Annotated in this window: 46 protein-coding genes (2 of these 46 cut by a window edge); 11 read left to right on the forward strand and 35 right to left on the reverse strand. The window is 42.2% G+C overall.

What is annotated here, in order from left to right; translation table 11 throughout:
* Positions 1-144: the end of an aconitate hydratase gene (locus KF872_08170; protein MBX2903520.1), read on the forward strand. 2,631 nt of this gene lie to the left of the window's left edge; the window shows 144 of its 2,775 coding nt (coding positions 2,632-2,775); its start codon lies off the left edge, out of view; its stop codon occupies positions 142-144.
* Positions 145-248: 104 nt separating this feature from the next.
* Here the strand turns inward: KF872_08170 and KF872_08175 are convergent, their stop codons facing one another.
* Positions 249-1,625: a hypothetical protein gene (locus KF872_08175; protein ID MBX2903521.1), complete on the reverse strand. Its 1,377-nt coding sequence runs from the start codon at positions 1,623-1,625 to the stop codon at positions 249-251.
* 207 nt (positions 1,626-1,832) lie between these two features.
* Here KF872_08175 and KF872_08180 point away from each other — a divergent pair, with 207 nt between their 5' ends.
* Both KF872_08180 and KF872_08185 read left to right on the forward strand, forming a co-directional pair.
* Positions 1,833-3,785: a hypothetical protein gene (locus tag KF872_08180; GenBank protein ID MBX2903522.1), complete on the forward strand. Its 1,953-nt coding sequence runs from the start codon at positions 1,833-1,835 to the stop codon at positions 3,783-3,785.
* Between the two features lie 21 nt (positions 3,786-3,806).
* A complete protein-coding gene (locus KF872_08185) occupies positions 3,807-4,427 on the forward strand; it encodes a response regulator transcription factor (protein ID MBX2903523.1) in 621 nt (206 codons plus the stop codon).
* Between the two features lie 12 nt (positions 4,428-4,439).
* On the opposite strand, the gene KF872_08190 is transcribed toward KF872_08185, so the two are convergent.
* Both KF872_08190 and KF872_08195 read right to left on the reverse strand, forming a co-directional pair.
* Positions 4,440-6,491, reverse strand: a complete 2,052-nt coding sequence (locus KF872_08190; protein ID MBX2903524.1) for an acetate--CoA ligase family protein — start codon at positions 6,489-6,491, stop codon at positions 4,440-4,442.
* Positions 6,492-6,496: 5 nt separating this feature from the next.
* Positions 6,497-7,885 carry a tyrosine phenol-lyase gene (locus tag KF872_08195; protein MBX2903525.1) on the reverse strand — a complete coding sequence of 463 codons (1,389 nt, stop codon included), beginning with the start codon at positions 7,883-7,885 and terminating at the stop codon, positions 6,497-6,499.
* Between the two features lie 196 nt (positions 7,886-8,081).
* Here KF872_08195 and KF872_08200 point away from each other — a divergent pair, with 196 nt between their 5' ends.
* A complete protein-coding gene (locus KF872_08200; protein ID MBX2903526.1) occupies positions 8,082-9,071 on the forward strand; it encodes a hypothetical protein in 990 nt (329 codons plus the stop codon).
* Between the two features lie 62 nt (positions 9,072-9,133).
* Here the strand turns inward: KF872_08200 and KF872_08205 are convergent, their stop codons facing one another.
* From KF872_08205 to KF872_08275, 15 genes are all read right to left on the reverse strand, one after another.
* Positions 9,134-9,538, reverse strand: coding sequence for a hypothetical protein (locus KF872_08205; protein MBX2903527.1), 405 nt, complete (start codon positions 9,536-9,538; stop codon positions 9,134-9,136).
* 58 nt (positions 9,539-9,596) lie between these two features.
* Entirely contained in the window at positions 9,597-10,433 is an 837-nt protein-coding gene (locus KF872_08210; GenBank protein MBX2903528.1) for a lysophospholipase, read from the reverse strand.
* A 105-nt stretch (positions 10,434-10,538) separates the two neighbouring features.
* Positions 10,539-12,113, reverse strand: coding sequence for a F0F1 ATP synthase subunit alpha (gene atpA, locus KF872_08215; protein MBX2903529.1), 1,575 nt, complete (start codon positions 12,111-12,113; stop codon positions 10,539-10,541).
* Positions 12,114-12,250: 137 nt separating this feature from the next.
* A complete protein-coding gene (gene gldN, locus KF872_08220) occupies positions 12,251-13,075 on the reverse strand; it encodes a gliding motility protein GldN (protein ID MBX2903530.1) in 825 nt (274 codons plus the stop codon).
* A gap of 21 nt (positions 13,076-13,096) precedes the next feature.
* On the reverse strand, positions 13,097-14,710 hold the full coding sequence (gldM, locus tag KF872_08225; protein MBX2903531.1) for a gliding motility protein GldM: 1,614 nt from the start codon (positions 14,708-14,710) through the stop codon (positions 13,097-13,099).
* Positions 14,711-14,780: 70 nt separating this feature from the next.
* Positions 14,781-15,578 (reverse strand): gliding motility protein GldL, encoded by a 798-nt coding sequence (gene gldL, locus KF872_08230; GenBank protein ID MBX2903532.1) that lies wholly within the window; start codon positions 15,576-15,578, stop codon positions 14,781-14,783.
* A 121-nt stretch (positions 15,579-15,699) separates the two neighbouring features.
* Entirely contained in the window at positions 15,700-16,965 is a 1,266-nt protein-coding gene (locus KF872_08235) for an SUMF1/EgtB/PvdO family nonheme iron enzyme (GenBank protein MBX2903533.1), read from the reverse strand.
* A 133-nt stretch (positions 16,966-17,098) separates the two neighbouring features.
* Entirely contained in the window at positions 17,099-18,076 is a 978-nt protein-coding gene (locus KF872_08240; protein MBX2903534.1) for a PorP/SprF family type IX secretion system membrane protein, read from the reverse strand.
* A gap of 52 nt (positions 18,077-18,128) precedes the next feature.
* Complete coding sequence (locus KF872_08245; GenBank protein MBX2903535.1) at positions 18,129-18,704, reverse strand: hypothetical protein; 576 nt, start codon at positions 18,702-18,704, stop codon at positions 18,129-18,131.
* Between the two features lie 18 nt (positions 18,705-18,722).
* Positions 18,723-19,259 (reverse strand): NAD(P)H-dependent oxidoreductase subunit E, encoded by a 537-nt coding sequence (locus KF872_08250; protein ID MBX2903536.1) that lies wholly within the window; start codon positions 19,257-19,259, stop codon positions 18,723-18,725.
* Between the two features lie 52 nt (positions 19,260-19,311).
* On the reverse strand, positions 19,312-19,629 hold the full coding sequence (locus tag KF872_08255; GenBank protein MBX2903537.1) for a cytochrome c: 318 nt from the start codon (positions 19,627-19,629) through the stop codon (positions 19,312-19,314).
* Positions 19,630-19,664: 35 nt separating this feature from the next.
* Positions 19,665-20,906, reverse strand: a complete 1,242-nt coding sequence (nuoD, locus tag KF872_08260) for an NADH dehydrogenase (quinone) subunit D (protein MBX2903538.1) — start codon at positions 20,904-20,906, stop codon at positions 19,665-19,667.
* A 13-nt stretch (positions 20,907-20,919) separates the two neighbouring features.
* Complete coding sequence (locus KF872_08265) at positions 20,920-21,450, reverse strand: NADH-quinone oxidoreductase subunit C (GenBank protein MBX2903539.1); 531 nt, start codon at positions 21,448-21,450, stop codon at positions 20,920-20,922.
* A 13-nt stretch (positions 21,451-21,463) separates the two neighbouring features.
* Positions 21,464-22,003, reverse strand: a complete 540-nt coding sequence (locus tag KF872_08270) for an NADH-quinone oxidoreductase subunit B (protein ID MBX2903540.1) — start codon at positions 22,001-22,003, stop codon at positions 21,464-21,466.
* Positions 22,004-22,074: 71 nt separating this feature from the next.
* Positions 22,075-22,440: an NADH-quinone oxidoreductase subunit A gene (locus KF872_08275; protein ID MBX2903541.1), complete on the reverse strand. Its 366-nt coding sequence runs from the start codon at positions 22,438-22,440 to the stop codon at positions 22,075-22,077.
* Positions 22,441-22,662: 222 nt separating this feature from the next.
* On the opposite strand from KF872_08275, the gene KF872_08280 reads away from it, so the two are divergent.
* Positions 22,663-23,877 (forward strand): glycosyltransferase, encoded by a 1,215-nt coding sequence (locus KF872_08280; GenBank protein MBX2903542.1) that lies wholly within the window; start codon positions 22,663-22,665, stop codon positions 23,875-23,877.
* A 40-nt stretch (positions 23,878-23,917) separates the two neighbouring features.
* On the opposite strand, the gene rnk is transcribed toward KF872_08280, so the two are convergent.
* Positions 23,918-24,328: a nucleoside diphosphate kinase regulator gene (rnk, locus tag KF872_08285; protein ID MBX2903543.1), complete on the reverse strand. Its 411-nt coding sequence runs from the start codon at positions 24,326-24,328 to the stop codon at positions 23,918-23,920.
* A 292-nt stretch (positions 24,329-24,620) separates the two neighbouring features.
* Between rnk and KF872_08290 the strand changes: the two genes are divergently transcribed.
* Positions 24,621-26,351: a M23 family metallopeptidase gene (locus KF872_08290; protein MBX2903544.1), complete on the forward strand. Its 1,731-nt coding sequence runs from the start codon at positions 24,621-24,623 to the stop codon at positions 26,349-26,351.
* Between the two features lie 32 nt (positions 26,352-26,383).
* On the forward strand, positions 26,384-26,752 hold the full coding sequence (locus KF872_08295; GenBank protein ID MBX2903545.1) for a diacylglycerol kinase family protein: 369 nt from the start codon (positions 26,384-26,386) through the stop codon (positions 26,750-26,752).
* A 7-nt stretch (positions 26,753-26,759) separates the two neighbouring features.
* Here KF872_08295 and dut read toward each other — a convergent pair whose 3' ends face one another.
* Both dut and KF872_08305 read right to left on the reverse strand, forming a co-directional pair.
* The gene (dut, locus tag KF872_08300; GenBank protein ID MBX2903546.1) at positions 26,760-27,125 is read right to left on the reverse strand and encodes a dUTP diphosphatase; all 366 of its coding nucleotides are present in this window, start codon (positions 27,123-27,125) and stop codon (positions 26,760-26,762) included.
* A 58-nt stretch (positions 27,126-27,183) separates the two neighbouring features.
* Positions 27,184-28,689, reverse strand: a complete 1,506-nt coding sequence (locus KF872_08305) for a polysaccharide biosynthesis C-terminal domain-containing protein (GenBank protein ID MBX2903547.1) — start codon at positions 28,687-28,689, stop codon at positions 27,184-27,186.
* Between the two features lie 61 nt (positions 28,690-28,750).
* Between KF872_08305 and KF872_08310 the strand changes: the two genes are divergently transcribed.
* Positions 28,751-29,581: a hypothetical protein gene (locus KF872_08310; GenBank protein MBX2903548.1), complete on the forward strand. Its 831-nt coding sequence runs from the start codon at positions 28,751-28,753 to the stop codon at positions 29,579-29,581.
* A 69-nt stretch (positions 29,582-29,650) separates the two neighbouring features.
* On the opposite strand, the gene KF872_08315 is transcribed toward KF872_08310, so the two are convergent.
* The 3 genes from KF872_08315 to KF872_08325 are packed head-to-tail and all read right to left on the reverse strand — an operon-like array spanning position 29,651 to position 32,242.
* A complete protein-coding gene (locus KF872_08315) occupies positions 29,651-30,103 on the reverse strand; it encodes an RES family NAD+ phosphorylase (GenBank protein MBX2903549.1) in 453 nt (150 codons plus the stop codon).
* A gap of 2 nt (positions 30,104-30,105) precedes the next feature.
* Positions 30,106-30,558 carry a DUF2384 domain-containing protein gene (locus tag KF872_08320; GenBank protein MBX2903550.1) on the reverse strand — a complete coding sequence of 151 codons (453 nt, stop codon included), beginning with the start codon at positions 30,556-30,558 and terminating at the stop codon, positions 30,106-30,108.
* A gap of 49 nt (positions 30,559-30,607) precedes the next feature.
* Positions 30,608-32,242 (reverse strand): acyl-CoA carboxylase subunit beta, encoded by a 1,635-nt coding sequence (locus KF872_08325; GenBank protein MBX2903551.1) that lies wholly within the window; start codon positions 32,240-32,242, stop codon positions 30,608-30,610.
* A gap of 173 nt (positions 32,243-32,415) precedes the next feature.
* Here KF872_08325 and KF872_08330 point away from each other — a divergent pair, with 173 nt between their 5' ends.
* Positions 32,416-34,026 carry an FMN-binding glutamate synthase family protein gene (locus tag KF872_08330; protein ID MBX2903552.1) on the forward strand — a complete coding sequence of 537 codons (1,611 nt, stop codon included), beginning with the start codon at positions 32,416-32,418 and terminating at the stop codon, positions 34,024-34,026.
* 30 nt (positions 34,027-34,056) lie between these two features.
* On the opposite strand, the gene KF872_08335 is transcribed toward KF872_08330, so the two are convergent.
* Genes KF872_08335 through KF872_08345 form a run of 3 tightly spaced genes read right to left on the reverse strand, consistent with a single transcriptional unit; the run spans position 34,057 to position 35,988 of the window.
* Positions 34,057-34,260 carry a CDGSH iron-sulfur domain-containing protein gene (locus KF872_08335; protein MBX2903553.1) on the reverse strand — a complete coding sequence of 68 codons (204 nt, stop codon included), beginning with the start codon at positions 34,258-34,260 and terminating at the stop codon, positions 34,057-34,059.
* Between the two features lie 33 nt (positions 34,261-34,293).
* Positions 34,294-34,989: an ATP-binding cassette domain-containing protein gene (locus KF872_08340; GenBank protein ID MBX2903554.1), complete on the reverse strand. Its 696-nt coding sequence runs from the start codon at positions 34,987-34,989 to the stop codon at positions 34,294-34,296.
* 36 nt (positions 34,990-35,025) lie between these two features.
* Positions 35,026-35,988 (reverse strand): Gfo/Idh/MocA family oxidoreductase, encoded by a 963-nt coding sequence (locus tag KF872_08345; protein MBX2903555.1) that lies wholly within the window; start codon positions 35,986-35,988, stop codon positions 35,026-35,028.
* A 93-nt stretch (positions 35,989-36,081) separates the two neighbouring features.
* Here KF872_08345 and KF872_08350 point away from each other — a divergent pair, with 93 nt between their 5' ends.
* Positions 36,082-36,942 carry a nucleoside phosphorylase gene (locus KF872_08350; GenBank protein ID MBX2903556.1) on the forward strand — a complete coding sequence of 287 codons (861 nt, stop codon included), beginning with the start codon at positions 36,082-36,084 and terminating at the stop codon, positions 36,940-36,942.
* On the opposite strand, the gene KF872_08355 is transcribed toward KF872_08350, so the two are convergent.
* From KF872_08355 to KF872_08390, 8 genes are all read right to left on the reverse strand, one after another.
* Positions 36,943-38,250 carry a LysM peptidoglycan-binding domain-containing protein gene (locus KF872_08355; GenBank protein ID MBX2903557.1) on the reverse strand — a complete coding sequence of 436 codons (1,308 nt, stop codon included), beginning with the start codon at positions 38,248-38,250 and terminating at the stop codon, positions 36,943-36,945. It lies immediately after the preceding gene.
* Between the two features lie 126 nt (positions 38,251-38,376).
* Positions 38,377-39,345 carry a phytanoyl-CoA dioxygenase family protein gene (locus KF872_08360; GenBank protein ID MBX2903558.1) on the reverse strand — a complete coding sequence of 323 codons (969 nt, stop codon included), beginning with the start codon at positions 39,343-39,345 and terminating at the stop codon, positions 38,377-38,379.
* A 187-nt stretch (positions 39,346-39,532) separates the two neighbouring features.
* On the reverse strand, positions 39,533-45,940 hold the full coding sequence (locus tag KF872_08365) for a T9SS type A sorting domain-containing protein (protein MBX2903559.1): 6,408 nt from the start codon (positions 45,938-45,940) through the stop codon (positions 39,533-39,535).
* A 128-nt stretch (positions 45,941-46,068) separates the two neighbouring features.
* Positions 46,069-46,815, reverse strand: a complete 747-nt coding sequence (locus KF872_08370; GenBank protein ID MBX2903560.1) for a response regulator — start codon at positions 46,813-46,815, stop codon at positions 46,069-46,071.
* Positions 46,812-48,416, reverse strand: a complete 1,605-nt coding sequence (locus KF872_08375; GenBank protein MBX2903561.1) for a histidine kinase — start codon at positions 48,414-48,416, stop codon at positions 46,812-46,814. The genes KF872_08370 and KF872_08375 overlap by 4 nt, the downstream gene beginning before the upstream one ends.
* 60 nt (positions 48,417-48,476) lie before the next feature.
* The gene (locus KF872_08380) at positions 48,477-54,920 is read right to left on the reverse strand and encodes an immunoglobulin domain-containing protein (GenBank protein ID MBX2903562.1); all 6,444 of its coding nucleotides are present in this window, start codon (positions 54,918-54,920) and stop codon (positions 48,477-48,479) included.
* Positions 54,921-55,129: 209 nt separating this feature from the next.
* A complete protein-coding gene (locus KF872_08385) occupies positions 55,130-56,014 on the reverse strand; it encodes a T9SS type A sorting domain-containing protein (GenBank protein MBX2903563.1) in 885 nt (294 codons plus the stop codon).
* Positions 56,011-56,223 carry a hypothetical protein gene (locus KF872_08390; protein ID MBX2903564.1) on the reverse strand — a complete coding sequence of 71 codons (213 nt, stop codon included), beginning with the start codon at positions 56,221-56,223 and terminating at the stop codon, positions 56,011-56,013. Before KF872_08390 ends, KF872_08385 begins: the two co-directional genes overlap by 4 nt.
* Positions 56,224-56,312: 89 nt before the next feature.
* On the opposite strand from KF872_08390, the gene KF872_08395 reads away from it, so the two are divergent.
* On the forward strand, positions 56,313-57,671 hold the 5' portion of the coding sequence (locus tag KF872_08395) for a histidine kinase (GenBank protein ID MBX2903565.1). Its footprint extends 507 nt past the window's final position; 1,359 of the gene's 1,866 nt are visible here — the first part of the coding sequence; its start codon is at positions 56,313-56,315; its stop codon lies beyond the right edge, outside the window.

Here is a 57,671-nt window from a genome sequence, read left to right on the forward strand (position 1 = left end):
AATGTAAAAGCAGTGCATGCTTCGGGCAAAGAAATCAACTTCCAAGTTGAGGCTAGATTGGATTCGGCTATCGAAATCGAATACTATAAAAACCAAGGTATTTTACAGTATGTCTTGCGCGATTATTTGAAGAAGCATAGCTAAAAACCCATAACACGCACCTACAAAAAGGGCTATGCAGTATATTACTGCACAGCCCTTTGTATTATTAATCTACTATGTAGAGTTTTCTTTTCTACTTAACTCAACTAATGTAGGCTATAGAACACATTGGTTGTGTACCAAGTGCCTCCTATATTAACACCCTTCCAATCGCCTGCTGCTGGAGATGAGAGATTGCCATCACCATTGGTATCGCCACCATGTGCATCATCCCTAAGTGAAGTAAAAACCGCAGTCGGGTCTATGGAAAAATTAGCAGTATATCCTGAAATTTCTTCACCACTGCCAGCAGGTATTTTAATAATTACATTTGGTCCAACACTAAACAACTGCCCTGAACCACCGGCTGCCAATCCTTGCAACAATACATAAGGTACTTCATCTTCATTGTAAGGAACAGCTTTTCCTGCCAATCCACCTGAGTAAACATAAATACCATTGTATTTGTTGGTTTCACTTGGATTATCGGGGTTGTGGTAAATATTGCTTGGGTCTATGGAATAGAAGCTGTTAATGTAAATAGGAACAGCATTATCATAAAAAGCACAATTAGTGATAACACTTACTGATGGGTCCTTTGTGTCGCCACCATCAAATGCTGCCTGGTTAGGAGAGCCACTTCCATAAGTGTGTGCAAAGGTGCAGTGGTCAAAAGTAAAATCGTGAATATTGCCGGTTCCTACGTTTGCTACAACTACTTTGCCACCTTGCCCGCCACCATACAAAAACTTACAATACTGGAAACTCGAACCATGCTGATCTCCTCTCATGGTAATATGCCCCCAATCGCCCTTACTGGCAGAAGTTGCAGTGCCATCGCCATTATTATCGCCACAATAAGAATCGTCTTTATATGAGGTAAAAATAATTGGGTTGCTTGCCGTTCCATTGGCAGTGGTTTTAGCATAAATTTCCATGCCGCAATTTCCATCTCTGAACTTAACAATTGCTCCGGCTTCTATTACTAAAGGAGCATTTACATCTACCCAAGTACGTACCATATATACTTTTCCTGCCTTCCAAGTAGTAGCTACTTTAATATCGCTATTAATATCTACGGTATCGCAAGAGCCACTAGTAGTACCACCGGGTGTTATGGTTACATCGCTACCATAAGCAGTACCGCTACTGTTAATAGCATACGCTCTAAGATGGTAAGTATACCCTTTTTGAAATGGAGCAATATCGGTAGAAAATATACCACTTCCGTTACCAATTGCTATTTTATTGGTAGAAGCATTGCCAACTTCGGGATTAGGGTCTAATCCAACTACTACTCCGCGATCGGTAACAGCACTGCCACCTTCGCTGGAAACAGCACCTCCGCAAGTATAAGTAGAGTCGTTTACTTTTATCGGATTACTTGTTGTTACGGTTGCCAAAGGCGTAAGATTGTTTTCATCATTCTTGCAACCTGCTAAAATGGCGCAAGCCATTAGAGGAATAAATAAATACTTTTTCATGGCGATACGTTTAAGTGATTAAATTTTGTTTTATCTAAAAATCTTTAACACTGCAAAAGTGTATCGTTAAGAAAAATCATTCAATCACGTAAAAACATGATATTTTATAAAATGCAGTATCTACTTATGCTTCACTATAAAAAATCATGTAAAAAGTGGATATAAAACTCCCACCACAGTAACTACTTTTGGAATCCACTTAATGGCATGAAAAAATATCTATTCTTCCTACTCCTTATCTGGAGCGCACAACGGCTCACTGCACAGCAGCAAGTTGCCGATAGTTTATTGCAAGTATTACCCGGCATAAAACACGATACCGCCAAAGCCTGGCTACTACTGCGCATTGGCTATGCTCTACGCGATGTAAACATTAAGCAAGCATCTGAGTATATCAATGAAGGTTACGCCCTCAGCAAAAAAATAGCTTTTAAGAGAGGCATTTTAAAAGGCTCTGTAGAAAGAGCCGGTTTATTCCAAGCAGAAGGAAATGTGGACTCTGTATTTGCCTGCAATAAAACCACACTCCTCCATGCTAAAGAATACAACGACACCATTTACATGGGCATTGCCTATGCTAATTTAGCTGAGTCGTACAACGATTTAAACGATAAGGAAAATGCACTTTCCACGGCATTAAAAGGGCTAGCCATTATTGAAAATTCTAACAACGATCTTTTAAAAGAAGACACCTACAACCTGCTACTAAGAATTTATGTAGGAAGAGAAGAATTCTCTAAAGCATTGGAATATGGAAATAAAGCACTGGAGTTATCGCACAAAATGAACTTGCCACAACGCCAAGCCCTTACTCTCATCAACATTGCAGAAATCTACACAGAAACCAAAGACTATAGCAAAGCCCTAGAATACAGTTTGCAATTTATTGCCATTTGCAAACAAATAGAGAACGAAAGATTTGAATCCTACGGCTACAGTACACTTGCCAAAATCTACCTCTTAACCAATAAGGTTGAACTTGCCAAAAGCAATGCCGAAAAGTGTATGATCTTGTCAAAAAAAATTGGTGATAAATCCAACGAAGCAACCGCTTTAAAAATTCTTTCCAACTGTTACCTACAAACCCAAAATTACACTTTGGCAAAAGAATATGCAGAAGCCGCATTGGCTATTAACCAAGCACAGCACGATAACGAAAACATTTTTGCCAACAAGCGAACACTTGCCAACATTGCATTTGCCACCGGAGACACCAAAAAAGGAATTCAATTAGAGCAAGAATGTCAGCAATTTCAAACAACATACATTCAAGGAGTGCTTTCTAAGCAATCTTCAGAGCTAGAAAAAAAATACGAAACACAAAAAAAAGAAGCACTCATTAATTTGCAACAAATACAACTACAACACAAAAACATTATCACCTACTTATTGGTAGGAGTTATAGCAGCCCTACTGCTCACTTTGTGGCTATTCTTTCGCAACTACAAACAACGACAGCACTTACAACAAAAACGCATCTCCGAACTCGAAACAGAAAAAAAATTAGCTGCCACCGAAGCTGTTCTAAAAGGTGAAGAACAAGAGCGCGGACGCTTAGCAAAAGACCTGCACGATGGCTTAGGCGGCATGCTTTCCGGAATAAAATTTTCTTTAAACGATATAAAGGAAAACCAAATACTCACGCCAAACAATGCACACGCATTTGAACACAGTATGCATTTGCTCGATAACTCTATTAAAGAAATGAGGCGCGTAGCACAAAACCTTATGCCCGAATCGCTCTTAAAATTTGGGTTAAACGATGCCCTTTCAGACTATTGCAACGAAATGAATGCTAAAGGTATGCTAAGGGTGGTTTACCAATCTTTCGGACTAAAGGAAGTAACTGTAGAACAAGCACTTTCGGTTTCTATTTATCGCATTACGCAAGAGTTGCTAAACAACATCGTTAAACATGCCGAAGCCAGCAAAGTAATCGTACAAATTTCTATTGCCAACAACCAAATTCAACTTACCGTAGAAGATAATGGAAAAGGAATAAACCACCAGCAATTAGAAACTGCGCCCGGTGTAGGTTGGAAGAGCATTCAATCGCGCGTGGCTTACCACAAAGGAACCATCACCCTGCAAACCGATGCCGGAAAAGGAACCTCCGTAGTAATTGATTTTCTACTGGAACAAGACAACCACCACTTCTAAACTTCAATAAAACCAATAAAAATGAAGGCTAAAGTTTTTGCAGTAGATGACCACTTTATGGTAATAGAAGGCATAAAAACCATCCTCCAAAACGAACCCGATATTGAATGGATAGGGCACGCATTTAATGCCGAATCTTGCCTTGTTTTTTTACGCCACCAGCAACCCGATATCCTTTTTATGGATATCAACCTGCCCGATAAAAGCGGTCTTGAGCTTTGCAAAGAAGTAGTACAAAAATATCCTGCCATTCACATTATTGGGCTAAGCACTTTTAATCAACTAAGCTACATTTCTAAAATGATAGAAAGTGGCGCTGCGGGCTATTTGCTTAAGAATGCAGGCAAGCAAGAAATTCTGCAAGCCATTGCTGCTGTTTTAAATGGTAAACAGTTCTTGAGCATAGAAGCCTCCGAGGCTGTAAAACGAAACAATACCAACGATGCGCTGCCTACCTTAACACGCAAAGAAATAGAAGTACTTCAACTCATTGCCGAAGGTTGTACCAATGCCGAAATGGCAAAAAAACTCTTTGTAAGCGCTGCTACTATTGACACGCACCGCAGGCATCTATTAGAAAAATTTCAAGCTAAAAATACGGCCGCACTTATTAAGCAAGCAGTACAATTAAAGTTCGTATAACCCAGCACCTCTTTACTTTTCTATACATATTCTTACATCTACTACAACCATGCTGTTTTCAGTTGCCTTTATAGGATTTAAGTCTATTTCTGCTATCTCCGGAGCAATATGAACTAAAGCTCCCACACGCATAATTACATCTATAAATTTTTCTTTATCCAAACCCTTTTTGCTTCTGTAACCTTCTATAAGAGCATAGCCTTTTAATGATGTTATCATACCCATTACTTCCTGCCTACTCATGGGTGCTAATGCCGAAGCTGTATCGTTTAGCAATTCAAGAAACACACCTCCCAAACCACATAATACCACATGCCCAAAGCCACCCTGCTTTACTGCTCCGCAATAAAGTTCTTCGCCTACTACCATTTCTTGAATCAATACACTTGTGGCATTCTTAATACGCATAAGTTGGTTAAAAGCCTCAACAGCTTGTGCCTCATTTTCAATGCCCAAAAGCACACCTCCCACCTCTGTTTTATGAATAGGACCAACCACTTTCATTACAACAGGAAATGCCATATTTTCCCTAATGGCGGCAATAGCTGCCGTAGAAGACACCTCTAACTGTCTTGCAGCAGTTATACCCGCTGCATCTAATAATTCGCGGCACATTTCAGGTTTTAAAAAGCCTGCCGGAGCAGCGTTTACAATAGAGCGAACAGCTACAATATCCATTGCCGGCATCATTGCCCTTTCAAACTCATTTAATGTTGTTTTATACACCTGTGCCAATGCTTTTCCAAGATTTACTTCATCTGGAAAATTCACCCTTCCTTTCGATAAAAAATGTTTGATTTCCTTAGCTGCATTCATAAGCGAAGGCAATACCGGAAAAATAGGTTTGGTGCAAGAATTTATTTTGGCATCCAACACTTCATACACATCTTTTACATTAAACAAGCCGGGGCTGCCAAACACCACTACCATTCCGTCTATTGCATGATGGTGTTCACAAAAATCAATTATGGTACCCAGTTGTGCTGCCGTGCCGGTGGCCAAAAAATCTATTGGATTACCAACCGAAGAACCCGGATTTAGTTTGCCAAGCAACTCTCTAGTATCATTGGCACTTAATGGTGGCACATTCATTCCGTTAGATGTAAGCGCATCGGTAAGCATTACTGCCGAACCTCCGGCATGTGTAATAATGGCAATGTTCTTCCCTTTTAACTCTTTGGTTTGAAAAACGCTGGCAACCGCAATCAATTCATCGCGGCTGCTGCAATATACTATACCACACTTCTTAAACAAAGCTCTAATTACCGTATCGGAAGTAGCCAAAGCTCCGGTATGCGAAGATGCCGCGCGCCCACCAGCTTCGGAATAACCCGACTTAATTGCTGCTATGCGGCAACCCTTTTGCCGAAGCGAAGTTGCGTGCTTAATAAACTTAAACGGATTCTTTATATGCTCTAAATATAACAGTTTTATTGCGGGGCTTTTTCCGTGAATAAATGTGGTATCCATATACTCCAGAATTTCTTCTACGCCCGTTTGCGATGCATTGCCAATAGAATATACGTTTGAAAACTTTAAGCCCGTTAACAATGCCGATTCCATAATAAAAACGGCAGTAGCTCCGGAACTCGAAACCAATTCACAGCCCAATGTGTGATACTGCGGCACAGGTGTGGTAAATACACCTTTATAGGTTTCATTTATTACACCAATACAATTAGGGCCAATGAGTGTTGCCCCTGCGCTGTTTACCATTGCTACCAATTGCTTTTCTATGGCAGCACCTTCGCTGCCTGCTTCGGAAAAACCTGCCGAATACACAATAAAAGCCCTAGCTTTTTTGGCTATGAGTTGCGCTACTGCATCTACACATTGGTTGGCGGGAATGGCTATAATTGCCAAATCTATATCCGGTAAATCTTCGATAGCAGAAACATACTGTATGCCTTCTATTTGTATATGCTTTTTGTTTACCGCATACAGTGTGCCGCTAAACTTTCCCTCCAATAAATTTTGAAGCACTTTGCCTCCCGGCTTGGCAATATTCTCCGATGCGCCAATTACGGCAATGCGCTTGGGTGCAATAAACTGTGGCGTAATCATGCTTCCTATTTTATCTTTTCGAAGCGTGCTTGGAAGAAACGCAAATACTTTGGCTCATATACCATTTTCAATCCTTTTATTTTCTTCCTTTTATCGAAAACTATTGCAGTAGATTCGGCCACTACATCCATGTGTGCCTGTGTGTAAACACGCCTTGGAATTGTAAAACGCACCAACTCTAGCTTGGGATAATAGTTGTCTCCGTTTGGCTTTCGCCCTGCCGAAACAATACCTCTTTCCATAGTTCTTACTCCCGAATCGGCATATATTTCTGCTGCTAAAGTTTGTGCCGGAAATTCATCTTGTGTAAGGTGTGGCAAAAAGGCTTTGGCATCTACAAAAATACCATGTCCGCCAATTGGTTTCACAATAGGAATACCAAACTCTTCCATACGTTTCCCTAAATACTCAACCTGCCCAACTCTTGCCTTTTGGTGATAATCGTTTAAGCTCTCTTTTATACCAACGGCAATGGCTTCCATATCGCGCCCGGCTAAACCTCCGTAAGTATGCAAGCCTTCGTACACCACTACCAAATTTCTTGCTTCTTCAAATACATCCCAATCGTTGGTAGCCATAAATCCTCCAATGTTTACCAGTGCATCTTTTTTAGCACTCATGGTAGCGCCATCGGTAAGTGAGCAAATTTCCTTTACTATTTCTTTAATGGTTTTATCGGCATAGCCTCTTTCTCTCTGCTGAATAAAGTACGCATTCTCTGCAACACGCGTCATATCGTGTATAATGCGAATACCGTGCTTGCGTGTGTATTGGCGCAGTTCTTTCAAATTTTTGATGCTAATGGGTTGCCCGCCTGCCATGTTTACATTAGTGGCTATACACACATAAGGAATTTTTTTTGCCCCATGTTTTTTTACTAATGCTTCGAGTTTGTTTATATCCACATTGCCCTTAAATGGAAATTCGTTTACCGGGTCGTGCGCTTCATCAATAATAATATCTACAAATGTTCCGCCTGCCAACTCTTGGTGTAAACGCGTAGTAGTAAAATACATATTACCAGGAATAATATCGCCTTTCTTAATTAGAATTTGCGAGAGTAAATTTTCGGCTCCGCGCCCTTGGTGTGTGGGAATAACATACTTATAGCCATAATACTGTTGAATGGCGCTTTCCATCAAAAAGTAACTTTTGCTGCCTGCGTAGGCTTCATCTCCGGTCATAAAAGCACTCCATTGGCGATCGCTCATAGAATTGGTTCCGCTATCGGTAAGCAGATCTATATACACATCCTCTGAGTTCAGTAAAAAAGTGTTGTATCCTGCCTCTTTAAGTGCTTTTATCCGCTGGGGCTTGGTTGTCATTTTCAACAATTCTACCATTTTCATTTTGTACGGTTCTGCCCAAGAACGCCTTGCAAGTTTTACTGCCATGTTGTGTAATTTTTAATTGTTTGAATAGTGCCGAAATGCGCATAACACATAGCTTCCACCTATTCATTGTTTTGCAAATATAAATTGGATATTTTTATCCGATTTAAAAATAAAATCTTCCTCTTAAAATCAAACTATTTAGCGCTTCATTAAATTATCTGTTGTAACATAGCTGCCTGTTTTTGAAATATTACTTATGGAACTTCAATACTATAATCCCTTCAGGCACTTAGAATTTCAACAAAATATTTGCTTTTTAACCGGAAAGAAATTAGAAACAGATGAACAGCATACAGTAGCAGCTTTCCCGGAATGGCTGGTAGAGCGCTATCACTTACAAGATGCAAGCATTGCCATGCTGGGAGGCAATAGAATGAAGTATAAAGACATGCTGCTGCCTGCTTCGCAGGAAACGGCTGCCGCTATTAAACATTTAGATAGCATAACCCAAACCGCCTTCGAACATGGCTATGATGCTGTAATACAACTGCCGGAGCACACCATATTTCAATGGATGGCAAGGGTGCTGTATGGCGTACTATATCAAGATTTGGTGTATGCCATTCGCCAACACCAAGCCAAAGGAAAAAATTTCCAAATCTCTGATGTATTACAATTGCGGTTAAAGAACTTACATCTTATGCTGCAATCGCTGGTTACACCAATAGAATTTAATGGCTTCGTGCCATGGTCTATGAAGTGCTACAGCGTAAATATTTCAAAAGATATTTTGAACTATAAAGACGAAACTCAAGACCTTAATTTTTGCTTGGGAATGAACGGCTTTGGCATAATTGCCTGCCTGCAAGACAATGGCGCAGTTGCTCAATTTAACCACGATGTTTTGGAAAAAATAGGTGCCGCCACACTACATCCCGCACAGTTTGAAGAATTGTACGGCAGATTTGTTTACAGCAACTATCTACTACGTAAAAATTCTAGTTATATGCTTACCGAAAGCAATGGTAAATTAATCTTCAACCTACCTGAAGATGTACAAAATACACCTCCACAATTTGCAACATGGCAAGATGAAGTATTTGCACAAGTACTGGCTAACCTATGGCGGCCGTGGGGCATTACTTTAGAAAAAATACACCAGTTTCCCAATTCGCCCATAAGCTATTTAATAGATGAGCGAACCTACCAATTTATAGAAGCCGAAAAAGTTGATTTACCATTTTAATAAAACAAAAAAGCCTACCTTTTAATTGCAAAAAAGTAGGCTATAACTAGTTTACTGAATGTTTAATCGGTTCCGTCTAATGCCGAAACTTTATTGGCTTTAGCAGCTTTTTTAGCTTCTTTATACTTAGTTAATTGTTCAGGAGTAAGTATTGCCCTTACTGCTTGTTTATACTCACTGCGTGCAGGCGCCAATTCCTTCTTTATAGTTTCTTTACTATCGGCTTGGCCTTTATACTTTCCTCTAACAGCATCCGCTTTACCGATACGAGTCAGCGCCAATTCTTTCACTTTTGCCTTTTGGTCGGCAGAAAGCGTTACAATTTTATCTAACTCATCTACGTTTTTTTGTGCACGTTGCTCTGTAGTGAGTTTTTCTTTTTTCGCAGCTAATGCAGCTGTTTGCTGTGCATGGATGGTGGTAAACATAGACACCAATCCAATTGCTAATACAATTACTTTTTTCATGTTGTGTTGTGTTGTTTTTCTTATTAACTGCTAAACAATTAAAAGGTTTAATGTTTGGTTATAGAAAACTTTCGAACCAAGCGGTTATGTATTCCAATACTTTCTTTCTGTCTTCTTCCGGTTCGTTGTGCAGCTCGTGGTAATAGCCATCCCACAGTTTTAGGGTAACCAACCCTCCATTGTGATTCTTGGTAAACTCCTCGCTGCCTTTGTAAGAGGTAATTCTATCTGCAGTGCCATGCATAACTAGTAATGGAATGCGCAAATCGCTGGCATGCTGCAATGCGTACTTTGCTGCTTTATAGAACCCCAAAAACATTCCTGCGGAAACTACATTAAGTACTCGGGAATTCTCTTTGTATTTTCGCACTTCGTTCTTATCGCGCGAAATTGCTTCTACTTCTAAGTTTGTTTTCTCGGTAAATTTTGGATAGATATTTACCATGAGCTTTGCCAACAACACCTTAATTGCCGGTGGCTCAAATGCTAATTTAAAAAGTGGCCCTGTTACCACGGCTGCCTTTATATTCTTAGGTTGGCGCTGTAGTAAAAAATTGGTAACAATATTGCCACCCAAGCTGTGTCCGTATAAGAAAACAGGTAATCCCGGAAAGCGTGTTCCAGCCTCGTGTGTAATACTTCTTACCGTATCGAGTAAATCGTCATAACTATCTGCATGACCGCGTTTACCTTCCGTTTTCCCATGCCCCAAATGGTCGAAAGTAAGTATGGCAAACCCTTTTTCGCACAAGAATTTTGCCACATGTTCATATCGATCGCTAAACTCTGCAAAGCCGTGCACAATACACACGACAGCTTTGGATTGTGGCGGTGCCCAACCTTGTGCATATACTTTCTTACCCTCGTAATCCCAAGACCATTCAAAGTGATTCATAATTATTTGATATTGAATTCCGAAAGTAGTATTTCAAACCTTGCAAACAAACAAAAAGCCGATTGAAAAATCAATCGGCTTTTATGTATTAAGTATCTAAAAATACTATTTGTAGTTCAGTGTTAGTTCCTCTGCTAGCTTGGCTAAAGTTTTTTCCACATCTTCGGTAAGCGGCTGGCGGCAAGCCTTCAATACATCAGGGAAGCGTGTTTCTAACTGTGTAATAAAGTCTTTCTCAAATTCGCGCATTTTATTTACCGGAACTCCCTTTGCTAGGTTTTTGGTTCCAATAAATAAGATTGCAATTTGCTTATCTACTGAATACGGTGTAAACTGTGGTTGTTTCAAAATTTCCACATTTCTTGCCCCTTTATCTAACACGGCTTTGGTAGCTGCATCTAAATCGGAACCAAACTTACTGAAAGCTTCTAATTCGCGGTACTGAGCTTGATCGAGTTTTAATGTTCCTGCCACTTTTTTCATGGCTTTAATTTGAGCATTTCCTCCTACACGGCTTACGCTGATACCTACGTTGATGGCTGGGCGCACACCGGAGTTAAACAATCCTGATTCCAAGAATATTTGTCCGTCTGTAATAGAAATTACATTGGTTGGAATATAAGCAGAAACATCTCCTGCTTGGGTTTCTATAATTGGCAATGCAGTTAAAGACCCTCCACCTTTTACTAAATGGCGGATGCTATCCGGAATATCATTCATTTGTGATGCCACATCTTGGTTGGCATTTACTTTTGCGGCACGCTCTAGCAAACGGCTATGCAAATAAAATACATCCCCCGGATAAGCTTCGCGTCCCGGAGGGCGTTTTAGCAATAACGAAACTTCGCGATATGCTACGGCTTGCTTAGATAAATCATCGTACACAATCAATGCCGGACGACCTGTGTCTCTAAAATACTCACCAACAGCACAACCTGCAAATGGCGCATAGAACTGTAATGGAGCCGGATCGGCCGCAGAAGCGGCTACTACTACGGTGTATGGCATGGCACCATTATCTTCCAATACCTTTACCACCTGCGCTACTGTTGATGCTTTCTGCCCACATGCAACATAAATACAAATTACAGGCTCTCCTTTATCGTAGAACTCTTTTTGATTGATAATTGTATCAATAGCCACTGCAGTTTTACCTACTTGGCGATCGCCAATTATCAATTCTCTTTGTCCGCGCCCAATCGGAATCATAGCATCAATTGCTTTGATCCCTGTTTGCAACGGCTCATTTACCGGCTGACGGTAAATTACACCCGGAGCCTTACGCTCCAATGGCATTTCATATAAATCTCCATTTACAGGTCCTTTCCCATCTATTGGCTCACCTAAAGTATTAATAACACGACCCAACAAACCTTCACCGGCTTTAATAGAAGCAATTACTCCTGTTCTTCTAACGGTATCACCTTCCTTAATTTTTTCAGAAGGTCCCATGAGTACCACACCCACATTATCTTCTTCCAAGTTTAATACAATTGCCTTAATGCCGCATTCAAACTGCACTAATTCGCCCGCTCTTGCATTGGTTAAACCATATACGCGCGCAATACCATCGCCCACTTGCAATACGGTTCCTACCTCTTCTAACTCGGCAGCGGATTTAAAGTTTCCAAGCTGCTCTCTAAGAATTGCCGAAATTTCTTCAGCACGAACTTCTACCATGAATTTCTATTTAGATGATTATTTCAAAAATTTCTTTTAATGCTTTAAAAAGCGGGGCGAAAGTAGGTGATTTTATAGTAAGGCGCAAAAAAAAGGGCTGCAAAATTGCAACCCTTCTGTATAACTTATCAAAAATCTTAATAGTTCCATAAATCGTGCTCAAAAACAAAGATATCGTTTTTGATTTTATCGCTTTCCAACAAGCCGTCAATTCCGGCTGCATACTCAGCAATTGTGCGATCGTAAACGTTAGATTCCTTAGAGATGTAGCTGGCAAATTTACGTGCCTCAAACAAGTCTTCCCAACTTAAAGTTACCGCATCGTTTTTAGGATTAAATACTTCGTACTTAGCCAAAACGGGGCGAAGATCCGGATAATATACCCAATACATTGGTTGATCCCCCAATACGGTTTGTGTATTTTGATCAATCTTCTCAGACACCGGACAAATACCGATGATACGAACCATCATAGTTGATGTTTCCTCATCAAACACCCAATCTTCTTTTAAGCGAAACTTTACCACATGCATAGGATTAAACTCAGTAGTAGATACTACTTGCTTTTCCTCTAATGTAATTGGATCCACCACCATTGAAGTATCTGTACTTGCACCAATTTTTGAAACATCGCCAACAGGCATTACCAATTTAAACTGGTCTGCATTATCAACTGCCGGATCGTACACGGTAATTTCTCCATTTTTTGCAGCTGTATGAATAATATCAATCAGCGGCATCTGCGGATAACGAAACGGAAGATTCATTTTCTCGCGAGTATCAATTGTTCTCCATATACGCTTACTCCAAAACACATCGGCTTCACGGATGTAATCGTAAGGAATAATTTCGCGCTCCTTATTCAGCACTTTTTGGTAAGCACCATCTAAGGGTTCTTGCGCAAAAGCAGTTGTGATGCCCATTGCTGCAACTGCTATAAACATTTTTGCCACTGTTTTCATAACAAACTACAAATTATGAGATTAGATAATTTTAAATGCCAATTGAGGAATTTTACGTTGAGCACCATCTGGTCCAACTACTTTAATATCATCAAAGATAACGATTTGTTTAGCTTTTAAGCCTTGCAAAATACCTTTGATTTTAGCACTGAACAATGGACCACTTACTTTCTCTTCAAAGTAATCCGGTCCTTTTTGGTAACCCATTGTAAAGCTAACCACGTTAAAGCGGGCTTCAAAATCGAAATTCTCCAACAACGCAACTAAGCCGGATTGAACTTTCAAGTGTCCTGCGGCAGTTGGTCCACCACGCAAAGTACCACCCACTGTTGGTACTGGATCTGGAATTCTTTTTATACGGAATTCTTCTGCACCCATTTGCTGTACTTTTCCATCAATTTTAGCAGAAACATTGATAGTTGTTTTTCCAGGAGCTTTCACGCGAGCTGTATAAGTACCATCTGCATTTTTGGTAAGTGCGCCATCGCCTTGGAATGAAGCACTAATATCGTTTGAGCTTACGCCCGGAACAGATATTTTCATTGGATTATCTACTCCAATGTAAAGTACATTCATTTTGGTTGGAGCAATTACCACGGCACGAGCACCCACTTGGTAAGCTGCCTCAAATGGATAGAAAGTGTAGCCACCTTTAGGGTTTTTAAGCCTTACAGCACCAGAGTATTTTTTCTCACCTACACCACGCCCAACTGTTTCATACTGACCTTTTCCTGCAGCCATTTTATCTAGCTTTTGGAACCCGGCAGGCAATTTATCGTCTTCTACTTCTTTTTCTTTCCATCCACCGGTGTCTTTGTCTTTTTCAAATCCACTTAAACCCCCAATGAAAACTTCAGGATTTTGAGTTGAAGAAGATGCAGCTACGAAAATTTCTGATTTATATGGTTGTCCTTCCAACACATATCCTGAAGGTGCAATTACTGCAGCCGCCAGTTTATCGAATTTAAAATCTAATGCACCAATCTTTTTAATTAAGAATTCAATTGCTGCACCCTCCGAAGCAGTAACGTCATTCTGAAACTTGGTAAGAATGGTAACTGCGGCAGTAACCGGAACGTGATTAAATGTTTTAAACTCCCATGCGTTTACACCAAGTTCATTGGCAGCCTTTTTGCCTTTGCTTTCGGTTGTAAGTGGAATTTGCAAATCGGGTGAACTCAATTTTAATAACTCTGCTCTTGCATTGTCTATCTTAGCTTTTAGTTCTTTACCTTTTTTGCCATTTTCTTCTACAAACATTCTGGTTGCATGATCGATATTGTCGCGTTGTTCAATTTCACCAGTTTCCGGAACTATTCCACCTGCAGCCTTAATCAATTCCTGCTTTCTGTCTTCAATGAATTTATTTAAGTCGTCAGCAGTTTTTTTTACCTGCTGAGCTTTGTCGTACCATTCCTTTGCTTTAACCGGGTCTTCTTCTAATTTTTTCTGAAACCCCTCGTAGATATCATCGTTCTTACTTTTTAAAGAAGAATTAGAATTTAAAAGACCATCGTTTACCAAACGGAATGCGTTTAATACCTCTGTTGAAACGTTTAAGGCAAGAAGGGCAGTTAACACGAGATACATCATGTTAATCATCTTCTGCCTAGGCGTTAGTTTTCCACCAGCCATTTTTTTGGTTTAGTTTTTAGTTTTTTATTAAAAATTATTCTCTGCTATTCACAACTTAATTTCTACACAATTATTGCGCTTTCATTGCAGAAAGCATATTGCCGTAAACTGCATTTAATGAAACTAAGTTTTTATTCAACTTACCTAATTCATCTTTGTACTTCACCGCATCGGTAGCAGTTCCGCTTAATGCTTCAGCGGCAGAGTTTAAGTTTCCGAAGAACTTATTCATTGCTTTAAGGTGGTTATTAGAATCTTGTAATTCTAATTCGTAAATAGCATTCAACTGTGAAAGGTTTTTAGCCATTGCTTGAACTTGCTCTTGGTATGTTTTGGTAAACTCAGCACCTTCTGCAATTTTACCAACAGAACCGGTTGCAGTTGCTGCAGCTTGTGCAAAAGAGTTAATAGTTCCAGAAGCATTTTTTGCGCTATCTGCAAATCCTTTTGCGGCAACAGAAGCGTCTGTAAGATCATTTAATTTACCAGTAGAGTCTGCTAATGATTTTAAACTACCTCCTAAGCTATTGATAAGTTCAGGACCTACCTTTGCATCGCTTAATGCCTTATCTAATTGTTGGGTTAAAGATTTTTCTCCCTTCTTAGGAGTTTCGCCACTAAGTGCTAATTCCGGGTAAACTCTATCCCACTCATAGTGCTTCTCTACGTGTTGAGGCTCGAATGCAGAAATTAAAAAGATAATTACCTCTGTACCCATACCTGCTATAAGCATAATATTAGCTCCGGGCCAGTGCATAATTTTAAAAAGCGCCCCTGCAATAACTACCGCAGCACCACCTGAGTATGCATAGTTAAGAAGTGTTTTTCCTTGTTTTGTTTCGAACATTGACGGTTTTCCTGATGCCATTTTTCTAAGTTTTTAGTTTTTGATTTTGTTAAACAAATAGAGATTTATGTGAATTTTAATTTAAAAATACACCTACTAAAATTGAGCTTTTTACAATAATAACTAACGGTTATTAGGGAGATTATTTGCCATCCATAATATCGCGACCTAAGAAGGTAGTGATACAACGGAAGCCAACGTAAGATTTTGCAGAATCGGCATACTCCCAGTGGCGTGTTCCACACTCAATGTAGTAACCAATATCTTTCCAAGAACCTCCACGAATAGATTTTCTTTTTAATGTTTCTGATTCATTACCTTCTGCATCGTAACGAATATCTGGGTTCAAATCATGAACGAAAGAGTATGCGTTTTCGTAGAAAGCAGATGAAGTCCATTCTGCAGCATTGCCTGCCATGTTGTATAAACCGTAATCGTTTGGCCAGTAAGCATCGGCACGAACGGTATAAAAACCGCCATCCTCAGGATAGTTACCACGTCCAGGTTTAAAGTTAGCTAAAATACAGCCTTTTGAGTTTCTTACATAAGGACCGCCCCAAGGGTAAGGTTGATTCTTTTTACCGCCACGAGCTGCATATTCCCATTCAAATTCGGTTGGCAAACGGAATTCATCTAACAATGGTTCGCCTTTTGCGCTTCTGTAATCTTCCCAAAAGCGGGTTCTCCATGCGCAGAAAGCTTTTGCTTGATACCAATCCACACCTACTACCGGATAGTCGTCAAAAGCCGGGTGGCTAAAATAGTGGCGAGTCATTGGCTCGTTGTAAGAGTATGTAAAGTCTCTTACCCAGCACAATGTATCTGGATAAATTGGAGTTGCTTCTTTTTTAATGAATGAAGTGCGGTCTTTTCCGCGGTTTTTAGTAAGTGAAGCTCCTTTTAAATCGTACCACTCATAAACGTAGTGCAATTTATTTGGATCAATTTCTTTACGACCCCAAATTCTTTGGTTTTCAGGGTAGTAAATTTGATCTAACTGTTCGTTAGCTTCTTTACCATTCCATTCAATTTTTTGTTTCCAATCAATTTGAGATTTCCCGTCTTCGCGCTCGGTGGTGTGCTCTAAAAGCGTGTGAGCTGCAGAATCGCGCACCCAGTTTACGAACTGGCGATACTCATTGTTGGTAATTTCTGTGTCGTCCATATAAAAGCCAACCACAGAAATTTGTTTGGCTTTAGAGTTGTACGCAGAATTAACGTCTTGGTCGCCAGGTCCGATGTGTAACACACCTGATGGCACAAACACCATTCCGTAAGGAGTAATCGGATTCCAGCGCGGTCTATCTAATTCTCCAATTAACTGACCGTTGTACCCGCCACTACATCCTGCGGCAAAGAGAGTTGCTGCTATGGCAGCCTTGCCGAAGAAACTGTTTAAGTTTTTCATGTTCTTGTTTGCTTGTTTGGCTCTTTTTTGAAGAGCGTAAATATATATACTTTTCTCTTTTCCAAATATTTTCACCCAAAAAAATATTACGTTAAGAATTTTTTTTTGTTTCGACACGCTGTTTCATCCACACCTATAAGAAGCGCGGATTGTGATATATCAACGGTTTGCGCTCTTTCTTAACGTAAGAAATAATATATGCTGCACTTACTTCGTGGCTGCCGGAATTAAAACTTTTTAGCGTTGAAATATTGATATCATAGGAATAAACCAACCTAAAACCTTTATATGTGAAACCTACAAATGGGGCAACAGCATCTATTGAATTTCCATTGTAACCTCTAAACGAAATGCCGGATAAAAAATTGCGTGCAATGGTTGCATGCAATGCTACATCCATTTGCACTTTTTTAAAATCGCTCTTTAGGAAGAGCGATGGCATGAGTGAAAATTTCTTTGAAACATTAAAATCGTAACCTCCACTCACGAGTATGTTACGTGCATAATTTAATTTTAATCCCGATTGGAATTTAGCAACAGATGCCGCAATATGGTTAACTGCTACACCTGCAAACCAGTTTTTGTTATTGAAATAAATACCGACTGAAAAATCGGGTGCTACTGCTTGCTGAAGGCTTGTTGGCAGGTAATCATCACTATGGTTTATACCCCCATTATAGTTACCATCGGGTGCGCGTAATTTTTTACCATCTAAACCGATTTGCACCAACCCTATTCCTACGCCTGCGCTTATATTTCCCCATTTCATTTTTTTGCGATAATTGTACTGCAACGAAACATAGGTTGATCGCAATGCTCCGGCCAGGTCGTTTACTACCGAAATACCAACGCCTGAACTTGCAGCATGAATTGGAAGATTAACTCCAAAGAATTGGGTATTGATGGCAGTGGCTGCAATATTTACATATTGACTGCGGTGGAGTGCGTTTATTTCTATTGCATCTGCCGAGCCTGCATAAGCAGGGTTAAAGATGGCACGGTTGAACATATAGTGCGTAAACTGCGGTTCGTTTTGAGCAAACAATTTTTGTATGCTACAAACTGCAAAAACAACTACTGTAAATACAATAACTTTATTGAATGAAGACATTGCTTTTTCAAAGATAGCTTTTTCCTGTTGTGTGTGGCGTACTTAACTTCATTTATATACCTATGGATTTCATGAGTATAGCTTCCACCATTTGAAATACGTGTTCCGGCTTATGTTTCCGCCATTCAACTATTTCGTAATGGTTACCCATTTCTATGTGGTAATGAATTTTTTGCATTCGCATTTCATGTACCACATGTTCTCGAAAATTGAGTGCTACTACCCAACCGCCTTCATCGCGAATATCTTCGAGCCATTCTTCGTAATACAAATCGTCTGAAGCGTGGAAATTAAGTACATTTTCGCCAATGAGCAGGAACTTGAAAATGTTATTCTTTATCATAACATCTATTAGCCCGCGTTTGAGTTCCATGATGTCGTTATGCAGCGTATCGTTCCATTCACCCATAAGTTCAATAATGGCAAAGTTGAATGTATAGTCTGCAAAAAGTACTTTGCAATAGAGGGTGGAGGAACCAAAAAAATCCCACTGTGGATGAATGTAATAGTTATAGATTTTTTGTGTTAGCTGAAACTCATTGTACTGTTTTCGATAAAATGGTGAGTTTTTATCGTTGGATGCAATGTAATAGTTGCGCCACAAATAGTATGGTTCAATCTCGTGCATAAAACATACCGCCCGGCATTACACTTTGCTTAGCATGGTAATTTTTCCTGCGCGGCAATCTTCAATTAACTGGTCTATTTTTTCTTCGGTAAGAAACTCATGATAAAAATCGCCTAACTGCATCATAGGAGCATAACCGCAAGCGCCAAGGCATTCTGTAGCTTTTACACTAAACATGCCATCGGGCGTAACCTCTCCTTCGCTTACACCTAATTTTTTGCATGTATATTCTATCATATCTTCTGCTCCACGCAATACACAACAACTGGTTCTACAAAACTCGAATGAATACTTGCCCACAGGCTGCTGATTATACATGGTATAGAAACTCACTACTTCATATACTTCTATTGGCTTAATATTGAGTATTTCTGCTACTTTATCCATTGCTTCAACAGAAAGCCAATGTTCATTTTCATCTTGTACTTCATGTAAAATAGTAAGCAGAGCGCTCTTTTGCTTACCTTCCGGGAAGCGTGCTTTTAATGCTTCTATTCTTTCTTGAAGCCTGTCGGAAATTTTTACTTCCTTGTTTAATTTAATATTTAAACCCATAATAATTATATTCTAAATGCGAGTGAGTTTTATATACTATGTGCGGCTTACACTACTTGTGCCAACTTAAAATAAGATCTGCCACCGCCTCTATTTCTTGTGTGTTTAATTTATCTGCAAATGCCGGCATGTGCCCTTTGCCATAGCTGATAACTTTTACCAATCCGGCTTTATCTAGCGGAATTGTTTTTAGGTTAGGCGTGCGTTCATCTTTAACACCATCTGCACCATGGCAGCGTGCGCAACTTTTAGCAAAAATGTTTGTACCACTATACACTTTTTCTTTAGTAGCGGTGGGTGCAGCTGATTTTTTGGAGCAGGCGGCAACTGCTAATAATAGTGCAATGGTTGAATAAAATAAAATACGCATAACGGTATTGTTTTATGATTTAATAATGATTTGCTTTAAGCATCTAACTCTCCGGCAATAACATTGAGTGAACTCATAATTAAAATAGCATCGCTCAGCATGGCACCTTTTATCATTTCGGTATATGCTTGGTAATAAATAAAACTTGGTCTGCGGAAGTGTAAGCGGTATGGCACTCTGCTGCCATCCGAAACAAGATAAAAGCCTAATTCGCCATTGCCGCCTTCTACTGAGTGATACACTTCACCTTTAGGTACAGGAATTTCGCCCATTACTATTTTAAAATGGTAAATGAGTGCTTCCATATTGTTATACACCTGCTCCTTTGGAGGCAAATAATAATCAGGAACATCGGCATGAATTGGCCCCTCCGGCAAGCCTGCTAATGCTTGTTCAATAATTTTTATGCTTTCCCACATTTCGGCATTGCGTACGCAAAAGCGATCGTAGGTGTCGCCACTTTTGCCTACCGGAATAATGAAATTAAAATCTTGATAGCTGCTATAAGGTGTTGCCACACGCACATCGTAATCAACACCTGCAGCACGGAGGTTGGGCCCTGTAAAACCATAGCTCATAGCTTTTTCTGCACTAATGCCGCCAACATTTATGGTTCTATCCATAAAAATTCTGTTGCGTAGTGCCAGTTCTTCAAACTCTTGTAAGCCTGCTTTAAATTCTTCTAAGAATTTGCGGAGCTTGCGAAAACCTGTTGCACTTAAATCGCGCTCTAAACCTCCAATGCGCCCCATGTTGGTGGTAAGGCGTGCACCACAAAGTTCTTCATATATTTCATATACTTTTTCGCGGTATTGAAATATGTATAAGAACGGTGTAAATGCCCCCGCATCGAATACTAAAATGGAATTACAGATAATATGGTCTGTAATGCGTGCCAATTCCATCATAATTACACGGAGATATTGTGCGCGTTTGGGAACTTCTACACCTAATAGTTTTTCTACCGTCATCCACCAGCCAAAGTTGTTGATAGGTGCAGAACAATAATTTAACCTATCGGTTAAAACATTGATTTGGTAAAAGGGGCGGTTTTCGGCAATTTTTTCGAATGCTCTGTGGATGTAGCCCAATGTTTGCTCGGCATCTACAATTTTTTCGCCATCCATGAGCAACACGTTTTGAAAAATTCCATGCGTTGCCGGGTGTGTTGGCCCAAGGTTTAATATACTTAATTCGCTGCCGTCTTCATTTTCGCGCTGGCGAATGAGTTCGGCATATTTTTCTTCAATTGAAGCAGGTTTAATCAGCTGGCTCATTTCTTTATCGAATTCAGTTTACACTTAATTTTTGTGGTTCTCTTCCGAAATATCTATCGTCTTTATCGGTTCTTCCGGCATCTTCTAACGGGTATTCTTTTCGCAATGGGAAAGAAACCATTTCATCCATATTTAAAATGCGTTTTAAATCGGGATGTCCTTTAAATGTTATTCCGTAAAAATCATACGTTTCCCGTTCTTGCCAATTGGCAGAATTAAAAAGGGAAGTAACGCTTTGCACTTCGGGATTTTCGCCATGCAAAAACGCCTTAAAACGAATGCGCACATTGGCCACCCAATTGTGCATGTGGTAAATAGTGGCAAACTGCCTTTCCACAGTATTATCCGGGAAATGTGCGCCACATACATCTGTTAGAAAAGTGAAGCCCATTTCTTCGTTGTCGCGCAGCCACTGCATTACTTCCAGCACTTTGGAACTTTTTACTTCAAAAGTAAGCATACCCCACGGTTCTTCGAAGGCGGTAATAGCTTCGCCAAATTGAGCGGTAAGTTTTTGTTGAACTAATTCATTTGTAAGCATAATACATCCACAGTTTTTAATTTACAACAATGCCATAGCTTGCTAAAAGCGACTTATACTCGGGTGAATTTCTTCTGCGCATAGGTTCGTTTTTTACCAACTCTTGCAGTTTCATTACGCCATCTAAAATTTGTTCAGGGCGTGGTGGACAGCCAGGCACATACACATCTACCGGAATAATTTTATCTATTCCTTGCAGTACTGAATATGAATCGAACACACCTCCGCTGGTAGCGCAAGCGCCAACGGCAATCACCCAACGCGGCTCCGCCATTTGTTCATATACTTGTCTTAACACAGGTCCCATTTTTTTGGCAATGGTTCCCATTACCAAAAGCATATCTGCCTGGCGGGGCGAAAATGAAGGGCGCTCGCTCCCAAACCGAGCTAAATCGTAAGTAGAGGCCATAGTTGCCATAAATTCTATACCGCAACATGAGGTAGCAAAAGGCAACGGCCACAAACTTTTACTGCGCGCTAACCCCACTACTTGGTCTAACACTGTAAGTTGAAATCCTTCTCCGTTTATTGCCGGTGGCATTATTACATTGCTCATATTCTATATTTTATCTTAATCGTGCAAGCCACTTTGCGGGCATGATTACTTTATATTTTACTTCTTAGAATTTACTCCCAGTCTAAAGCGCCTTTCTTAATAATATAATAAAAACCCACTAATAGCATGCCCATAAACAATATCATTTTAACCATGCCATCTGCTCCCATCTCACGAAAATTTACCGCCCAAGGATAGAGGAATATTACCTCCACATCGAACAGTACAAACAAAATAGCTACCAAGAAATATTTGATTGAAAAAGGAATTCTTGCATTGCCAAATTGCTCCACACCACATTCAAAATTGGCATCTTTTACTTTTGAGTGCCTGCGTGGACCAATAAAGTGCGAAATTAAGATTGTTGCCCCTACAAAGCCAGCGGCAAACACAAACTGCATTACAATTGGAATGTATCCTGCAATAGAATTATTCATAACTGAAGATAGAAATGGGTTTCAAACGTACATAAATTTTATTACGAAATATACATGGAAGTTGTTTTGATTTTCATCGGCAGCACAATTTGGCACAGAACATCCATTCCTACTTTTAGAATTAAAGTTGTAAAGTAAAGGCGGGATTAAAAACTAAATGTAATTTCGTGCCTCTATGAACACTAAAAGAGCCTAACTTTTTTAGATGGGGCAAACACCTTTATGAACAATACACTTGTCTTGCTCACGGCAGCATTTCCGTATGGTAGCAGCGAACCCTTTTTAGAAACAGAAATAACGTACTTAGCTCAAGGCTTTAATCGTGTAGTAATTATTACTGCCGATACAAAAAACACTAACATAAGGGCGCTGCCCCCCAATTGCGAAGTGCTGCGAATGGATATTGATTTTACGGTAAAATTACGGCTGAAAAGTTTGCTAAATTACCTTAACCCCTTGGTAAAAGAAGAACTAACAACGGTTGAAAAAGCATATAGACTGCAACCCTCCAAAAGCATTTTAAAAACAATGCTTATTTCCTTAGAAAGGGGTGAAAAAACAGCGCAGTTTATAGCACAACAACACTTTAACTACGCCACCACAGTTTTTTACAGCTATTGGTGCGATGATACTGCCCTAGGGTTGGCACTACTTTCCCAGAAACAACTTATAAAAGCAGTTTCCAGAATACATGGCTGGGACAGTTATTTTGAAAGAAGCCCTATAAATTACCTGCCATTTCGGCAATTTATTACAGAACACCTCCGCCAAATAATTTCTATTTCGCAAAATGGTATTGACTATGCCGCTACGCACTGGCAAGTAGATAAAAACAAGTTTCTTCTTTCGCGCTTGGGCATAAATGGACAACAGCAATTGGATCTTCAAAAAGGCAATGAATTTACAATAATGAGCTGCTCCAATATAATTCCATTAAAACGAGTACACTTAATTGCCGATGCGCTTCACCAAATTACCGATTACAAAATTAAGTGGATACATTTTGGCGATGGCACAGATATGCCAACACTTAAAACCCGGCTTACCACCTTACCCGGCAACATAAAAGCAACATTAAGAGGCAGAATTCCAAATGTGGAAATATATGCTGCATACCATGCAGAAAAACCTCACTTGTTTATCAATGTAAGTTCATCGGAAGGTGTGCCTGTTTCGATAATGGAAGCCATGAGTTTTGGCGTGCCTTGCATGGCAACCAATGTGGGCGGCAATGGAGAAATTGTAACCAACGAAAACGGCTGCTTACTACCTTCTACACCAAGTGCCGATTTAATAGCACAAGAAATTAAACGCTTTATTGGCATGAGTTCTGCAACCTACACACAATATTCCAATGCGGCATTTCAAACATGGAATACAGCATATAATGCAGCCCAAAATTACACTGCACTTGTAAATAATTTAAAGAGTTTGTGAGTATGCTTGGTGTTTAAAGCACTTGCTGCACACCTTGTTTCTATAAATCGTAATCGCCTGCAGCTTCGGGCTGGTACACTATTTCCTCTATTTTAATTTTAGTAAGTCCGGCAGGCACTACCCACTCAATTTCATCTTGTACTTTATAGCCAATGAGCGCAGTAGCAATGGGCGAAAAAATAGAGATTTTATTTTCCTTGATATTAGCTTTATCGGGATATACAATTTGAAATTGTACCACCTTATTGGTATTCAAAAAATTCAATTTTACAATTGAATTCATAGTTACCACATCGGCAGGAATGGCATCCGGCTCCACTATCTCGGCTGAACTCAATTCATTCAACAACTTTTCTGCTTCAACTTTATTTATAGTATTCAACTGCTTAGCATCGTTAACACTCTTCTTGATCCGCGCATAATCTAATCTGGTTACTATCAATTTACTCATACTTCAATAAAATAAAGGTTGCTAATAATATAAAACTTGCAAAACACAAGTTAAACGCAGCAAATATAATCCGATAAAACATATTCGCTTTTTTATGGCATTAAAGTTCTATAAAATCAGAAAAAGCAGCCATGCATACTTGGCTTGTTTACTACTGCCTTCTACATTTGGTTATTAACTATTTATTGTAGAAATCTATCGTTGAAAAGGGATTATACTTTTCTACATTCGTGGCAACTACTACACAAACACTTGCTGTTTTTTCAGCAATAAAAACAAATAGAATTTTATCATGAAGTCATTGCTTGTTTACTTGGTTGCACTACTCAATTCCACCACACCTGCCAGTAAACTAGCCAACGAACCGCTGCCAGTTTTCCCGAAAGAAGATTTTCGTTCACCGGTAGATATTCCGGTATTGCTTGCGGGCAATTACGGAGAGCCGCGCAGGCTACACTTCCATACCGGCCTAGATATTCGCACCAACCAAATGGAAGGGTTGAATATTTACGCCATTGCCGATGGCTACGTGAGCCGAATAAATGTAAGCGGAGGCGGCTATGGCAAAGCCTTATACATTACGCACAAAAACGGTTACACTTCGGTATATGCCCACTTACAACGCTTTTCAGATAAAATTGAAAAACGCTTACAGCAAGAGCAATATGCCAAAGAATCGTTTAGTGTAGATTTTAGTTTAAACCCAAGCGAGTTGCCCGTAACACAAAGCGAAATTGTGGCACTAAGCGGCAACACCGGAGGTAGTGCCGGACCTCACTTGCACTTTGAAATTCGCGACTCTTTAGAGCGCCCCATCAACCCAATGCTTTTTGGCTTTAATCCAAAAGACAACATAAAACCAATTATCAGTTTTTTAAAATTTTACCCTCAAGACGAAAGAAAATTTTACAGCACAGGCTATCGCGTCCGCACCGTTGGGTCTGGCGGAAAGTACCAGGTAGCAACAGGTTCGGTACTGTTGAATGCCGATGTGGTGAGTTTATCGGTAAATGCTTGGGATGCCATGAACGGCACCGGAAACCAAGTGGGTGTATATGGAATGAAACTGCATGTAGATGGCGAAAAAAAGTTTGAATTCAACATGAACCGTATGGCATTTAGCGAAAAACGCTGTGTGCTCAGCCATGTAGATTATCCCATTTTTATGAATGAAGGAAGACGCAGTTTTCATAAATGCTTTGTAGATCCCGCTAATGAATGCCCATTATATACCGATGTGGTAAACAGAGGTATTATTGATTTAAGCGATGGAAAACCCAAGAAAGTATATATTGAAGTATATGATTTTGAAGGCAACACTTCTACCTGCGAGTTTACATTGCAAAAAAGCAATACCGCTACCACTTTTAAAACACAAGAATTGAAATACAGCCAACTCCTTTTACCCTTTCAAAACAATGTGTTTAAAACCGAGGAAGTAACCTTCTCCATTCCCGAAAAATTTCTATTCGATACCATTCCTTTTCAATACAAACAAACCGCTACTGCCGAGCCTTCGTTCTTCTCGGCTATTCACCACTTAGATAAATTCACCTCCATGCTTTTTGATTTTGCCTCGCTTATGATAAAAGCTACCAAACCATTACCTCCGGGAAAAGAAAACAAAGCAGTAGTAGTTTGGAAAAACGAGTTTGGAAGCTGGGTAAGCAAAGGAGGAAAATACGATGGCTCGTTTGTGAATACAAAGGTGCGGGAATTTGGCGATTACAGTATTAAAATTGATACTACACCACCGCGTATAACTCCATTTAATATAGTTCCCGGTAGAAATATGCGTCCGCACAAAATGGTAATGTTTACCATTGGCGACAACCTGAGCGGCATTAAAGAATTTGATACTTACATTGACGATAAGTGGGTAATTAGCGAATACGATGCCAAAAGAGCCAGACTCTTTCACAAACTCGATTTATCTATGCCACACGGCCAACACGAATTTAAAGTAGTGGTAGTAGATGAACGCGACAATAAGGCAACCTATACCGTAAAGTTCTTAATGTAAACAATGCCCATCTTACAGCAACAGCTTACTGTATGAAACGATTCCTAAAGAGTTTTCATTTTGCTTTGCAAGGTTGGCAAACCGCTCTAAGCGAGCAACCAAATTTACGTTTTCATTTAACGGCACTTTTGCTTGCTACCATACTTGGTTTAGCGTTTAACATCACTTTTTATGAATGGCTGGCAGTATTTATTGTAGCAGGATTGGTAATAACAGCCGAGCTCTTTAACTCTGCTATTGAAAAAGTAGTTGATTTAGCCTCGCCAAGCATACATCCGCTGGCAAAGCAAGCAAAAGACATTGCTGCCGGAGCAGTATTAGCAGCAGCAGCTACTGCTGCAGCAACAGGCATACTTATTTACGGAAAATACTTATTGCAGTTTTTAAGCGATTACCTATAGCACACATTTAGCTTTTTCCGGTGCTACCAAAACCACCTGCACCTCTATTGCTATTGCTTAATACCTCTACTGCTTTCCACACTACTTGCTCGTGCTTTGCCACCACCATTTGTGCAATACGCTCACCATTGCGCACTTCAAAACTTTCGTTTGAAAGGTTAATAAGCGCCACCTTTAATTCACCTCGGTAATCGGCATCAATAGTTGCCGGAGTATTAGGCAGCGAAATACCATGCTTAAACGCCAAACCACTGCGAGGGCGCAACTGTGCTTCGTAACCCAACGGTAATTCAATGTACAAACCCGTGGGAATTAACTTCCGTTCCAACGGTTGCAATACCACCGGCTCTTCGAGCCATGCACGAATATCCATGCCCGCAGCGCCTGCCGTTTCGTATGCCGGTAAAGCATGTGGCGACTTATTGATAATTTTAACCTCTAACACTTTGTAAATTTTTCTTTTCTAAAACAAAAACAATCCCCACAAATACCAAAAGCAATCCTATGGCAGCAACATTAGGATGCCATGTAAACCACCCAACATTTTTGTGAATAAAATAGATAGCACCACCCAACACCATATATCCCACCACTCTTACAACATCGTACGGCACCGGAAAATATTTTTGACCTAAGAAGTATGAAACCACTGCCATAAAAATGTAACAAGCCAATGTAGCCCATGCTGCACCTTCGTAACCCATTTTAGGAACCAGCAGCAACAACAACACAACCGTAAGCACCGCACCTGCCAAAGAAACCATTGCCCCGCTAAGTGTTCTATCTGTTAGCTTATACCAGATAGAAAGGTTTGTATAAATTCCAAAAAACATATTGGCAAACAGCAGTATTGGAACCACCCCTAAACCCGCCCTAAAATCATTTCCAATAAACAAACTGAAGTAATGGATAAACAACATTACCATTAAGAAAATAAACACACAAAAAATAGTAAAATACAGCAACACATCTGCATACACTTTTCGCGAATTGCTTTTAGCAGCATGTGCAAAAAAGAATGGCTCTGCAGCATATCTAAATGCTTGAATAAACAAATTCATAATAACACTCAGCTTGTAGCAAGCACCATAAATACCCAATGCCGCAAGATTCTGATGTGGTGTGCCGGGCAGCAGGTACTTTAAACTCATTCTATCCAACATTTCGTTTACAATACCAGCAAAACCAATAAGCACCATTGGTAGCGAATACCGTAGCATTTTCTTCAACAATGCAGCATCGAAACCAGCCAGCACCTGCTTCATTTGCGGCAGCAGCAACAACACTTTTACGCCACTCGCCAGCAAGTTTGAAATAAACACATACCCAACACCAATTGAAGGATTGTAACACGAAGCCAACCAAGCATTTCCACCCTCTAAAAATGCCTTACGGCACACTACTAAAAAGAAGATATTGCAACCAACATTCACACCTATTTCCACCACCTTAATAGCAGCAAAACGCATTGCCTTATTTTCTGCCCGCAGCATGGCAAAAGGCAATGCTCCTATTGCATCCAATACCAATATCCAAGCAAACCATTCAATATAAAATTCTAACCCCTGATACTGCATTGCAGCAGCTATAGGCGTAGAAAAGAACAATATGCACGATAAGAACAACACCGAGGTACACAACAAAAACCTAAAGGCGCTAGCAAATACCAACTCAGGCTTTTCTGCATCTTTTTGAAAACGGAAAAAACCCGTTTCTAATCCCAATGCCAATAGCACAGCAAAAAAACCGCTATACGCATACAATTCGGAATTAACCCCAAAATCGGAAGTAGAAAAAACCCTTGTATAAAGATAGGTAAGCAAATAGTTTAAGAACCTCCCTGCAATACTGGGAATACCATAAATAAAAGTTTGCGAAGCAAGGCGCTTGAGCGGATTCATTTTACCTACACAAAAGTGGTTTTTTATCTGAAACATTTTATGCCATGTTGAAACATTGTGATTCATTATGCGTAAAGCAACACCAGAACCTTGAACCATGAAAAACGCAGTACTACTTATTTCGTTGGCGCTATCTGTAAGCGCAACCCAAGCACAACAAAGTTTTGCATCGCTCGATGAACCCGAAACGTATGTTCCCGGAAAATATACAGGTAAATACAATGATAAAGGCGAAAAACACGGGCAAGGGAAAGCCACTTTGGCAACCGGAGAAGTGTACGAAGGCAACTGGGAGAACGACAAACGCAACGGTTTCGGAAAAGCAAAAATGAAAGACGGCTCCACCTATACCGGAGAATGGCAAAACAACCGAAGAGAAGGGCAAGGCATTTACACCTTTGTAAACGGAGATAAATACGTTGGCCTATTCGCAAACAATAAAATGCACGGAGCAGGCATCTACTATTTTGCCAATGGCGACCGATACGAAGGCATATTTGGCGAAAGCGAAATTTCCGGAAAAGGCACCTTTGTGTATAAAAATGGCGACCGATACGAAGGTGAGTTTACAGAAGGTAGAAAACATGGAGCAGGAAAATACACCTTTGCCAATGGCAATATCTATGAAGGAAACTACGAAAACGACAGCCGCATTGGATTGGGCACCATGACCTTCCCCAATGGCGACAAATACAGTGGCGACTTTAAAGAAGGAAGAAGAACCGGAAAAGGCATATTTACATTTGCCAATGGCGACCGATACGAAGGCGAATTCTTAAATGGAATGATGCACGGATCGGGAACTTTCTACTGGGCAGATGGCGACCGCTTTGAAGGCTACTTTGTAAACAACAACAGAGAAACCGGAAGAATGTTTCGCAAATCTAACGAGCAGGTAAATGCCGCCATGGCAAGCGTTAGAAACTAACCAAACTCATTCACCTAATTATATCAGAGCAAAGTCCCGGCAGCGGGACTTTTTGCGTTCAAACATCAGCTACTTAAAATACCTTTCATCAAAATAAAAGTGCCGTTGCCATTTTATTTTCACCTTTTTAAAATCGCTGTGCTCAGGATTAAGCAATATATTCTGCTCAATAGGTAAAATTACCGAAGGCACCGCAAGCGCAACCGTTTTTCCCTGCCGAATCCAATCGTTTGCAATACCACAAAGCATATTGCTGCGTTCGGGCACACTCCAGTTTTGAGGCAAGGAAACTTCTTCTATTACCGCAACAGCAGCATCTACTTCAATACAACTAATTACGAACGGAAACAAAATTTCTTCGCGCTTAAAATGCACCATCAACTCTAATACAGCTAACGAAGCCACATGCGAAGTGTACACCATCGGCACGCCCGGCTTATTCCACCTGCCGCCAAAACGCTTTGCCCCCTCCCCACTTAAATCCGAAGCATACCGCTCCTTGCAAATTCTATACACCAACATAGCTAAGAATATACACCATGTTCAATTCTACCCAATAAACTACTTACCAATTGAAACCCAAATGCAGTATCTAAAAAAGAATGAGGTGTTTTAAAATTTAAGGCCTGAATTTCGGACTTTAACCATTTGCCAAATGCTGTTTTAGATTCAAAAACATGCGCCCCAAATTGGATTAAACTATCTAAGAGAATTACCCTTTCGGAAAGCTCAACCGCCAACTTATCGGAATCGGAATAGCGCTGCCAAGTACGCTCAGAAATATGCAATATATAACACACATCACTAACCGATAACCCAACAGACTCTGCCAATGCCATTGCTCTTTTCTTGGTTACGCCATTGCGCGATTGGGTAATAAACAAGTGCGCAGTAGGCTCTGGCGTGGTTACATAAGCAACAGCCGGCTCAAAAAGAATATTGCCTACTTGAGTTTCTGAAGATTTATTGCGTTTCATTTGCGCGACATTTGGCGTAAATATAATGCCATTTGTCTAAAAACGCAAATTAAGTTTGAATAATTCCTACATTAAATGGCTTGGTAATTGGAGCATGGTTAGCGGCCTCAATTCCCATAGAAATTACCTTACGTGTATCTAATGGATCTATAATGCCATCTGTCCACAACCTTGCTGCGGCATAGCGAGGGTCGAGGGTCTTTTGATACTTCGATTTAATACCATCCAACAGGCTTTTCTCTTCCTCTGGAGTAATTTCTTTCCCCTTTGCTTTTAAGTTAGCTACTTGAATTTGCAACATGGTTTTAGCAGCTTGGTCGCCACCCATAACTGCAATTTTAGAATTAGGCCAAGCGAAAATTAAACGCGGGTCGTACGCCTTGCCGCACATAGCATAATTGCCCGCACCAAAACTATTTCCTATAATAAAAGTGAACTTAGGAACCACCGAATTAGAAACCGCAGCCACCAACTTAGCACCATCTTTAATAATACCACCATGCTCGCTCCTGCTACCTACCATAAAGCCGGTAACATCTTGTAAAAACACTAAAGGAATTCTGCGCTGGTTGCAATTCATAATAAAGCGTGCTGCTTTATCGGCACTATCGCTGTAGATAACACCACCAAACTGCATTTCACCCTTTTTGCTTTTAACTACCTTGCGCTGATTGGCAACAATACCTACTGCCCAACCATCAATACGAGCATAGCAACACAAAATGCTTTTGCCATACTCTTGCTTATATTGCTCCACTTCACTTTTATCTACCAAGCGCTTAATAACTTCAAGCATATCGTATTGCTTGGCAGAATCTTCCGGTATTATTCCAAAAATTTCTTGCTCATCTAATTCAGGCTTTGCAGGCTCTATCCTATCGAAGCCCGCTTTCTCGGTATGCCCAAATTTATCTACCAAATTGCGAATGGTTTCGATACAATGCTGATCGTCTTTCATTTTGTAATCTGTAACCCCGCTAATTTCGCAATGTGTAGTAGCGCCACCTAGCGTTTCGTTATCAATATCTTCACCAATAGCACTTTTCACCAAATAGCTTCCTGCTAAAAAAACCGAGCCTGTTTTTTCAACAATTAAAGCTTCATCACTCATAATTGGAAGGTAAGCACCGCCCGCTACACAACTTCCCATAATGGCTGCAATTTGCGGTATGCCCGCAGCACTCATTACGGCATTGTTTCTAAAAATTCTTCCAAAGTGTTCTTTGTCCGGAAACACTTCATCTTGCATAGGAAGAAATGCACCTGCGCTATCTACCAAATAAATAATGGGAATACGATTTTCCATTGCAATTTCCTGAATCCGCAAATTCTTTTTTGCCGAAATAGGAAAGTAAGCACCGGCCTTTACTGTTGCATCGTTTGCAGCAACAATACACAAGCGCCCTTTTACATATCCAAGCATGGCTACGGTTCCGCCTGCAACACAACCACCTTGCTCCTCATACATTTCCCATCCTGCAAAAGCACCAATTTCTACCGTTGGTTTATGCTTATCGAAAAGTAATTCCAGCCTTTCGCGTGCCGTAAGTTTTCCTTTTGCTTTATGCTTTTCTATGGCTTTTTTTCCACCACCCAGTTTAATCTGCTCCAGTTGCCTTTTAATATCGCTTACCATTAAGCGAATATTGTCTTCGTTTTTGTTGAATTCTAAATCGTTGCTCATGTCCGAAAAAAGTGGCAACAAACTTAGCTTTTTTTACGAAGGCTTGAAGTGGTATGCCAATACAACAATTGAACTTCCCAAAAGGCACATTATTCTTTAGCATTCTTTCCATTTTAGCATGTGCTATTTGCATAGCTTTGCCGTTTTAAAAACGGAAAACAAACAGATGCACTATGAGAGGAGTTTTTATCACCTTTTCAATAACTACTTTAATTGCCACTTTTGCTTTTGGTTACTTCTTAAACAGCAGTTGGTATGTGGTATTTGCCATTGCAGTAATACTGTTTGCAATGGGTGTGTACGATATGATTCAAACTAAACATGCCATTAGGCGTATTTATCCTGTGTTTGGAAGAATGCGCTACATGATGGAAGAGCTAAGACCCAAAATTTACCAGTATTTTATTGAATCGGATATTGATGGTCGCCCTATTAACAGAATAGACCGCTCTACCATTTACCAAAGAGCCAAGCAGGAAAACGACACCATGCCTTTTGGAACACAACTTGATGTGTACTCCGAAGGTTACGAGTGGCTTTGCCACTCCATGGCTCCGAAAGATTTTAATACCCTAGAGCAAGATCCGCGTGTGATGGTAGGAAATAAAGACTGCAAACAGCCTTATTCTTGCAGCATTTACAACATATCGGCTATGAGCTATGGTTCGCTAAGTTCTAATGCTGTAGAAGCCATGAATGCCGGAGCAAAAATTGGCAACTTTGCTCACAATACAGGAGAAGGCGGCTTAAGCCCCCACCACTTAAAACACGGTGGCGATATTATTTGGCAAATAGGCACAGGCTATTTTGGATGCCGCACCAAAGACGGAAACTTTGATGAAGTGCTTTTTAAAGAAAAATCAAGATTACCACAGGTAAAAATGATTGAGTTGAAAATTTCGCAGGGAGCCAAACCCGGGCATGGCGGTATTTTACCGGCATCAAAAAATACACCTGAAATTGCAGCCATCAGAGCCATAGAACCACACACTCTGGTAGCCTCGCCACCATATCACAAAGCATTTGACACACCTAAAGGCTTGGTTCATTTTATTCAAAAATTACGTACACTTTCCGATGGTAAACCCATAGGATTTAAGTTGTGTATTGGACATAAGAGCGAATTTATTTCTATATGCAAAGCCATGATAGAGCTGGATACTTATCCTGATTTTATTACTGTTGATGGCGCAGAAGGTGGCACGGGTGCTGCGCCACAAGAGTTTTCCAATTATGTTGGCGCACCCTTGCTAGACGGATTAGATTTTGTAGCCAATATCTTAACCGGATTAGATATTCGGCAGCACATTAAAATTTTTGCATCGGGTAAAATTACCACCGGGTTTCATATAATAAGGGCGATGGCGCTGGGTGCCGATGTGTGCTATTCTGCACGTGCATATATGATTGCAGTGGGCTGTATTCAAGCGCTGCTTTGTAATACAAACAGATGCCCAACCGGAGTTGCCACGCAAGACCCAAAACTAACGGTTGGCTTAGTGGTTTCTGATAAAAAAGTGCGGGTAGCTAATTTCCATAAGAATACCGTAGAAAGTGTGGTAGAATTATTGGGAGCATCGGGCTTAGATAGCGTGCACAACATTACAAGGTCGCACATTTACCGTAGAATTTCTTTCCAATCTATGCTTACATACCAAGAAATTTTCCCTTCGTACGAAAAGGGTTCTTTTCTTACATCTATTCCTGAGCGGTATGCCTTGGATTTTAAACATGCCAATACCGAAAAATGGGGTATGGCCAATATCGGTAGTTGGAGTAGTTAGTTGCTGCAAAGCATAAATACTGTAGGCTATTTAAAACGAAAGTCCTTTGTGTGCACCATCGCAAATGGGAATTACTTTGCTCATTCCACAGCGGCAGATGGATACTTTTTCCTTTTTGGGCAATTCATTGCCATCTTCATCAATAATTAGAAAATCGCCTGTAATTGCAATGGGACCACGAGGCTTTAATGTAATAATGCAAGGTGCTTTTTTTTCTTCTATATATTCTTCCATAAAAAACAATCGAGTATTTTAAACCAAAGGAAATTACTCCATGAGTATTCCTTTTTCTTGAATAACCATGCCGCTTTCGCAACGCAATATTTTTGCAGGATAGCGGTTAATAAGTTGGTAGTTGTGCGTTGCCATAAGAATGGCTGTATTGTGTTCTCTGTTTATGCGAATAAGCAAACGCATAATTTCTTCGCTCATTTCGGGATCTAAATTACCGGTAGGTTCATCGGCCAATATCAAGGGCGGATTATTGAGCAGTGCGCGTGCAATTACCAAGCGCTGCTGTTCGCCACCACTAAGGTTTAGCGGATATTTGTTCACTTTATCGCCCAAACCAAATTCTGCCAATTGCTCACTTATTCTGGTTTCGATAGAATCGGCACTTTCCCAACCAGTGGCTCTTAGCACAAACTCTAGGTTTTCGAAAACGGTAAGATGATGCAGCAACTGAAAATCCTGAAATACAATGCCGAGTTTTCTGCGCAGCAGCGGAATATCTCCGGTGCTCATGTTGCTTAAATTAAAACCGCATACGGTTGCCTTGCCCGAAGTAATTGGCAGGTCGGCATACAATGTTTTCATTAAACTGCTCTTGCCGCTACCTGTTTTTCCAATAAGGTAAAAAAAATCGCCTTGTTGAACTTCAAACGAAACATCGGTGAGTACAGCGTTTCCACTTTGTTTTATACTCACTCCTTCATAAGTAATTACTGTTTCTTCTGCACTCATGGCAGCTAAGATAGAAGAAAAGAAAAATGAAACACTTTATTTCTCGAACGGATGTTTCTCCAACGGCAATTTGGCAAATGGATGATAATCGCCCGATAGACCTTTTGGTTGCTGAGTTCTAATTTCTTGTACTATTTGAATAGAAGGCATAGCTTCCATTAACCCAAAGCCTTTTCCGTTGAGTACGTTTTTATAGCTTTCGGTATGCAGCTCTGTAAAGCCATCGCTGAATTCTATTTCTTCACCTTCGAGCAACATGCTGCGGTAGGTGCGCTTTCCGGTAGCTTTTACTTCTTCGGGAATGGTATTGTAATTGATACTTAAGAACCAACGCACACGAGCTTTTTCAAATTCTAAGAAACCTGCTGCGCGATCGTGTGTGTGTAAATGCACAATATTGTTTTGCACTTTACCAAAAATAAATCCCAGCATATCGTAGAAGTGAACACCAATATTGGTAGCTATACCGCCACTCTTAGAGGTATCGCCTTTCCAACTGGTAAAGTACCAATTGCCACGGGAAGTTATATAGGTTAAGTCTAATTCATACTTAGTATCGCGGGGAGTTTCTTCTACACGTTTTTTTAAGGCTATAATGCTTGGATGCAAGCGCAACTGAAGAATATTGTACACTCTTTTTCCTGTTTCTTTTTCAAACTCAGAAAGCGATTCTATGTTCCAAGGATTAAGTACCAACGGCTTTTCGCAAATAACATCGGCACCGTTTTTTAAACCAAAACGAATATGCGAATCGTGCAAAAAATTGGGAGAACAAATACTTGCATAGTGAATAGGATTACCCATTCTTTTTAGTTTATCTACATGCCTGTCGAATCTTTCAAACTCGGTAAAAAAGCTGGCATTAGGAAAGTAAGAATCTATTAAACCCACACTATCGAATCTATCTACGGCTGCTACTAAATCGTTTCCGGTATCTTTAATAGCTTTCATGTGGCGAGGTGCTATGTATCCGGCAGCACCAATCAATGCAAAATTCATTTTTTCTACTTCTATCTTATTTAAGTGCAACAAAGGTAAAATGAATTTACATACAAACTCAATTCAAATGATTTTCTTCGAAAAAAAAGCAATATGATTCCGGCAGCCGAATTAATAATAAATCCTGATGGCAGTATTTACCACCTTCAATTATTGCCCGAAGAAATTGCTGATGTTATTTTTACTGTTGGCGATCCGGAACGCGTGCCGCAGGTGAGTAAGTATTTTGATGAAATTGAATTGGCGCGTACACACCGAGAGATTGTAACCCACACGGGATATATTGGAAAAAAGCGGGTATCGGTAATTTCTACCGGAATGGGAACCGATAATATTGATATTGTAATGAATGAGCTTGATGCACTTGCTAATATTGACTTTGCCAGCAGAGAAGTTAAACCACAACAAAAATCTTACACCATTGTGCGCATCGGCACTTCGGGTTCAATACAAAAAGATATACCGCTCGATTCACTTTTAATTTCTGAAAAGGCAGTTGGTTTTGACCCGCTAATGCATTACTATGCGCACACGCCAAGCGATACTTTATTTGAGCAGCAGGTGCTTGAGTTTATAGCCGACAATCGGTTTAATATACCTTGCTATACAGCACAAGCAGCAAGCGAATTGGTAGAAGTTTTTAGCGATTTTGAGAGGGGCATTACTATTTCTGCTCCGGGCTTTTATGCACCACAAGGCAGAAAGCTCCGCGCCCAGCCCGCCAAAGAAAACCTGGTAGAAAAATTAGCTGCTTTTAGGTATGGTTCTTTGCGGTTCACCAATCTTGAAATGGAAACAGCAGGAATTTATGCGCTTGGCAATGTATTGGGACACCGATGCCTTTCTGTAAATGCCATTTTAGCAAACCGCTTAGATGGTACATTTAGTTCCAATCCTCAAAAAATTATCAATACTATGATTGAAAAAGTATTGGAACGTGCAGCTTTGCTGTAACTATTGCTTTACAATAAGTTGCTGCCCTACTTTTAAGCCGCTATCGGAAAGGTTATTCCAACTCTTTAACTGCTGCACCGAAGTATTAAACATTCGTGCAATGCTGTAAAGTGTTTCTTTGGGTTGTACTTCGTAATAAGAAACGGAGTTTTCTTTTCCGCTATCGGATGCCAAACCATCGGCTGGCGGCATGTAGTTTTTGGTTGTAATGGGATTGTAAATACGATCGTTAGACGCTGTGAGTGTATTCTTTTCTACTGTATGTATTGCAGGTATTGCCACCGGAGGGTTTACTTCTTTTGCTTCTTTCAAATAGGCTTCGTAGAGCATAGTGCGCGGAGCTACGTTACTTTTTTGATGTAAATAGATGGTTTCTCCGGCAAGAGGCTGCTCGTTCATTCGCATTCTATTTTTCTCGTATAGCTTATGAATTTTTATACCATGCTGCTGTGCAATCTGCCACATACTTTCTCCTTTCTTTACGGTATGAAATTCTGTATCGCCTACTTTCTTCTTATGTGCAAAATATACCCGATCTCCTGAGCCAAACACATCGCCATCTTCCATTTCGTTGTACGAGAGTATATCATCTAAACTCATGTGGTATTTTTCTGCTATTTGCTTGGGTGTAGCTTTTGTTTCAAGCACTATGCAGGGCACTCCGTTAAACGATCCTTTTTCTTGAAATTCCAACACTTCCGGCTTTTCGGTGGCTGCGGTAGTGGCAACCGATGCAGGAGTGGCTGCCGGTGTGCTTTTCTTAGCTACTATATTTTGAAGATTATCGTAATCGTGCAGGCGGTATTCGTCTATAAGCCGGATAAGGATTTCGGGATACTTAGGATTGGTAGCATAGCCTGCTGCTTTTAAACCGTATGCCCAATTTTTGTAATCGGTTCTATCGAGCGTAAACAACCCGGCATAGCGAGGTCGCGAAGTAAGAAAATCGGAATGGTCGCGGTAAGAATGCTCGGCAGAATTGTAAATTCTAAAACACTCGCCTTTAGCATCGTCATCGTAAGTATAGCCGGGTCCGGTCCATTCCTTATGGCATTTAATACCAAAATGGTTTTTGGCATCGGTTGCCAACACCGATTTTCCGCAGTTAGATTCGTGAATGCCTTGTGCCAAAGTAATGCTGGCGGGAATTCCTGCGCGCAACATTTCTTCTTGTGCAATGCTTTTGTATGTTTCTATATAATTTAAAATATCGGGCGATGGCGTGGCAGTTTGCGCCTTGCTGCTTATAGCAAAAACACAGGCAATAACTGCCAAAGCGCTGCGTAGGTTTATGTTTGAATTTTTCATAGCGCACACTTTACTCAAGTTGCAAAAGTACGGTAAGTTGCTATGGTATAAACGAAATGTACACACCCAAAGTTGTGTACTGCCATATTTTTAGTGCATTAGCTATACACTTTATTGTTCTTTGCTTTAAACAGCTTTAAATACTTCTACAATTTTTTGAAACAGCGATTTTGGTTGCTGTGGTGCGGTAGGTGTGGCAACCTCTGCTTTAGGCTTTGCAGCTTCTATAAGTTGGCGTGCATTGGTTCTCTCAAAACGGCTTTCTAAAAAAGCTTTATCTATAGATGGAAAATTATAGTCCACCAGCCCGAGCGACTTGCCAACCTTAGGTCTATCGCGAATATTTTCGCCAAACTGTTCAAAGTTGGTCATAAAGTCGTTGTCTTGCGCAAAGGCTTCCAATTGCTGGCTTCCATGCAGTTCTTTATTCCAGTAATATGTTCGGTATTCGGAACTTTGATGCGTGAAATAAGTATTGGTTACAATACGAATTTTACTAGAATAATTAGGTGGAGAAAAATGAATGATGCTTTGATCGAAGAATACAGCTTGCCCTGCCTTTACTAAAACAGGCTGAAGGAAATCAATCATATCGTCCATTACAGGCGCAAAGAACTCCGGAATGCTGCTGCCGCGATAGGTTGGAAACAACCTGTGGCTGCCGGGCAACACGAACAAAGCGCCATTCTCTATGGTTAAATCTACCAATGGCACCCAAATATTGATACCGGTAAAACGACTTTCGTCCACCAAACTCATATCTTGGTGAACACACATGCCACTTTCGGGACCGGGGCTTTTTACAATAAATGCACCAAATACCACTTTTATGTTGTGGCAATACTTTTCTATACTGCGATTGCCAATTCTTCGAATTTCGCTATCGGCTTGGTGCCTATAGCTTTTATCTTGCGAAAAAGTGCTTGGAAAGAATCCTTTTTCATCTACCGGATGTAGTGTATGATATACAGCTTCAAGTTCTTTAATTTCTTCGGGTGTATAAAACGGAAGGATTACAAAACCATTTTTTTCGAAACTGGCTTGGTGCTGCTCTTCTTTAAAAACACTCAACATTTTATCGGGAAACTGAAACATGGCAGATGCTATTTAATTTCTTTATTACAAGCTGTAAAACTATATGTGCATTCAAAACAATAAAAGTTTTCTACATAACTGAAATTATACTTCTATTCTTTAGTATGGTAGTGCAAATTCAATTTTTATCAATAAAAAAATCCCCCTCCACTTTCGCAGAGAGGGATTAAACAAAACTCTAAAATGACTACTGCTTTACAAAACTCTTTACAGCTGTGTTGCCATTAGTAGTGGTAAGGTGTATAAAGTAAGTTGATGCTGCCAATTTGCTCACATCTATCTGTGTCTGTTTAGCTTCGTTTACTGCTTGGGTAAATACTTTTCTTCCAAACAAATCAACTATTGCTATGCTCAACAGCACCTCTTCGCTTGATACTTGCAATACGGTTGTAGCGGGGTTTGGATATACTTCGCTTCTAAAGTTCGATACTTCTTTTATGCCCACGCCTGTTACCGTTACTACCGATGAATATGCCGAGCAACCATTTGCATCGGTTACTGCTACTGTGTAGTTTCCGTTTTGATTTGCCGTATGGCTTTGGCTTGTTGCATTGCTAATGTCGGAGCCGTTGAACTGCCATTGATACGATGCAAATACTTGCGTAGAAAGCACATTGCCATTTTGCGTAATGGTTGGTTGTGGCAATTGGTTTACGGTAAGTGTAAGTGTTACAATACTATCGCAGCCGCCTGCCGAAACAAGTGTATCCATGTATTGCCCGCCTTGGGTAAGCTGTTGCCCGTTGAAGGTGTAGCTATCTCCGGCACATATTGATGCGCTTGTACTTCCTGTTACAAAACTGTTTACCGCTAAGTTCAATGTAACAAAACTATCGCAGCCTAAAACCGTTTGCAGTGTATCGAAATACTGACCTGCTTGCGTAAGTTGCTGACCGTTGAAAGTGTAGCTCTGGCCGTTGCAGATTCCGGCATTCACTGTAGTTTCAATCTTGTTGAGTACGGTAAGGTTCAATGTAATAAAGCTATCGCAGCCCAAAACAGTTTGCAGTGTATCGAAATACTGACCTGCTTGCGTAAGCTGCTGGCCATTGAACGTGTAGCTCTGTCCGCTGCAGATGCTTTGGCTGATGGTGCTCTCTGCTTTAGGTCTGATGGTGAGGTTGAGCGTAATGATGCTGTCGCAGCCGCCTGCTGTTTGTACCGTGTCTTTGTAGGTGCCGCTCTGCGTTAATGTCTGGTTGTTGAAGCTGATGCTTTCACCAAAGCAGATGGTTTCACTTACGCTGCCCTGTAAGGCCGGGGTAACCGTTACGTTTAGCGTGATGATGCTGTCACAGCCTGCTGCATTGGTTAGCGTGTCGCGGTAGGTGCCGCTCTGGCTGATGGTTTGGCCGTTGAAGCTGATGCTCTGACCACTGCATATTGTTTGATTCTGTGTGGCGGCACTTTGTTGTTTTACCGTTACTGTTTGTGTGGCACTTGCCGTGCAGTTAGCACCAATGCTTACCGTTACTGTATAAGTAGTGGTTGCTGTTAGTGAAACAGTGATGGAGGCTGTTGTCTGGTTGTTGCTCCATGTGTAGGTGTTACCGCCATTGGCTGTTAATGTTACACTTCCTCCGGCACAAACCGAAGTTGCTCCGCTAATGCTTGCCGTAGGTGCACTTTGAACGCTCACAGTTTGCGATGCTGTGGCTGTACATCCGCCTGCTCCGGTTACTGTAACCGTATAAGTAGTGGTTGCTGTTGGCGTGAAAGTTGCCTGTGCATTTGTTCCACCAAAATTGCTCCACGCATATGTTCCTCCACCGCTGGCTGTAAGGGTGGCATTCAATCCGCTACATATTGTTGTTGGGCCATTAATCGATGCGTTCGGTATTGGATTAACCGCAACTGTAGTGGAGGCTGTTGCCGTACAGTTATTTGCATTGGTAACGGTTACGGTGTAAGTGGTGGTAGCCGTTGGGGTTACCGTTTTGCTTGCGCCACTGCCTAAGCTGTTGCTCCAGGCGTAGGTGCCGCCTCCGCTGGCCGTCAGTGTCTGGCTTGCGCCATTGCATATAGCAGGGCTAGCCGGGGTGATGCCTGCGGTAGGATTAGCGTTTACCGTAACAAGACGTGAAGCTGTTGCCGTGCAGTTGTTGCCATCTGTTACCGTAACCGTATAGGTGGTAGTGGTTGCCGGGCTGAAGGTGGCTTGTGCATTGCTGCCGCCACTGTTGCTCCATGCATAACTTGTTCCTCCGCTGGCGGTAAGCGTTGCACTTTGTCCATTACAAATCGTTGCTGTTGCAGGGATGATAGCTGCGGTTGGATTGGCGTTTACCGTTACTTGTCTGCTGGCTGTGGCCGTACAGTTATTTGCATTGGTAACCGTTACGGTGTAAGTAGTAGTTGTTGTTGGGCTGAAGGTGGCTGCTGCATTGCTGCCTCCGCTGTTGCTCCAGGCGTATGTGCCGCCTCCGCTCGCAGTGAGCGTGGCACTTTGGCCGTTGCATATAGTCACCGTGGATGGCGTGATAGCTGCGGTTGGATTAGCGTTAACCGTTATTTGTCTGCTGGCTGTGGCCGTACAGTTGTTTGCATTGGTAACTGTTACGGTATAAGTGGTAGTTGTTGCCGGGCTGAAGGTGGCTTGTGCATTGCTGCCGCCACTGTTGCTCCATACATAGCTTGTTCCTCCGCTGGCGGTCAGGGTGGCGCTTTGTCCGTTGCAAATCGTTGCTGTTGCAGGGGTAATAGCTGCAACAGGTGCAGATAGCACTGTTAACACAGCTGCCTGAGAGGTAATGGTTCCACAGTTGCCGCCTATAATATCAACAGTGTAGCTACCTGTGTCGGCAGTACTCACGTTATTTCTGGTGTAGGTTGCAGCAGTGGCCCCGTTGATGATTACACCACCTTTTTTCCACTGATAAGTTACTGTAGCTCCCTGCGTGGCAACAGTAAACGTTGCACTTGAACCCGGGCACACCGATTGGCTTTGCGGCTGTTGTGTAATGGTAATATTACCGGCACCCACAGTTATGTTGAATGTAGTAGAAGTTACTTCTGTACATCCTCCTATTACAACACAATTGTATGCTCCCTGATTAGATGCTTGTGCATTGGTGATTTGTAAGTTGGCAGTGTTAGCCCCGCTTACATTACCTCCATTGTTGATAGGATTACCATTGAATGTCCATTGATAACGTAGGTTAACACCGGAAACCGCTAATCCGGTAACGGACAGGTTGATAGTTTGTCCAACACAAACATTACTTGGAGCCGCAGTACCCGCACCAATATCCGGTAAGCGATACAAACCTTTTACTTCTGCTTCGCTTAGTGCGCGATTATATACACGGATATCATCTAAATCAATACTCTGCGAAGGGAAGAAATCTCTGAGAGAAACACTGTTATTGATAGGTCTGAACTGTGTTATCAATTGATCATCTACATATATTTTACAATAGCTGCCATCGTGTGTAACTGTAACCATTCTCCACTGTGTGGGCAGTAATACGTTTACATTATTAACACCATACGGTTGTCCGTTGGCTTGACCCAAATCAAATCCAACCCCATTGCCGAACTTATAGAGATTAACGCCTGTTGCTCCCAGTTCACTTACCATAGCAAAAGATCCGGCACCGTAAAAGTTCATCCAGTAACTGAGTGTGAAAGGGGAAGCTGTAATTTGAGGCATCTGTACATTTGAGTTACTTATCTTTCGAAAAGCTCTGCTGCCTTGTCCATATCTATCTACCACATACGTGCCGGAAGCTGTTAGTGCTGCCCCACCTAACTCATCGGCTGTGCTGTTATTGAGGCGATAATGTCTTACTAATCCGGTGTTGTAAAAAGTTGACGGCAACTGAACAACATTCACGGTTTTTTCAACAGAGGCGCATCCCTTGCGTAGATTAATGGTATAGTTGGTAAAGTCTGCCGGTGTGGCATTGGCTATTACCACGCTGCTATCGGTAATGGTTACGTTGCCTCCGGCAGGTAAATTAACTCCATTCTTTTTCACAGAGATAATGCCATTGTTTACACCTTGTCTAAACTTAATTTGTATAGTGCCACCCACGCAGCCATGTTCATCAGTAGGAGCAATGGAAAAAATAGGAACTTCTTCTCCATTAGCATAGATACCTTCTATTTGCGTTGGTGTTAATGCGCTTTCAAAAACACGCAAGTCATCGGCTAAGTAATCGGCAGAAGTGCCGGTATTCACACCCATAAGCGACTGAATAGGATTTACACTCAGGTTAATACCATTAGAGGTGGTAAACACTTGCTGACCATTAAGATAAAATGTATTGGTATTGCCTTGATACACCACTGCCACATGCGCCCATCCGTTTGTAGGAAGATTAGCATTAACGAAAGTAACTCCGCTGTTGGTTTGAAAATAAAGTTGATTACCATTTGCCATCAGGTGATAGGGCAAGTTATTATTTGCCCCTCCCAAAAATGCTCTGGTGCCCGCACCAAAATTGTTCAGGTTTACCCAAAACGAAATAGTAGTATTTGGCTGATCTATGCTCTTCAGAGGTACTATAACACTACCACTGCTCCTACGCAAAGCTCCATTGGGGATATTGAAGCGATCGGCAACCGCGGTGTTGAAATTGGTGCTCACCGATGTGGCATGGTGCGATCCTATCAACAAACCATCATCATAACTCAAACTACCTAAAGAATAAATTCGGGTAGGCTGAGGCGAAGGTGGTGTGGATGCTAAGGAGGCTGTACTGCTGGTAAGTGATACGGTGTTGTCGCAAATGCTGGTAACCACACAGCGGTAGTTAGCCAAATCGCTCGGCTGAATGTTGCTAATGGTATAGGTTGCTGATGTGGCGCCTGAAATATCCACACCATTTTTCTGCCAGCGATAACTTACTGCTCCCTGGGTAGCAATGGTAAACGTAGCGGAACCACCAAGAACTGCGCATACCGATTGAGGCTGCGTTGTAATGGCAAACGGATTACTCAAAAGTTCGTTGATTTCGGTTGTGTTAAGGACTTTATTGTAAAAACGAACTTCATCAATAGCACCTAAAAAAGGTTGATTGCCGGTAACAGAAATGCCCGGTGCTCCGTTGGTGGCATAACCATTACCGATGCGGATGATATTGGAAGTGCCCGGATTGGGTGTGCCGCTCAAATTGGCTACCACACTGCCATCTAAATAAGCGGTTTGATTTCCGGTGGTATAAACCAAAACCAGGTTGTGCCAGTTGGTGTCCATTACAATACCGGACGACCATGGCGCGCTTCCTCCCTGAAACATCCAGCCACGCAAAATGCCATCGTTACCGATGTATGCCAGTGCATTCCAGCTGCCGGGTGCTGCCTGCTGATAGCTCAACAACACACCACCACTGGTAGTAGAGCCGCGTTTAAACCAGAGCGATACAGATTTATTTTGTCCGTTGTCCAAAATAGTTTGCCCGGTAGGTGCAGCAACTTCTACTACAGATGTTGTTCCATTAAAAGCAAATGCATTATTTGATTGTCCATAGCGATTTGCCACATTGGTTGTAGCAGTTGCGGTTGCGTTGTAGCCATTGCCACCGGCATCGTTAGCATTGCCATTGAAAGGATAATAGGCAATCAAATTGCTGATGTTTACTTCTGACCCCTGCTTCACATTCACCTGAAATGAGTCTACACCACAGGTGGTGGTAACTACTACTCTGTAAGTGCCAGTGTCACTTATTGCGAAATTGGTTACCTGCAAATTGGCTGTTGTTACGCCCGATACTTTTCCGCCATTAGTAAGGTTTGCACCGTTTCGTTTCCATTGATAACCGGTGATAGACTGACCGGTGTTAAGGGTAAACGCTGCTGTAAGGTTAATGGTGTTGCCGGCACAATACTGTGTGTTGCCCGTGATGTTTTTGTTCAGCACACAAGGCGGTGTTGAATTAAATAATGCCTGAATTTCTCCCAAGGTGAGCACCCTGTTCCAATAGCCCACTTCATCATTCAAGCCTTCTGTCTGGTCGTTTATGGAAGGCAGAGCCGCGCCCGTATTGCCAATAACCAGGTTACTGTTGCTGTTGTAAACCAAATTGCCTGTTGCGGGTGCAGATGCAACCTGCACTCCATTTACATACACTTTCAGCCCATCGGCATTGCTGAATGTAGCTGCCAGATGATACCAGGTGTTGGCAGTGAGTGTGGTGTTGCAATTCAGGTTTTGGTTATTGCCGTTTACACTGGTTGAGTAACCAAAGTTTAAGGCGTTACCCGGTGCCATAAAAAACAACCAGCTGTTCAACAGAGCGGTGTTACTCCGCATACCGCCTATAATCGGGAAATGACCTGAAGGTGTAGTGAATGTGGGCCTGAACCACATAGCAAAAGATACCGAATTGGGTTTGTTTGCCGGAAGAGTGTTAGAAATATAGCACACCAGGGGTGAACGTAAAGTTGCGGCACTGCTGTTGTTTACCGCATCTCTATCTTGCCCATAAGATGCAGTTCCATTAGCGTTGAAAGGTTGATTTGCCGGACCCAAATCATTCAGGTTTCCATCTAACTCATAAAAACTGATTAGTCCTGATGTGGGTACATAGTTGGGTAGCTGAGCACTGGCATTAAACGCCATCAACGCAAGCGCAAAAACTAAAGTTGTCATTCTTAAAAGCATAATCATCGCATTTTATTTCATGCGCGAAACAATTACAACTGTATAGGGTTATCCGGCTATACTTCCCGATGCGGGTGGCGTTCTTCCCAAGCCGCATACTTTTCTTCCGAAGATGCTTAGGGCAACAGACGGGTGAGCAACAACTCTTTTTTATCAGCGGCCACAGGCAGCTGTTCACCATTGGTGAGCTGGATGGTATTATCCTGCTTGTAATAGGCCTTTATATGATGAAGGTTCACCATGTACGAGCGATGAATGCGCAGAAAAAAATCTTTCGGCAATATGTCTTCAAACTCTGCCAAAGGCTTGCTGATGAGCAATGTTTCCTCCGGCTGTAAAAAGAACTGTGTGTACACGCGATTTGCCTTTAGGTACAAAATCTCTTCGTAAGCAACCATGCGAATCGTTTCGGCACTGCTTAGCGCAATTCTGGTCTTTAATGTCGGAGCAGCAAGTTGTTGCTGTAGTGTTTGCAATCTTGGTGCTGATGTAGTTTTAAAGGCTAAGCGCTGACGTAATCGCGCGAGAGTGCGTTTTAAGGCCTCCATGGTTACAGGCTTCAGAATATAATCTACTGCCGAAAGTTCGAATGCCTTTACGGCATAGTGGGCATGTGCCGTAACAAACACCACTTCAATGTTCATCTCACTTTCATTCAAAAAACCAAACAGTTCCAGTCCGGAATACTGTGGCATTTCCACATCCAGAAAAACCACATCCGGCTTCAGCGTTCTGATGAGCTCAACGGCCTGCAATACATTTTCTGCTTCGCCTTCAATGCTCACCGTTGCATCTACATCTTTCAGCATTTGTATCAGATGCTTTCTTAAGTCGGCTATGTCGTCTACTACTATTGCTCTCATGGGGTTATATATCTGAAGTGAAACACTGCTCTAGTGCCTGCCGGTTGTTCATATTCATACTTGTCTTCAATGTAAAATTCAATCTGCATACTGTTTTTATCGCGCAACAAAGCAATGCGTTCATGTATGGAAGCCAGCGCAAATGAATTGTGTCCGTTGCGCTTTGCATTCAAAATAGCAGAGGCCTCTCTGCCGATGCCGTTATCATCAATGGTCACTTTCAACGCATCATCATTCAGCAGTTCAAAGCTAATATTCAGTGTCTTCTTTCCTTGCTTGTGGCGCAATCCATGCTTCAAGGCATTTTCAATTACGGGTTGAAGCATTAAAGGAGGTATTTCAAAAAAACTGCTTTCGTCTGCGCCTGTTATGCTGTACGCAAAGTGTTGATCAAGTTGCAGCTTTTCCAGTTCGATGTATGCCTTCAGCATATCTGCTTCACGTTGCACGGTAACATATTCCATAGAGGAATGCCTGAGGACTTCGCGGGTGAGCAGCGCAAAATTTTCGATGGCATTGATAGCTTCATCCACCTTGTGATGTTGCAGCTTTTGTTGAATACCTGCCAGTGCATTGAACAGAAAGTGTGGATTCATGCGGCTTTTCAGCGCAGCAAGTTCTGTTTCTTTCTGGAGGAGAAGTGCTTTTTGCAGCGCCACTTCTTTCTTCTCCGTTTCATATTGAATGTGCAACTCATTTACCGTTTTAACCCGCTCGGCATCGTTCATGCGCTTATCCACTTCGCTCCATAGCTCGTGATAATGCAATGCCTGTGGGGTATTGTTGAGCTGCTTGCAGGACAGATACAACAGCCAGTAATGATAGCGCAGATTATAATCGTCATTCAACTGAATGGCATCCGGTAAATATTCATTCAATAGCTGTGCGGCCTTATCGCTATCGCCTTTTTTAAACGCTGCTTCGGCCATTGCCTGTACAGCCCCTATTCCCAACTCTGCAAAGCCGTTTGCCTTGGCGGTGTGCAGGGCATTTTCCGCCAGCGCATACGCAGCATCATATTGTGCCAATTCAATCAAGCAGGCCCCTGCATTGCGGCCACCCATAGCTACACCATAGGCTACATTATACTTTTCAGCTATAGATTTCACCTGCAGGAAACACTCCAGCGCTTCGTTGTGGCGGTTGGTGTTATGCAGCAAATTACCCAGACCGTTCAGGACCTGCGCCTTTTGCATGGTACCCTCCGCTCCTACCACGTCCAGCGCTTTTTGATAATAGTGCTGCGCCTCCTCAAAACGCTTTTGCGCATTCAGCACAATGGCAATGTTTACCAGACAGGGAAGCAGTTCGCGGGGGTTATTCAGGGCACTCAACAAGTTTTCTGCCTGCAAAAAATGCACAATCGCTTTTTCGTACAGCGACTGTTTGAGATACGTAATGCCGATGGTATTGTGTGCCGTTGCCTGTTGTTGCTGATCCTGGTTTTGCTCCGCTAAAGCAAGCGCACTGAAGGCAATGGCGGCAGCTTGTTCGTGCGCTCCTTTCTCGTATAAATCTTTTGCCTGCTCTGCCCAATTATCCGGCACATCCATTACCATAGGTACGCAAATTTTATTGCGCCCAATGATATATAAATCCATAAAAAAATCCCACACCGTTTTACCGATGTGGGATTAAACAAAACTAGGGTATTGAAAAAACTACTGCTTTACAAAACTCTTTACAGCTGTGTTTCCATTAGTAGTGGTAAGGTGTATAAAGTAAGTTGATGCTGCCATTTTGCTCACATCTATCTGTGTCTGTTTGGCATCATTTACTGCTTGGGTAAATACCATTCTTCCATACAAATCAACTATTGCTATGCTCAATAGCGCCTCTTCGCTTGATACTTGCAATACGGTAGTAGCGGGGTTGGGATATACTTCGCTTCTAAAGCTCGATACTTCTTTTATGCCCACGCCTGTTACCGTTACTACCGATGAATATGCCGAGCAGCCATTTGCATCGGTTACTGCTACTGTGTAATTCCCGTTTTGATTTGCCGTATGGCTTTGGCTTGTTGCATTGCTAATGTCGGAGCCGTTGAACTGCCATTGGTACGATGCAAATACTTGCGTAGAAAGCACATTGCCATTTTGCGTAATGGTTGGTTGTGGCAACTGGTTTACAGTAAGTGTAAGTGTTACAATACTATCGCAGCCGCCTGCCGAAACAAGTGTATCCATGTATTGCCCGCCTTGGGTAAGTTGCTGACCGTTGAAGGTGTAGCTATCTCCGGCACATATTGATGCGCTTGTACTTCCTGTTACAAAACTGTTTACCGCTAAATTCAACGTAACAAAACTATCGCAGCCTAAAATCGTTTGCAGTGTATCGAAATACTGACCTGCCTGCGTAAGCTGCTGGCCGTTGAAAGTGTAGCTCTGGCCGTTGCAGATTCCGGCATTTACAGTGGTTTCAATCTTGTTGAGTACTGTTAATGCAAGTATAATCACGCTGTCGCAACCATTCATACCTTGCAGCATCATGCTGTATTGACCTGAAGCTGTGAGCGTGTTGCCATCGAACACATAGCTACTTCCGTTGCAGATTGTTTCACTAAATGAAGTAGTATCTGTTGCTTGCACGGTTACCGTTGCAGCACTTGAAATTTTGTTTCCGCAACTGTTAGCTATGAATACAGTGTAACTGCCGCTATGAGCCGGAAGTGCATTGGCAACACTGTATGTAGCAGAAGTTGCTCCGCTGATGTTGTTGCTATTGCGCATCCATTGATAAGTAAGTCCGGTGCCGGTTGCAGTTACTGAAAGATTCAATGCACTGCCTTCGCAAAGGGTTGCGCCTACAGGTTGCTGTGTGATGCTCACGGTGTCGTTCACTACCACAACGGCTGTGTCTGAATTGAGCGAACCACAAGCACTACCGATAGCAACAGTATAGTTACCGGCTTGCGCAGTAGATGTTACAGGAGCGCTGTATGTAGCAGAAGTTGCTCCCGGCAAATTGCTGCCGTTTTTCTTCCACTGGTATGTTACGGATGAACCGGCAACTGCTACGTTCAACGATAGTGTAGAACCCACGCAAACCGAAACGTTGGCTTGTGGCTGTTGTGTAATTGCAGTAGCAGTATTTACTGTAACACTTACAGAGTTAGAAGTAACACTTCCGCAACTTCCACTGATTACAACCCAAAACATACTGCCATTCAAAACGGTAGTGGCCGGAGATACGGTATAGGTGGCCGAAGTAGCACCTGAAATAGCTATGCCATTTTGCCACCATTGGTATGTAGTGTTGTTGCCACCTGTGCCCACTACCGAGAAAGTGAGCGTGCCACCCGAGCATACAGTTTGATTGGTTGGTTGCTGTGAAATGCTGGCTGATGCTACTATGGTTAATGTAGCAGCCGATGAAGTAACACTACCACATGTTCCCGATACCACAACTGTGTATGATCCGGCATCGCCTGCTGCTGCGCTGGCAATGTTGTAGCTGGCAGAGGTAGCACCGCTGATGTTCACGTTGTTTTTCTTCCACTGGTAAGTGAGGTTAGCACCTGTAGCTACCACGCTGAAGGTTACAGACGAACCCACACATGCTGTTTGTGTAACCGGTTGTGTAGTAATGGCTGTAGTTGGATTCACTACGATGGTAGCAGCATTTGAAGTTTTGTTTCCGCAACTGCTGCCAATAGCTACCGTGTAAGAACCACTCATAGCAGACAGCGCATTTGCTGTGCTGTATGAAGCAGAGGTAGCTCCCGGAATATCTATTCCATTCAGTTTCCACTGATAGGTAAGCGATGCGCCTGTTGCCGACACCGAAATGCTCAACGCACTTCCCTCGCACACCGTGCTGCCTTGCGGCTGTTGTGTAATGGTAATGGTATCGTTTACTGTAACTACTGCAGCGTTGGATGTAACTGCACCGCATGTGCCCGATACTGCTACAGTGTAACTGCCCGCTGTGCTCAGCGAAGCGCCAGTGCTATAGTTAGCCGATGTAGCGCCACCTATGTTCACGTTGTTTTTCTTCCACTGATAGGTAAGGTTTGCTCCGGCTGCCACCACACTCAGGTTGAGCGTTCCGCCATTGCACACAGTTTGTGCAGTAGGTTGTGTGGTGATTGAAGTAGCCACACCCAAGGTAAGTGCCGCGTTGTTAGACGTTGCACTTCCGCAAGTGCCCGTTACTACTACACTGTAGTTAGCTGCATCAGAAGCCGATGCATTCGAAATGCCCAATGTAGCAGTGGTTGCACCACTGATGTTTCCACCATTGCTCAGGTTTGTTCCGTTCTTTTTCCATTGGTAAGTAAGGGTGCCTGCGCCCGCTGCAACTACCGTGAATGTAGCCGTGCTTCCCGGACAAACACTGGATGCTGCCGGCTGCGTAGTGATAGAAGTAGCAGGAAGAATTGTCAATGTTGCGGTATCTGAATTGATGCTACCGCAACTGCCCGTAACCACACACACATAGTTGCCTGCATCGCCCGCGCCTACGCTTGCAATGTTGTAGGTAGCCGATGTAGCGCCAGCGATGTTGGTGCCGTTCTTCTTCCACTGATATGTAGCGCTGCCTCCGGTTACTGTTACGCTGAAACTTGCTGCTGCACCCAGACACACACTCGCATCTTGCGGCTGTTGCGAAATATTAGCACCGCTGCCCAAACTCAACACAGCAATGTCGGAGGTTAATGTTGCGCCTGTGCATGCATCGGTAACAACACACGTGTAGTTTCCGACATCGCCCGCAGCTACGCTTGCAATGTTGTAGGTAGCCGATGTTGCACCACTGATGTTAGAGCCGTTCTTTTGCCATTGGTAAGTTACATTACCATTCACAGCCACAGTAAAGCTGGCTGATTGACCGGTGCACACACTTACACTTTGTGGTTGCTGTGTGAAACCTATCTCACCGGTGTAAATCGTTGTAATATTGCCGGCTGTGAGCGTAGCGTTGTAGAAACGCACTTCATCAATTTTTCCACTGAAGTAGTAGGTGCCCGCAGATGGCACACCTGCCATAGCACCCATATAACCGGCTCCTACACGCAAGATAGATGAGGTGCCTACATTTATTCCGCCCGCCATCACAGCCACTAGTGCACCGTCTAAATAGGCGGTTTGATTATTAGTGGTAGTGGTAATGGCGAAATGATGCCAGTTGGTATCAATGGTTACACCCGAACTCCAAGGAGCTGCACCGCCCTGATAGAACCAACCGCGCAAGATGTTGTCGGTGCCAATGAATGCAGCCGCATTCCACGCACCGGGCGAGGCCACCTGATAGGTAAGAAGTGGTTGAGCCACTCCTCCCGCGCTGCGCTTAAACCAAAACGAAATACTCTTGTTCTGCGCATTACCCAAAATGGAGGCAGGCAGTGTAACGCTTGAATTGCTGCCACTGCTGAATGAATATGCTTTGTTGGCCTGATTAAAACGATTGGTGGTCGCGGTAATTGCATTAGAGGCGGTAGCATGGTTGCCATTGCCGCTGCTGTCCGCTGTGTTGTTGTCAAACTTATACCATGCCGTCAGGTTCGGAATGTTGATGCCACCTGAAGGCAAACTCACCACTGTGTTTTGAGAAAGTGCATTCACACAACCTTTGGTAGTGCGAAGGCGGTAGTTGCCTACTTCATTCGCAGCCAGTGAAGGATCTGTATAAAGTTGTGATGTAGCGCCACTCAACACATTTCCATTTCTAAACCATTGGTAGCTGATACCGCTATTGGTTTGCACGGAGTCCATAATGTTAAGCGGAGCGCCTAAACATTGTGAGATACCTAACACCGGAGCCCATACGTGAGGTGCCGTGTAACTCATTTGTGCTTGCACCGCTGTAAATGCATAGTTGTATATGCGGATGTCATCAATAGGTCCACCTAAATGGCCTGTTTGCGATGTGCCGAAAGTGGTGATGGGGAATGTGGTGATAGAAGGCGCATTGGTAGTGGTGAGAATTTGTGAGCCGTTCAAATACACAGTTACATTTCCTCCATTCTTTACATACACCACCTGTTGCCACACGTTGGCTTGCAACACACCCGCGCTGGTAGCCACCCAACCTGCGTTACCAATTCGCAAGGTATTGGTGTTCATATTCAGGTGCGAGGTCATGCTGTTGTTGTAGCTGCTGCTATAAATGAAATCGGTAGAAGCACCTCCGCCTACAAAGCCAGGGTTCACCCAAAATGTAATGGTTACATTATCGGTATTGAAGGCAGGAATTTGCACACCTTGGTTTGCGGCTGCAATGTTTCGCGCGAAGTTGGTGTTGCCGAAGCGGTCGGCTATAAAACCACCCGCACTGGCACTGGCACCTACACCACCTGCGTCATCTGTAAAGTTGTTGTCTAATCTGTAGTGCCGAAGCAAGTTACTGTCCAGCGCCAAGGTGCCCGAAAGAATATAGCCCTTACCGGTCATGGTGCGAGAGCAAGCACCATGCGTAGCTACTACTGTCAATGAATCGTTGTTGTTGAAAGTAGAAGTGCTGAACGTCATGGCATTTCCGGTGCCTGGAACAGCGCTGCCAACAGCCACATTGTTTTTATGCAACTGATAGTTGTTGGTAGCCACACTGCCACTTAGTGTTACTGTAGCACTATTGCCCGCACAGGTATGAATGGTAGAAGGTGAAATGGAGAACTCTGGCACAAAACACGAGTCCATTTTTACTATAAAGCAATGCAGAAAACTGGGATTAGGGTTCGTGATTTGCTGAAGAGCAGATGTTGGATTGTAGTCCAACTGGTTAAGGTATGTGCCACCCATTACCATTGTTCCATTGGTTGACATCGCTACGCCATACACTATCGCGCCTTGACCAAAATTGTCATTCAGCGTGCCTCCGGAAAGCAATCCGCCACTGCTGTTCAGTTTTGCATAAAAACCACAGTTCGATACTCCGCCATTAGATGTAATAAAAAATGTGTCGGAACTCATGATGAGGTCCGTTTTGCCGAGATGGTTGCCACCAACCAACAGATTGCCGCTTGCATCCACATCTACACTAAAGCATCCTGAAGTATTACTGGAAGCAAACTGGCCTGCCCACTGGTAAGCACCGCTGCTGTTCAGCTTTTGCACAAAGCCCGAAAAGCTGCTGGCAGCAAGCATATTAGCCGTTCCGGCATCGGGATCAAAATCACAGACGTTTCTAAAATATCCCGTGGTGTAGATATTGCCTGAAGCATCCACATCTAAGTCGCGTATTTCATCGTTGGTGGTAGAGGTGCTTCCAAAAGCTTTGGCCCATACCAAGGCACCAGCCGCTTGTGTAATCTTCCACACCCAAGGTTTAACTCCTGCGCTGGCTGATGCAATATTAAACGTTCCGTTCGGGTCAAAATCGCCCGTGCCTGTAAAGGTTCCGCCCACTACCAAATCGGTGCCTGAGGTTGTCAAAGCAACTGCACGGCAAATGGCGAATCCATCTACCGGCACTTCCCATACAAATGCACCGGCAGAAGTCAATTTAGAAACAAAGGCGTTTTCGCCTGAAGGAGATGCCTGAACATATACTCCTGCACCCGGATCAAAATCGCAATTCCCTGTAAAAGATCCGCTGTAATACACATTGCCCGAAGCATCGGTAGTTACATCGTTGGCTACATCGTTGCCGGTAGAGCCAACTCCCGTAGCCCACAAAAAGTTGCCGTTGGCGTCCAGCTTCAATACAAATGCATCATTGTTGCCAACCGAAGTAAGGTAAAAGGTGCCTGCTCCCGGGTCAAAATCGGCTGTGCTGTTGAAATAACCGCACACAATTACATTGCCGTTGGCATCCACCGCAATTCCTTTGCCTATATCTATCCCAGCGCCACCAATACTCTTGGCCCATAGCACGTTTCCATTGGCATCGGCCTTATAGATGTAGCAATCTACATTGCCATAGATTGGCAGCGATAAAGTGCCCGCTCCGGGATCAAAATCGTTGGTAGTTGCCTGAAAATTTCCGGTGGCATACACATTACCTGCGGCATCTGTTACCAGATTGTTCAGGTTGTCGTTCGTGTTGCTGCCAATGCTCGAAGCCCAGGCAGGCGTTTGCGCACGTGCACTAAAAACAAACGCTGCAAGAGCGATAAACAAAGCGGTTGCTTTGGTTTTGTAAGTAGAATAAATACTGGTGTTCATAACGATTGAATTTTGTTTGACTACAAAAATCCCACATCAGACAGCCTTATTTTAGGTTACTTCACGAATGGTAGTTTTCAATTCACAAACAGCAAAAGTTGGCACTTTCATATTATTCAAACAGGGCAAAAAAACAATCCCCCTCCACTTTCGCAGAGGGGGACAAACAAAACTCAACTCGAAAAGACGGAGGTGAGTTTTGGTTTTCTTTACTCTTTAATAAACTTTCTTATTGAAGCGTTTCCTTCTTTTGTTGCGAAACGAATGGTGTAAACACCTTTGCTTAAATCTTGCAATTGCAATTGGGTGGTGTTGCCTTGCAAAGACTTTACCTTCTCGCCTAAAAGATTGAACACTTCCATGGCAGCTAACTCTTCTGCGGTGTTAATAGTTAAGATATCTTTTACCGGGTTGGGATATACCAACAACACCATGTTTTCCATTTCATCCGAAATTCCAACCATATTTACTGCAACAGGGCTGCTAATAGCACTACATCCATCCGATGTAATAATTTCCAATTGGTAGTTCCCGGATTCTATAGCGGTATATTGAGGAGCGTTCGCACTACTGATAACTACTCCATTCAACAACCACTGATATTGTGCAGCCGTTACATTTGATGTAAGCACATTACCGTTTACAGTAAACGAAGCAGCGGGCACTTGGTGAACTGCCAACGCATACGCTGCAGAAGTATCGCTGCCACAGGCATTGATAACACGCAATTGGTAGCTTCCATCGTGCACTGCTGCTGAAAGCGAATTGATGGCATAGGTGGCTGATGTTGCACCCGGAATAGGCAAGCCATTTTTCAGCCATTGATAACTAAACTTATTGGAGTTTGCCGCTATGCTATCTACACTCAACGTAGCAGCAGTTCCGGGGCACAAACTCGCCCAGGAATTGATACTTGTATTGCCGGTAATATCCGGTGCAGTGCAGGGGGTTGTAAAATGAACAGAATCCACACAACCATTGGTATCCGTAGAAATGACGGTATAAGTTTCGGGGCAGTTACCAGTGGTTACGAATGGTGAACTTGCAGCTGAATTGGTAACGCCTCCGGATGACCAATTGTAATTCACGCTCATAGGAAATGCTCCGGTGATTGAAATGCTAGCATTCCAACACAACCCACGGTGCCATATACCGAGTCAAGATGAACCGAAAAACCGCTACAGCTACCCTGTGCTGAAGCTCCTCCTGCAAAAAGTTTTCCGGTGAATGTCGCCACCAGAAGAGCGATGAGTGTATTTTGCTTTTTCATAATTGCTGAATTTTGTTTGAGTGCAAACATCATTTCGACATGAAGTTTGCATTTCAATTACTTCACCAACAGCAGTTTTCAATTCATAAACGGTAAAATTTAAATTGCTTTTATTTGAACCAATGAAGAAACTGTATGTGCAGATAGCGGAAGCGGAAGCCAAGCTGGCTACAGCAAACAATAACGAAAAACTGTGGCTGTGGTTTGAGTTATCGAAGCTTTACATGAATACCGATGCAGCAAAATCTACTGCTTACGAAAACCTGATTCTTGCTACCGAACACATTACAGACACAGAAATTTACTTGCGGGCATGCTTGCTGCGGGCAAGTTCTTACATGAACAATTTTGAATTGGATGCTGCCTTAGAAATTGTGGCAACTGTGGTGGAGCAAAACAAGACACACCAAAGCGCGTATGTGCAACACGAAGCGCTAGTGCTGTTTGCCTACACAACCCATTTGAAAGACAGCACACAAAACGTGGCTCCGTATTTCGAGCAAGCCATTGCGCTGCACGAACAACTGAGCGATCATGATGCCAAAGCACTTTGCTATTGCCTGTATGGAAGCTACAACGATGAGCTTGACCCCAGCGAAAGCTACAAACGGTTTTTGGTGGCATTGGAATGGGCGCGCAACGGTTCGCATCCGGGCGTGTTGGGCTATGTGCTGTATCTGTTGGGCGAATGGTGTGTGTTTAACTCCACTCCAAACGATGCGTTGGTTTTTTTGTTGGAAGCACATGCATTGCTCGAAGACAATCGCGCCACACTTTTCTTAGGACACACCAGCCGCAGATTGCGCGCCACCTACATGAAACTCGGCAATTTTCCGCTGGCTAAAAAATATCAGTTGCAGGCATTGGAATGTTTGGAAGCGGCAGGCAACAACCGCGAAAAAGCATTGGGCTGCTCGCAAACAGCAGACTTTTTAATGCAGCACGGTGAGTTTGAACCGGCACGTCAATACTTAGATAAATGTCTGGCGTATTTGCAAATGGATGCCGCCACCGAGCGCAACGGGTTTTACTTCAACTCACTGGGCGATTTAGAAAAATTCAGTGGCAATTACACTACAGCCATTACGCTTTTCGAAAAAGCAAAAGAAGGTTACGGTGCGGGTTTGCCACCCACCACCGAAACGCAGATAGATTTGAAAATGAGTGAGTGCTATGAAGCCCTCAACGACCATGTAAATGCTTTTCGCTATCTGAAAAAATACACCACCACCAAACTCAAATATATTGATGAAGAGCGCAGTAAAGAACTGGCGCAACTGCAAGGAAAATACGAAGCAGAAAAACGCGAAACCGAACTGCGCGAGCTAAAAATAAAGCAACAGCAAACCGAACTCGAACGCAGCGAAAGCGAACTCAAAGCCATTAAAGCGCAAATGAATCCGCACTTCATCTTCAATGCGCTCAACAGCATTCAGGAGATGTTCTTTATTGGCGATAAACGTTTAGCCAACGAGCATCTC

This window comes from Chitinophagales bacterium (assembly GCA_019638515.1).
Lineage (GTDB): Bacteria > Bacteroidota > Bacteroidia > Chitinophagales > LD1 > UBA7692.

Bases quoted from the DNA above. Each gene is read 5' to 3' on its own strand.
- KF872_08305 (MBX2903547.1), bottom strand. From the start codon at position 28,689: ATGTTTCAGATAAAAAACCACTTTTGTGTAGGTAAAATGAATCCGCTC.
- KF872_08315 (MBX2903549.1), bottom strand. From the start codon at position 30,103: ATGTTGGTGTATAGAATTTGCAAGGAGCGGTATGCTTCGGATTTAAGT.
- KF872_08280 (MBX2903542.1), top strand. From the start codon at position 22,663: ATGAACAATACACTTGTCTTGCTCACGGCAGCATTTCCGTATGGTAGC.
- KF872_08290 (MBX2903544.1), top strand. From the start codon at position 24,621: ATGAAGTCATTGCTTGTTTACTTGGTTGCACTACTCAATTCCACCACA.
- KF872_08295 (MBX2903545.1), top strand. From the start codon at position 26,384: ATGAAACGATTCCTAAAGAGTTTTCATTTTGCTTTGCAAGGTTGGCAA.
- KF872_08190 (MBX2903524.1), bottom strand. From the start codon at position 6,491: ATGATTACGCCACAGTTTATTGCACCCAAGCGCATTGCCGTAATTGGC.
- KF872_08335 (MBX2903553.1), bottom strand. From the start codon at position 34,260: ATGGAAGAATATATAGAAGAAAAAAAAGCACCTTGCATTATTACATTA.
- KF872_08250 (MBX2903536.1), bottom strand. From the start codon at position 19,259: ATGGGTTTAAATATTAAATTAAACAAGGAAGTAAAAATTTCCGACAGG.
- KF872_08180 (MBX2903522.1), top strand. From the start codon at position 1,833: ATGAAAAAATATCTATTCTTCCTACTCCTTATCTGGAGCGCACAACGG.
- KF872_08255 (MBX2903537.1), bottom strand. From the start codon at position 19,629: ATGCGTATTTTATTTTATTCAACCATTGCACTATTATTAGCAGTTGCC.
- KF872_08360 (MBX2903558.1), bottom strand. From the start codon at position 39,345: ATGTTTCAGTTTCCCGATAAAATGTTGAGTGTTTTTAAAGAAGAGCAG.
- KF872_08175 (MBX2903521.1), bottom strand. From the start codon at position 1,625: ATGAAAAAGTATTTATTTATTCCTCTAATGGCTTGCGCCATTTTAGCA.
- KF872_08390 (MBX2903564.1), bottom strand. From the start codon at position 56,223: ATGATGTTTGCACTCAAACAAAATTCAGCAATTATGAAAAAGCAAAAT.
- dut (MBX2903546.1), bottom strand. From the start codon at position 27,125: ATGGATATTCGTGCATGGCTCGAAGAGCCGGTGGTATTGCAACCGTTG.
- KF872_08195 (MBX2903525.1), bottom strand. From the start codon at position 7,885: ATGGCAGTAAAACTTGCAAGGCGTTCTTGGGCAGAACCGTACAAAATG.
- KF872_08380 (MBX2903562.1), bottom strand. From the start codon at position 54,920: ATGAACACCAGTATTTATTCTACTTACAAAACCAAAGCAACCGCTTTG.
- gldN (MBX2903530.1), bottom strand. From the start codon at position 13,075: ATGAAAACAGTGGCAAAAATGTTTATAGCAGTTGCAGCAATGGGCATC.
- KF872_08235 (MBX2903533.1), bottom strand. From the start codon at position 16,965: ATGAAAAACTTAAACAGTTTCTTCGGCAAGGCTGCCATAGCAGCAACT.
- KF872_08375 (MBX2903561.1), bottom strand. From the start codon at position 48,416: ATGGATTTATATATCATTGGGCGCAATAAAATTTGCGTACCTATGGTA.
- KF872_08340 (MBX2903554.1), bottom strand. From the start codon at position 34,989: ATGAGTGCAGAAGAAACAGTAATTACTTATGAAGGAGTGAGTATAAAA.
- atpA (MBX2903529.1), bottom strand. From the start codon at position 12,113: ATGGTAGAAGTTCGTGCTGAAGAAATTTCGGCAATTCTTAGAGAGCAG.
- KF872_08200 (MBX2903526.1), top strand. From the start codon at position 8,082: ATGGAACTTCAATACTATAATCCCTTCAGGCACTTAGAATTTCAACAA.
- KF872_08240 (MBX2903534.1), bottom strand. From the start codon at position 18,076: ATGTCTTCATTCAATAAAGTTATTGTATTTACAGTAGTTGTTTTTGCA.
- KF872_08325 (MBX2903551.1), bottom strand. From the start codon at position 32,242: ATGAGCAACGATTTAGAATTCAACAAAAACGAAGACAATATTCGCTTA.
- KF872_08275 (MBX2903541.1), bottom strand. From the start codon at position 22,440: ATGAATAATTCTATTGCAGGATACATTCCAATTGTAATGCAGTTTGTG.
- KF872_08385 (MBX2903563.1), bottom strand. From the start codon at position 56,014: ATGAGCGTGAATTACAATTGGTCATCCGGAGGCGTTACCAATTCAGCT.
- KF872_08355 (MBX2903557.1), bottom strand. From the start codon at position 38,250: ATGAAAAATTCAAACATAAACCTACGCAGCGCTTTGGCAGTTATTGCC.
- gldM (MBX2903531.1), bottom strand. From the start codon at position 14,710: ATGGCTGGTGGAAAACTAACGCCTAGGCAGAAGATGATTAACATGATG.
- gldL (MBX2903532.1), bottom strand. From the start codon at position 15,578: ATGGCATCAGGAAAACCGTCAATGTTCGAAACAAAACAAGGAAAAACA.
- KF872_08320 (MBX2903550.1), bottom strand. From the start codon at position 30,558: ATGAAACGCAATAAATCTTCAGAAACTCAAGTAGGCAATATTCTTTTT.
- KF872_08270 (MBX2903540.1), bottom strand. From the start codon at position 22,003: ATGAGCAATGTAATAATGCCACCGGCAATAAACGGAGAAGGATTTCAA.
- KF872_08310 (MBX2903548.1), top strand. From the start codon at position 28,751: ATGAAAAACGCAGTACTACTTATTTCGTTGGCGCTATCTGTAAGCGCA.
- KF872_08210 (MBX2903528.1), bottom strand. From the start codon at position 10,433: ATGAATCACTTTGAATGGTCTTGGGATTACGAGGGTAAGAAAGTATAT.
- KF872_08365 (MBX2903559.1), bottom strand. From the start codon at position 45,940: ATGACAACTTTAGTTTTTGCGCTTGCGTTGATGGCGTTTAATGCCAGT.
- KF872_08205 (MBX2903527.1), bottom strand. From the start codon at position 9,538: ATGAAAAAAGTAATTGTATTAGCAATTGGATTGGTGTCTATGTTTACC.
- rnk (MBX2903543.1), bottom strand. From the start codon at position 24,328: ATGAGTAAATTGATAGTAACCAGATTAGATTATGCGCGGATCAAGAAG.
- KF872_08185 (MBX2903523.1), top strand. From the start codon at position 3,807: ATGAAGGCTAAAGTTTTTGCAGTAGATGACCACTTTATGGTAATAGAA.
- KF872_08370 (MBX2903560.1), bottom strand. From the start codon at position 46,815: ATGAGAGCAATAGTAGTAGACGACATAGCCGACTTAAGAAAGCATCTG.
- KF872_08345 (MBX2903555.1), bottom strand. From the start codon at position 35,988: ATGAATTTTGCATTGATTGGTGCTGCCGGATACATAGCACCTCGCCAC.
- KF872_08350 (MBX2903556.1), top strand. From the start codon at position 36,082: ATGATTCCGGCAGCCGAATTAATAATAAATCCTGATGGCAGTATTTAC.
- KF872_08330 (MBX2903552.1), top strand. From the start codon at position 32,416: ATGAGAGGAGTTTTTATCACCTTTTCAATAACTACTTTAATTGCCACT.
- nuoD (MBX2903538.1), bottom strand. From the start codon at position 20,906: ATGAGCCAGCTGATTAAACCTGCTTCAATTGAAGAAAAATATGCCGAA.
- KF872_08245 (MBX2903535.1), bottom strand. From the start codon at position 18,704: ATGCACGAGATTGAACCATACTATTTGTGGCGCAACTATTACATTGCA.